Here is a 56,020-nt window from a genome sequence, read left to right as displayed (position 1 = left end):
GGTCAAAGGCCTGGCCGAACAGGAATCGTTGATCCTGATCGCCGGTCGTTATGAAGGCATCGACGAGCGCTTTATCGAGGCTCATGTCGATGAGGAGTGGTCGATTGGTGACTATGTGCTTTCCGGTGGCGAGCTGCCGGCCATGGTACTGATCGATGCGGTTACGCGGCTGCTGCCCGGAGCTTTAGGGCATGTGGACTCGGCGGAAGAAGATTCTTTCACCGACGGTCTGCTCGATTGCCCGCACTACACCCGACCTGAGGTGTATGCGGATCAGCGTGTTCCCGACGTGTTGCTAAGTGGCAACCATGCACATATCCGGCGTTGGAGGATGAAGCAGTCCCTTGGTAGGACCTTCGAACGACGCGCCGATCTTCTGGAAAGTCGCTCGCTTTCTGGAGAAGAGAAGAAGCTGCTCGAGGAATATCTCCGCGAGCGGGACGATAGTTAAACGTATCGATGGTGGATCGCGTATCCATCTTAGGAGCACAGCATGACCAACAAGATCATCCAGCAGCTCGAAGCCGAGCAGATGAGCAAGGAAATCCCGACCTTCGCACCAGGCGACACCGTTGTCGTTCAGGTTAAAGTGAAGGAAGGTGAGCGTTCCCGTCTGCAGGCGTTCGAAGGCGTCGTTATCGCCAAGCGTAACCGCGGTCTGAACAGCGCCTTCACCGTGCGCAAGATCTCCAGCGGCGTTGGCGTAGAGCGTACCTTCCAGACCTACAGCCCGCAAATCGACAGCCTGGCCGTGAAACGTCGTGGTGACGTGCGTAAAGCCAAGCTGTACTACCTGCGCGACCTGTCCGGCAAAGCCGCTCGCATCAAGGAAAAACTGTCCTGAGTACAGTTTGCCCGGTGGCCGAGGCCGCCTAGCGAGAAAGAAGCAGCCTTCGGGCTGCTTTTTTGCGTTTTGAACCCCCGAAAATGTGATTGCCATGACTACCCGAGACCAGGAAATCCAGCGCCGCACCGAACTGTCGGTTACCCGCGTGACCAAGGCGGTGTTCCCCAATACCACCAACCACCACAACACCCTGTTCGGCGGCACCGCCCTGGCCTGGATGGACGAAGTGTCGTTCATCGCTGCCACGCGTTTCTGCCGCCTGCCGTTGGTGACCGTGTCTACCGACCGCATCGATTTCAAGCACCCGATTCCGGCGGGCTCGATCGTCGAGCTGGTGGGTACGGTGATCAAGGTCGGCAATACCAGCTTGCAGGTGCAGGTGGATGTGTTTGTCGAGAACATGTACCTGGATGGCCGTGACCGTGCGATCCATGGGGTGTTCAGCTTCGTCGCCATCGACGAGGACAAGCGCCCGGTGCCCGTGCTGCCAGGCGCCTGAGTGTCACGGCTCCGGTGCTGGCTCGATCAATGCCACCAGGGTCCAGCCCGGTTGTGGCTGTAACGGGTTATCAGGGCTGGCTACATGAACCCAGCCATGGTCATCGCGTGCGAACAGCAAGTGTGCACGCTCGCCATGCAGCGCCTGGTAGGCGTCCCAGCCAAAGCCTTCGGTCAGGGTGGTGCTATACAACTCGGCGCCCTGATGCATGCGGTTGGCCAGTTGCAAATAGGTCATCGGCTTGGCCCCCAATAGATGCCCGCGGTGCTCTTCGGCCGCCCGATGTTTGTCGCTGCGTTGTTTCTCCAGGCCACTGGCTAGCACGAATAGCCGGTTGTGCCCGAAATCATGACGGAACCTGGCGCAGGCCAATGCATTGATTTCGCCGGCAGGAGAGAGGCCCAGCAAGTGCCCGAGGCCGACCAGGTCCAGATGGGCGTCGGCATGCTGCGAGGCCGGGTTGCCAAAATAGGTCGTGAGCCCGTCCATGCGCGCGGCGCGGATGTTTTCCCAACTGGAGTCCGTCAGCAAAACCCGGCAGCCCAATTGCTGAAGGGTTTTGGCGATGGCCCGGGCCGGCTCGTTGGCACCGACGATGAGAAACCCGCTGGGGGCCGGTTCGGCGACCTTGAGCAAGCGTGCCAGCGGCCTGGCCGTGGCGCTTTGCAGTACCACCGTGCCGATGATTACCGCGAAGGTCAACGGTACCAGCAGCAAGGCATCCTGGTGGCCGGCCTGGTCCAGGCGGATGGCAAAAATGGCTGAAACGGCTGCGGCAACGATACCGCGTGGAGCAATCCAGGCCAGCAGCGCGCGCTCCCGCCAGTTGAGTGTCGAGCCCAGTGTGGCCAGCCAGACGCTGAGGGGGCGTGCCAGCAACTGGATCACCAGCAACAGTGCCAGCACGGCAGGGCCAAGGCCTAGCAGGGCATGCAGGTCAAGGCGTGCAGCCAGCAGGATGAACAGACCGGAAATCAGCAGCACACTGAGGTTTTCCTTGAAGTGCAGGATCTGTCGCACATCAACCCCGCGCATGTTGGCCAGCCACATTCCCATCACGGTGACCGCCAGCAGCCCCGACTCGTGCACGATCTGGTTGGCGGCGATGAAAATACCCAGTACCGCCGCCAGTGACGCGAGGTTGTGCAGGTATTCTGGTAGCCACTGTTCGCGCATGATTTGCCCCAGCAGCCAGCCCCCAGCCGCGCCCAGGGCGGTACCGCAGAAGATCACGCCGGCGAAGGTAACAAGGCTCTGGCTCAGGCCGTTACCCTCGGCGCTGGCGATGATGAAGCTGTATACCACCACGGCGAGCAGCGCGCCGATCGGGTCGATCATGATCCCTTCCCAGCGCAGGATATTCGCGATCGCTGCCTTTGGCCGCACCACGCGTAGCATGGGCACGATCACCGTTGGGCCGGTCACGAGGGTCAGGGTGCCGAAGAGAATCGCCAGCGGCCAGTCGAACCCGAGAAGCCAGTGGGTTGCCAGTGCAATCACCAGCCAGGTGACCAGTGCGCCCACCGTGACCAGGCGATGCACCACACTGCCGATCTCGCGCCACTGCGACAGGTGCAGGGTCAGGCTGCCTTCGAACAGAATCAGCGCTACCGCCAGCGACACCAGCGGCATCAGCAATGGGCCGAACAGCGCCTCGGGGTCGAGCCATCCCAGCGCTGGACCGGCAAGGATCCCGGCCAACAGCAGGAACAGAATTGCCGGCAGCTTCAGGCGCCAGGCCAGCCACTGGCAGGCGAGCGCCGCTGCGCCGATGCCGCCCACACTCAGAAGGATCTGCTGTTCGTTCATGCGGGCTCCCTATGCCGGCGTTGTTATGAAAGACTAAGCGCCATTTCGTCGTTTGCCACCGAGATTTCATGCCCGCCCTCGACCACCCCCTGATCGACCAGTTCCTTGACGCCCTTTGGCTGGAAAAAGGCCTGTCCGACAACACCCGCGTGTCCTACCGTAGCGACCTGGCCCTGTTCAATGGCTGGTTGCAGGAGCACTCGGTATCGTTGCCAGACGCCGGCCGCGACCTGATCCTCGATCACCTGGCCTGGCGCCTGGACCAGGGCTACAAGCCACGTTCCACGGCGCGTTTCCTGTCCGGCCTGCGCGGCTTCTTCCGTTATCTGCTGCGTGAAAAGCTGGTGGCCATTGACCCGACCCTGCAGGTCGATATGCCGCAATTGGGCAAGCCGCTGCCCAAGTCGCTGTCCGAAGCTGACGTCGAAGCCTTGCTGCAGGCTCCGGACCTGGGCGAAGCCATTGGCCAGCGCGACCGTGCCATGCTCGAAGTGCTCTACGCTTGCGGTCTTCGGGTCACCGAACTGGTCAGCCTGACCCTCGATCAGGTCAACCTGCGCCAAGGTGTGCTGCGGGTAATGGGCAAGGGCAGCAAGGAGCGCCTGGTGCCCATGGGCGAAGAAGCTGTGGTGTGGCTGGAACGCTACCAGCGCAATGGCCGCGCCGAACTGCTCAACGGCCGGCCCAGCGACGTGCTGTTCCCCAGCCAGCGCGGCGAGCAGATGACGCGCCAGACCTTCTGGCACCGTATCAAGCACCACGCACGGGTTGCCGGCATCGACAAGCCGCTGTCGCCGCACACCCTGCGGCATGCCTTTGCCACCCACCTGCTCAACCACGGTGCCGACTTGCGTGTGGTGCAGATGCTGCTGGGCCACAGTGACCTTTCGACCACGCAGATCTATACCCACGTCGCCAAGGCCCGTCTGCAGCAGTTGCACGCCCAGCACCACCCACGTGGATGAATGTTTTTCATGTTCCGCCGACCGGTCCTTGCGACCTCCTTCACGGGCAGCGTGATGTGGTAGGCTTGGGCGGTTTGCACCAAGGGCCGCACGGTCACCGCGTATTTTCCGCAGGTGGCGCCCTCCGGCCCCTGTCCGCCTTCAGGAGTTCCCATGCGCGTGACCCAGTTTTTCGCCGCCGCCGCGTTGGCGCTGGCCAGTACCTTTGCCGTTGCTGCGGCAACCGATGGCAACGCCGGTGCCGAGCAGGCCATCCGTAAATCGTTGCAGAACCTCGAGCTGGAAGTGCCCGTGGAAAGCGTGGCCAGCAGTCCGCTCAACGGCCTGTATGAAGTCAAGTTGCAGGGCGGCCGCGTGCTGTATGCCAGCGCCGATGGCCAGTTCGTGATGCAGGGCTACCTGTTCCAGATCCAGGACGGCAAGCCGGTCAACCTCACCGAAAAAGCCGAACGCCAAGGTATTGCCAAGCTCATCAACGGCATTCCAGCCGCCGAGATGGTGGTTTATCCTGCCAAGGGCGAAACCAAGTCGCACATCACCGTGTTCACCGACACCACCTGCCCGTACTGCCACAAGCTGCACGCCGAAGTGCCCGAGTTGAACCGTCGCGGTATTGAAGTGCGCTATGTCGCCTTCCCGCGCCAGGGCCTCGGTTCGTCGGGTGACCAGCAGTTGCAGGCAGTGTGGTGCTCCAGCGACCGCCGTGGGGCGATGGACAAAATGGTCGAAGGTAAAGAAATCAAGGCCGCCAAGTGCACCAACCCGGTCAGCAAGCAGTTCCAGCTGGGTCAGTCGATCGGGGTCAATGGCACGCCGGCCATTGTTCTTGAGAGCGGCCAGGTCATTCCGGGCTACCAGCCGGCACCGCAGGTCGCCAAGCTGGCACTTGCCAAGTAATCCAGTTCAGTACGCCGTCGTCATGGGGTGACGGCAAGTTTCACGGTCGGCAAACGTGTCGGCCGTTCAATGGGGAGTTCACAGTGAAACCGGTCAAAGTAGGCATCTGTGGGTTGGGGACCGTCGGTGGCGGAACCTTCAATGTACTTCAGCGCAACGCCGAGGAGATTGCCCGCCGTGCCGGGCGCGGTATTGAAGTGGCACAGATCGCCATGCGCTCGCAGAACCCGAACTGCCAGATTACCGGTACCCCCATTACCGCTGACGTGTTCGAAGTTGCAAGCAACCCGGAGATCGACATTGTCATCGAGCTGATCGGTGGCTATACCATCGCCCGCGACCTGGTGCTGAAGGCCATCGAAAACGGCAAGCACGTGGTCACCGCCAACAAGGCGCTGATTGCCGTGCACGGCAACGAAATTTTCGCCAAAGCCCGCGAGAAGGGTGTGATTGTCGCGTTCGAGGCGGCCGTAGCCGGTGGCATCCCGGTGATCAAGGCCATCCGCGAAGGCCTGTCGGCCAACCGCATCAACTGGCTGGCTGGCATCATCAACGGCACTGGCAACTTCATCCTCACCGAAATGCGTGAGAAGGGCCGTGCCTTCCCGGACGTGCTGGCCGAAGCCCAGGCGCTGGGCTACGCCGAAGCCGATCCGACCTTTGACGTAGAAGGCATTGACGCTGCGCACAAGCTGACGATCCTGGCGTCCATCGCGTTCGGTATCCCGCTGCAGTTCGACAAGGCCTACACCGAAGGCATCACCCAGCTGACAACGGCAGACGTGAACTATGCCGAGGCGTTGGGCTACCGCATCAAGCACCTGGGTGTGGCTCGTCGCACCGCGGAAGGTATCGAGCTGCGCGTGCACCCGACGCTGATCCCGGCCGACCGCCTGATCGCCAACGTCAACGGCGTGATGAACGCTGTCATGGTCAACGGTGATGCTGCCGGCTCCACCCTGTACTACGGTGCCGGCGCGGGTATGGAGCCTACCGCTTCGTCAGTGGTCGGCGACCTGGTCGACGTAGTCCGTGCCATGACTTCCGACCCGGAAAACCGCGTGCCGCACCTGGCCTTCCAGCCAGACTCGCTGTCGGCCCACCCGATCCTGCCGATCGAAGCCTGCGAAAGCGCCTACTACCTGCGCATCCAGGCCAAGGATCACCCGGGCGTACTGGCCCAGGTCGCCAGCATCCTCTCGGAGCGTGGTATCAACATCGAGTCGATCATGCAGAAGGAAGCCGAGGAGCAGGACGGCCTGGTACCAATGATCCTGGTGACCCATGGCGTGGTCGAGCAGCGTATCAACGACGCCATCGTCGCCCTGGAAGCCCTGCAGGACGTGGTCGGCAAGGTTGTGCGCATTCGCGTCGAGCAGCTCAACTAACAAATATTTGCCGACGGGCCGCCCGCGCGGCCCCGGCCCCAGCATCGAAGGTTTGCACCCATGCGCTATATCAGTACCCGCGGCCAGGCACCGGCCCTGAATTTCGAAGACGTGCTGCTGGCTGGCCTGGCCAGCGACGGCGGGCTTTACGTACCGGAAAACCTGCCACGCTTCACCCAGGAAGAAATCGCCTCCTGGGCCGGCTTGCCCTATCACGAGCTGGCCTTCCGCGTGATGCGCCCGTTCGTCGAAGGCAGCATCGCCGACGCCGACTTCAAGAAGATCCTCGAAGAAACCTACGGTGAGTTCGCCCACGCTGCGGTCGCCCCGTTGCGTCAGTTGAACAGCAACGAGTGGGTGCTGGAGCTGTTCCACGGCCCGACCCTGGCGTTCAAGGACTTTGCCCTTCAGTTGCTCGGTCGCCTGCTTGACCATGTGCTGGCCAAACGCAACGAGCGCGTGGTCATCATCGGTGCCACCAGCGGTGATACCGGTTCCGCCGCGATCGAAGGCTGCCGCCGTTGCGACAACGTCGACATCTTCATCCTGCACCCGCACCAGCGCGTGTCGGAAGTGCAGCGCCGCCAGATGACTACCATCTTTGGCGACAACATCCACAACATCGCCATCGAAGGCAACTTCGACGACTGCCAGGAAATGGTCAAGGCCAGTTTCGCCGACCAGTCGTTCCTCAAGGGCACCCGCCTGGTCGCCGTCAACTCGATCAACTGGGCGCGGATCATGGCCCAGATCGTCTACTACTTCCATGCAGCCCTGCAGCTGGGTGGCCCGGCGCGCTCGGTGGCGTTCTCGGTACCAACCGGCAACTTCGGCGACATCTTCGCCGGCTACCTGGCGCGCAACATGGGCCTGCCGGTCAGCCAATTGATCGTCGCCACCAACCGCAACGACATCCTGCACCGCTTCATGAGCGGCAACCAGTACGTCAAGGAAACCCTGCACGCCACCCTGTCGCCGTCGATGGACATCATGGTTTCGTCCAACTTCGAGCGCCTGCTGTTCGACCTGCATGGCCGCAACGGTGGTGCTATTGCCGAGCTGATGGCCAACTTCAAGCAAGGTGGCGGCTTCAGCGTCGAGCAAGACCGCTGGACCGAAGCCCGCAAACTGTTCGACTCGCTGGCTGTCAGCGACGAGCAAACCTGCGAGACCATCGCAGAAGTGTTCGCCGCCACCGGTGAAGTGCTCGACCCGCATACTGCCATTGGCGTCAAGGCTGCCCGCGAGTGCCGCCGCAGCCTGGACACGCCAATGGTGGTGCTGGGTACTGCGCACCCGGTCAAGTTCCCGGACGCGGTGGAGAAGGCCGGTGTGGGCAAGGCGCTGGAACTACCCGCGCACCTCAGCGACCTGTTCAGCCGTGAAGAGCGTTGCACGGTACTGGCCAATGACCTGAAGGCTGTACAGGGCTTTGTCAGCCAGCACGGCAACCGCGGCAAGCCGCTGTAATAGCATTGCTTTTGGGGCTGCAGCGCGGCCCCAAAGTCTCAGCCTTTTCCCTCTGGTCTATCAGAAACATCCTATTCGGTCCGCCGAGTGCCAAGCATAAATTAGCCGGTCCTCCCACCAGGAGCGGCTCATGCACCAGCCCTATGTGTTAATCCACCAGGCTCGCCCGTCCCACCAGATCCTCTTGCACCAGGCCCTCAACGGCCAAGGTGTGTTCAACGTGCGCATCAGCGAAAGCGTCGCTGACCTTGACGCCTGCCTCTGCGCTGAACGTCGTCCTGACTTGCTGATCCTCGACCACGCCATGCCAGCCCGGGCCGGCCTTGCTTTGCTCGCCCAGCAGCGGCGAGTGCGCGCATTGCTGTTCGTCGGCGAGCCTGCCCCAAAGCGTCAAAACCTTGCCCAAGAGGCCAGAAAACGCGGCATGTGGGTGCTCGACGAGTTGCCCTGGCCGCTGTCGATGCCACGCCTGCAGCATGCCTTGCAAACACTGCAGGTGCGCCCAGGGAGGCGTATTCAAACTGTCATGCCAGCCCCGCATGCTCACTGAAGCGGGCGTGGTTTGACGAACTTTTTGCGGCGCCTGCTGGTCAGTCACTTTAGGTCCCACCACGCAGCGAGTGATCCGGATGGAAAGAATCTGCAGCCTGCTCAACGAAGCCCTGACGCCCTATCAGACCCACCTCGGCATCGCCGATCCCGGCGGTAATCGCCAACTGACCGTTCACGACCGCCTCTCGGGTATTACCTTGCAGCGCACGGTCAGCGAGCGCCAATTGCAGGAGCAACGCCTGTTGATCGACCTCGTGGACGGCTTGCACCGAGACCTGCAAATAGCCGAGGGCCGGTTGCAGCCTTGTGTGATCGCGGCATTGCAGCATCGCCAGCAACCGCAGGGAACCTTTGCCTAAGTGGCTTATCAGACAGTGTAGGGGCAGCCAGCCAGTGCTTTGCTCCGGCGCTGGCAAGGCTGTCACGGGAAGTCCTCAAGGGCTTTCGCTTGGCCCCGGGCGTCTTCCCCAGCGCCCGGGGTTTCTTTTTTGCGGGCAGGCACCTATCCCCAAGGCTGCTCCTGCAAAGACGGTGCATGCCGGGTGGGCTTATCTGTCCTCAAAGAAAAGACGGCTGTCCTTCAGGTAGTCTTCCCGCAATGCAAGGTCCAGCCAGCGGGCATACAACCCTGGCAATACATCCCGGCGCAGGGCAGGCAACAACTGGTCGATGTGTGCAACTGCCGCACGCCCCCGTTCGTTATCTGAACATCCCACATGCAGAAACTGGTAGCGATTCACGCCCTGCACAGTATGAAACTGGTAGTCAGTCAGTGACCCGCCTTGTTGTTCGATCAGGTAGCGCACCTCTGGCCAGTAGCCGAGCACCAGGCGCAGACGCCCCAGTTGCTGCATTTGCAGCAGGTTGGCGGTGGCCTCGTTGCCGTAGTGCCGGCTGAGCGTGCTGTCGGGCAACTGGCTCAGGATGGTGTCAATCTGGGTGCCATAGCTGCGCTCGGCGACGATACCCAGCTTCAGCGAGGCCTTGCTCAGCAGGCCATTCAGGTCCACCTGCTGGCCGTCGAGGTAGGGTGCCACCAGCGCCTGGTTTTCCTTGCGCAACACCAGGCCACCGCTGAGCGCGCCCAGCGATGGAACGGAAAAATGCACATACTCGGCCCGTTTCGGGGTCCACAGCACGGTTGGGTCGCAGGTGAAGGTGTCACGGTCTTGCAGCATCTGCAGGCCGCGGGCGCGGTTGACCCGCACGATGCTGTGCTCGTACTCGGGCATCTGCCTGATCAGCAGCGGTAACAACTGGTCGATCACCCCCCGGCCTTCTTCCGGGCCATCAAAAATGGTGAAAGGTGGCAGGTCACGCACCAGCCAGAAGAGGTGCTCCTTGGCGCTCGCTGGCTGTATCAGCAACGCGGGCAAAAGCCCGCAGAGCAGGACCAGAAGGCGTAGGCAGCGGATTGCGTACATGGAGACAGAAGCGCCAGGGTCAGACCGTGCCCGCTGCACGCAGGCTGGCGATGGCCGCTGCGTCGTAGCCCAGGCTGCCGAGCAGCGCCTCGGTATGCTCGCCCAAGGCCGGGCCAACCCATTCGCTAGATCCGGGCGTTTCCGACAGCTTGGGCACGATGCCGGGCATGTGGAATGGCTTGCCATCCGGCAGCTTGGCCTGCAGGAACATCTCGCGCGCCAGGTACTGGGGGTCGTTGAACATGTCTTCGGCCGAATAGATACGGCTGGCCGGCACTTCGGCGGTGGTCAGCACCTGCATCAGTTGCTCCAGTGGCAGGCTGTTGGCCCAGCGGTCGATTACCCCGTACAACTCGTCACGACGCAGGTCGCGGCCGTCGTTGCTGGCCAAGGTGGGGTCATTGGCCAGGTCGTCGCGACCGATGGCCTGCATGAAGCGCTTGAAGATCGCATCACCGTTGGCGCCGATCTGTACATGCTTGCCGTCGGCGCTTGTGTGGATGGAGGAAGGTGTGATGCCAGGCATGATGTTGCCGGTGCGTTCGCGGATAAAACCGAACACATCGAACTCCGGGACCATGCTCTCCATCATGGCAAAGATCGCCTCGTACAGGGCCACGTCCACCACCTGGCCCTGGCCGCCATTGACTTCCCGGTGGCGCAGCGCCATTAGCGCGCCGATCACCCCCCACAGGGCAGCAATCGAGTCACCGATGGAAATCCCCGTGCGCACCGGGGGGCGGTCATCGAAACCGGTGATGTAGCGCAGGCCGCCCATCGACTCGCCTACGGCACCGAAGCCTGGCTGGTCTTTCATCGGCCCGGTCTGGCCAAAGCCCGACAGGCGCACCATCACCAGGCGCGGGTTCAGCGCATGCAGTACATCCCACCCCAGGCCGAGTTTCTCCAGCACCCCCGGGCGGAAGTTTTCGATCAGGATGTCGGCCTCGGCCAGCAGGCGCTTGAGGATGTCGCGGCCCTCGGGGTGCTTGAGGTTGAGGGTGAGTGACTGTTTGTTGCGGGCCTGCACGAACCACCACAGCGAGGTGCCCTCGTACAGCTTGCGCCACTTGCGCAGCGGGTCGCCGCCGTCGGGCGATTCGACCTTTACCACTTCGGCGCCGAATTCGGCACAGATGCGCGAGGCGAACGGCCCGGCGATCAGGGTACCGAGTTCGACAACTTTAAGGCCGGCGAGGGGTTTGCTGGGCGTCGACATGGGGTATCCGTGGCAGTTGGGCAGAGCCGTGGTTTTATCACACGTCGGTTTCGCCGGGTACTGCTGCGGGGCATGGAAGGTGCGGATGGGGTAGACTGTGCCACTTTCTTTTGCACGAAGCCCGTCGACCATGGCCCAGCCGTCCACCACCTACAAGTTCGAATTGAATCTCACCGACCTTGATCGCAACGTCTACGAAAGCGTCAAACAGACTATCGCTCGGCACCCTTCGGAAACCGAAGAGCGTATGGCCGTTCGTTTGTTGGCGTACGCGCTCTGGTACAACGAGAACTTGTCGTTTGGCCGCGGCCTGTCGGATGTCGATGAACCGGCGCTGTGGGAAAAGAGCCTGGACGATCGCGTGCTGCACTGGATTGAAGTTGGCCAGCCCGATGCCGATCGCCTGACCTGGTGCTCGCGTCGTACCGAACGCACCAGCTTGCTGGCTTACGGCAGCCTGCGAGTGTGGGAAGGCAAAGTAGTGAGCGCGGTCAAGAACCTGAAAAATCTGAGCATTGCCGCTGTGCCGCAGGAGGTGCTGGAAACCTTGGCGACCGACATGCCGCGTAGCATCAAGTGGGACGTGATGATCAGTGAAGGTACGGTATTCGTGACCGACGACCGTGGCCAGCATGAAGTCCAACTGCAGTGGCTGCTCGGTGAGCGTGGTTGAAGCAACCCATGCGTATCGAACCTCGCCCGCTGCCGCCGACCCTGCCATTTCTGGGTAACCTGCCACCCTTGCTGACCCGCCTTTACGCCGCGCGCGGCGTGCAGAGCGAGGCCGAGCTGGACAAAAGCCTGGCACGCCTGCTGCCGTACCAGCAGCTCAAGGGGATCGAGGCCGGTGTGGACCTGCTGGTCGAAGCCATCGACCAGCGCCAGCGCATCCTCATCGTCGGCGACTTCGATGCCGACGGTGCCACCGCCAGCACCGTCGGGGTGCTGGGCCTGCGCCTGCTGGGTGCGGCCCATGTCGATTACCTGGTGCCCAACCGCTTCGAGTACGGCTACGGCCTGACCCCGGAAATCGTCGAGGTGGCGCTGCAGCGCCAGCCGCAGTTGCTGATTACCGTGGACAACGGCATTTCCAGTGTTGATGGGGTGGCAGCCGCCAAGGCCGCCGGGCTCAAGGTGCTGGTCACCGACCACCACCTGCCGGGCGAGCAGTTGCCCGATGCCGATGCCATCATCAACCCCAACCAGCCGGGCTGCAGCTTTCCGAGCAAGTCGCTGGCCGGGGTAGGGGTGATCTTTTATGTGTTGATGGCCCTGCGCGCTCGCTTGCGCAGCCTTGGGCGCTACGAGGCGCAGCCACAGCCAAACATTGGCGAGCTGCTCGATCTGGTGGCGCTGGGCAGTGTTGCTGACGTGGTGCCGCTGGATGCCAACAACCGCATCCTGGTGCACCAAGGCCTCGAGCGCATCCGCGCCGGTCGAGCCCGACCAGGGCTGAAGGCCATTCTCGAAGTGGCCCGCCGTGATCACCGGCGGATCACCTCGACCGACCTCGGTTTCATCCTCGGCCCGCGGTTGAACGCCGCAGGGCGGCTGGACGACATGAGCCTGGGTATAGAATGCCTGCTGTGCGAAGACGCGGCGCTGGCCCAGGACATGGCCCAGCAGCTGGACGACCTGAACCAGGACCGCAAGTCCATCGAGCAGGGCATGCAGCGCGAGGCCCTGGCCCAGCTCAAGGACCTGCCGGTCGAGTCCATGCCCTACGGCTTGTGCCTGTTCGATGCCGATTGGCACCAAGGGGTGATCGGTATTCTGGCTTCGCGTCTGAAGGAACGTTACCACCGGCCGACCATTGCGTTCGCTGATGCTGGCGACGGCATGCTCAAAGGTTCGGCGCGCTCGGTGCCGGGCTTCCATATTCGCGATGCGCTGGATGCCGTGGCCGCGCGCCACCCGCAACTGATCAGCAAGTTCGGCGGCCACGCCATGGCGGCAGGGTTATCGTTGCCCGAGGCCAATTTCCCGGCATTTGCCGAGGCGTTCGATGAAGAGGTGCGGCGTCAACTGCGCGAAGAAGACCTGACCGGCCGGCTGTTATCCGACGGTAGCCTGGCGGTCGAGGAATTCCACCTCGACCTGGCCAAGGCCCTGCGCCACGCCGGGCCTTGGGGCCAGCACTTCCCGGAGCCGCTGTTCCATGGCGTGTTCCAGTTGGTGGAGCAGCGTGTGGTTGGCGAACGGCACCTGAAAGTGGTGCTCAAGAGCGAATGTGGCTCGGTGCGGCTGGATGGCATTGCCTTCGGCATTGACCGCGAAGTGTGGCCAAACCCGACGGTGCGCTGGGTGGAGTTGGCGTACAAGCTGGATGTGAACGAGTTTCGCGGTAATGAGAGTGTGCAGTTGATGATTGCGCATATGGAGCCGCGCTGAGTTTAGCGTCAGGTGCCTGCCTTGGATCTTGCGCTGGGGCACAAATCGAGCGCAGCCCGCGCGGCGCTCGATCTCCCAGGTGCTGCTCAGGTTCAGTTGCACTCCTTTCTGGGGCGGTAGTAGATCGCCGCTGCCGCAATCAAGATGCTGATGCCGCTAAATGAGAAAATGATAACTGCTAGTGTGGTCTCCCGGTTTCTTACATTGGTGACATGTGCCGCCATTGCAGAATCATAAAGAAACATTCCATTAGGAGCGATTAAGCGCTGAGCCGTTGCAGCGCTTTTAGAGGTTGCTATGTCAACAAAGAGTGGCGTATTTAGGTCCAGGCTCGCTGCATCATAGTATATTTTGTCTGCATAAAGATGAGCGTTGTGGTGCTTTCCATTTGAAGTTTTAAACTTGATGCTGAACGTATAAAGAGATTTGTCGCTATCCCAGGTTTCAGGCTTGGAGGTGAGAGAGGCTGGAACTCGCGACCATAACTCTTCATTGGTGTTTTTGTGTTCGCGCCACATGAATGTGAAGCTGGTGCCTAGGGTTAGATTTATAAGTCCGCCTATTAATAGTGCTTTGGCTTGTTTGTGAGGCGGGAGTTCACGTATGAGTTTTAGCGATTGCTGCCAGATATTCATATCGGCTCGTTACGGCGTGGAGGGTTTTACAGGTTGGCTAGAAGTACTGATCCTGCTGCGCGCTGCTACAGCATATGTAGTTATCTTGATTGTCCTGGTTGTCGTCAATAGGTACGGTAATTGATGGTGCTTGGTCGGGTGACTTTATACCATCTATACTTTCTATGCTTATAGTCAGTGTTGCGTCAGGGGCAGGTATGTCAGGGGTAGATGTCACCGCTACTGAGTTGCTGCTGGAGTTTCCGCTAAGGGGAGGCGGTTGCGTTGAATTGAAAGTCTCGCTCCCTGTTGGGGCGGTGTGAGCCTGGCTGCTATCTGGAAAACTTAGTGGTTCGGTGCCTAGGGATATTTCTGAAGAGTCAGGGTTCCAGTTAACGGTTGTGATCATTCCCTGGTGGGTGGAAAGTATCTGGTCAGGTGAAGCGAGTGTGAAGTCAGGCGCAATCCGTGGCGCGGTAAAACCAGTAAGGTTACCTTGACTCAGCAGGCTGGTAAAGAGTGGAGCCATCTTGTCGTAAGCTGCTTTAGCCAGGTCAGAATTGAAGATGCTATAGAGTGTGGCGGTTACGCCCACGACTGTGGCCCCTCCAGCAATTAAAGGTGCTCCGGCCAGAATGGCGAACGAGGCCACGATGCCTGCGACGTTGCTTGCCAAACTTATGACATCTCCGCTCTTAATTTTCGCGCCCTCTTTGAGGTCTGCCGCGACTTTCAGGAAGGTCACGGTGCCAGAAAGGGTATTGGTAACAATGTTAATGAAGGGTACAGCACCTATCGGGAGGTGAGTGACGGAGACTACTGAGGCTATCGCCGTAGTTGTCTGTGCTGTTTGGATGACTAGTGAAAATCCGGTTTTATCTGTGTTGAATTGGTCGTGGATTGCTGCTGCTCCCCCAGTTTGATTGATGGGTTTTGCCGTTTTATCTATTACTGCTACTATCAGTTCGGCGCGTGTGCTCATTGTTTAATATTCTTATTCATGGTCTTGAAAGCGATAGTGATTCGCAATTTGTCGCAGTCAACGGTGGGCGCTCTGGCTCTGTGCGGTATGTGTCCGTCGAAAATCGCTATGCGTCCCGGCTTTGGTTGTATGGCAGCGATGGTGTCATTCTTCTGCTGATCGAATAGAATCAGTTCGCCGCCCCATGTGGTTTCCCACTGGGCATTGCAGAAGAGGACTGCGGTTTTTCCTGGTTCAATTGATTTGTTATCTCTATGAATAGGACTGTCTTGGCCGAAAGTCTGGCCGTTTGCGTAAACACCCAGCAGCAAACAGTCACGCATGTGAGCAAGCTGCGTGCGCCTCCAAATATCAAGTAGAAAGCCCCAATGGCTGTCGCTGGCCAGTTCATGCTCGCAGCACTCCAGTGAGGTACGTTTGCTACCGGCTATGAAGATGTGCCAGCAAGGACGTGCGAGGGGAATTGTATTAATGGGCCAGCCATATCTCCATATTGCACCCGAAAATGAATTTGTGAGTAAATTTTGCTCGTGTTCAGTAATAAACTTATCTAATACTGTCGGTTTTTCTGTAAAGGGGATATCCGTCATTGACTCAACTCGCGAGCGTGGAGGTCGAGTTTGTGCGAACTGCGTGATTGGCTTCATTGGTCGCCGTGACGTGATGGACAATAGTATTTGAGAGGCAGAACAGCGATAGGAGGAGGGAGATGTTGCTTGAGAAGAATTTCCCAAGAGAACGTAGAACTTTAAGTAATAGGCTGTAGGATTTTTCTAAGATGCCCGGTAGGCCGGGTGGAAAGGGTTGTCGTGGGTGGTACTACCCTAGCGCTTAAAGGCATCGCCAGCTCATATGTGTAGGAAACGTCTGATACATGCGTCGGACCATTCAGAAATCCCGGGGCCGTACTAAGGCCATTAAGTGCCTGCCTTGATTCTTGCAGGGTTGCGGAAGTCGAGCGCCGCCCGCGCGGCGCATCGCGGATAAATCCGCTCCTACAGTTTGTTTCGGGCCAGTCACTCCTGTGAGGCCACCGCTGTTCGCCTTGTTTGTTCCCTTCGATATCGAGGTGGGCACCACTGCTTTTCATCGGTCTTCAGCCATGCATCAAGGCGGTCCCTGTTGGCGGCACAGGAGTGATTGGCCCGAAACAGATGTAGGAGCGGATTTATCCGCGATGCGCCGCGCGGGCGGCGCTCGATCTCACAGGCGCTGCAAACCTTTCGGCGAACCCCTCGCCATCCCACAGAACCTTCCCCACCACCAATCTGGTCTAGTCTCATTAATGACCGGCACCGGGCCAGGGATGTGCACTTGAGTGTCCGGGCCGGATCACCATTGGAGTCCTTGGGAGGTGCCCTCATGAGCCTGCTGCTCGAGCCTTACACCCTGCGTCAGCTGACCTTGCCCAACCGCATCGCCGTGTCACCAATGTGCCAGTATTCCGCCGTCGATGGCTTGGCCAACGACTGGCATCTCGTCCATTTAGGCAGCCGTGCCGTCGGTGGCGCCGGCCTGGTAATCACTGAAGCCGTGGCGGTGACCGCCGATGGCCGGATCACCGCCGAAGACCTGGGCCTGTGGGACGACGCCCAGATAGCGCCGTTGCAGCGCATCACCCGCTTCATCAGTGCCCAGGGCGCCGTGGCTGGTATTCAGCTGGCTCACGCCGGGCGCAAAGCCAGTACCTACCGCCCGTGGCTTGGCAAACCAGGCAGCGTCAAACTGGAGGAGGGCGGCTGGCAGCCGGTGGGGCCATCGAGGATCGCCTTCGATCCGCAGCACACGCCTCCACGCGAGCTGAGCCAGGACGAGATCCAGGATGTAATCGCCGCTTTCGTCGCCTCGACCGAACGCGCCTTGAAGGCTGGATTCAAGGTGGTGGAAATCCATGCTGCCCATGGCTACCTGCTGCACCAGTTCCTGTCACCGCTGAGCAACCAGCGCCGTGACGAATACGGCGGTAGCTTCGAAAACCGTATCCGCCTGACCTTGGAGGTGGTCGACGCCGTGCGCAAGGCCTGGCCTGCCGAATTACCGCTGTTCGTGCGGGTATCGGCTACCGATTGGGTAGAGGATGGCTGGAACCCGGATGAAACCGTTGAACTGGCTCGCCGCCTGCGGAGTTTGGGCGTGGATCTGATCGATGTTTCTTCTGGTGGCACCTCGGTCAACGCCGAGATCCCTACCGGCCCCGGCTACCAGACCCGCTTTGCCGAGCGCGTGCGCAAGGAATCGGAAATGGCCACCGGCACGGTGGGCATGATCACCGAACCGGCCCAGGCCGAGCACATCCTGCGCACCGGCCAGGCCGACATTATCTTCCTGGCCCGCGAACTGCTGCGCGACCCGTACTGGCCGCTGCATGCCGACGACGACCTGGGCGGCAACAAGGCCACCTGGCCGGCGCAATACCAACGCGCCACGAGCAGGGCCAACCCGATTCACGAGTCTGATTTGCGGGACTAGGGGCTTCGAGTTGCTGGGGGTTGGCGAGAGTTTTGTTTGGGGCTGAGATCGAGCGCCGCCCGCGCGGCGCATCGCGAGCTACGCTCGCTCCTACGTTTGTTTCGGGCCAGTCACGCCTGTGACAGGCGCGCGCGACCGCCTTGTTTGTACGACGCGATATCGCGCCATGCGCCAAGGCGTTCGCGCGCAAATCCCACAGGCATAATTGGCCCGAAACAAACGTAGGAGCGAGCGTAGCTCGCGATGCGCCGCGCGGGCGGCGCTCGATCTCGTTGGCGTTACAAATGTACCGACGTACCCCTGAGCCTCCTCAATGCTTGATCATCACATGCCGCACACAGGTGTAGTCCTCCAGCCCATACATCGACATGTCCTTGCCATACCCTGAATGCTTCTGCCCGCCATGGGGCATTTCGCTGACCAGCATGAAGTGGGTGTTCACCCAGGTGCAGCCGTACTGCAAGCGCGCCGCCAGGCGGTGGGCGCGGCCGGTGTCACGGGTCCATACCGATGAGGCCAGGCCGTAGTTGGAGTCGTTGGCCCATTCCAGCACCTGCGCTTCATCGGTGAAGCGGGTGACCGAAACCACAGGGCCAAAAACTTCGTTGCGCACGATCTCGTCGTCCTGCAGGGCATCGGCCAGCACAGTAGGCTCGAAGAAATAGCCATCGCCCTCTATTGCCTTGCCACCGGTTACCAGACGAATGTGCGGCTGGGCGATGGCCCGCTGCACCAAACCGGCGACCTTGTCGCGGTGCTGGGCACTGATCAGCGGCCCCAGTTCGGTTTCTTCAGACTCCTGCAGGCCCGGTTTGAGGCTGGCTACGGCTTTCCCCAAGCGCTCGACGAAGCGCTCGTAGATCCCGTCCTGCACATACAGACGGCAGGCTGCGGTGCAGTCCTGGCCGGCGTTGTAAAAGCCGAAGGTTCGGATGCCGTCGATGGCGGCATCGATGTCAGCGTCATCGAACACCAGCACCGGCGCTTTGCCGCCCAATTCCATGTGCATGCGTTTCACGCTGTCGGCGGTGGCGCTGATGATGTGCGCGCCGGTGGGGATCGAGCCGGTCAGCGATACCATGCGCACCTTGGGGTGGGTTATCAACGGGTTGCCGACCGTCTGGCCGCGACCGAAGAGAATGTTCAGCACCCCCGGCGGGAGCAAGTCCTGGGCCAGCTCGCCCAGGCGCAGGGCCGTCAGGGGCGTCAGTTCGGACGGCTTTATCACCACTGTGTTGCCAGCAGCCAGGGCCGGGGCGATCTTCCAGGCCAGCATCATCAGCGGGTAGTTCCACGGCGCGATGGAAGCCACCACACCCAACGGGTCGCGGCGAATCATCGAGGTGTGGCCCGGCAGGTACTCGCCTGCCGCCAAGCCGCCCAGGCAGCGCGCCGCACCGGCAAAGTAGCGGAACACGTCGGCAATCGCCGGGATTTCGTCGTTCAGTGCAGCGCTCAGGGGCTTGCCGCAGTTTTGCGATTCCAGCCTGGCCAGTTCATCGCCATGGGCTTCGATGGCGTCGGCCAGCGCCAGCAAGGCCTGCGAACGTTCTTTAGGGCTGGTTTGCGACCAGCTGTCGAAGGCCTGGTCGGCAGCGCGCACGGCGCTGTCCACCTGGGCTTCGCTGGCTTCGTTGATCTGCGCCAGGGCAGTGCCCAGCGCCGGGTTGAGCACGGTCCAGGCCGGGCCTTGGCCAGCGACCAGCTGGCCATTGATCAGCATCTGCGTTTGCATCGGGGGCTCCTCCAGGGTCATTTGCCACCGCCCGCGACGCTATCGCCGCCACGGGTCAGGTAATAGGCGCCAAGAATCGGCAGCATGGTCACCAGCATCACCAGCATGGCGACAACGTTGGTCACGGGTACGTCGCGCGGGCGACTGAGCTGGTTGAGCAGCCAGATCGGCAGGGTGCGCTCGTGCCCGGCGGTGAACGTGGTGACGATGATTTCATCGAACGACAAGGCAAAGGCCAGCATGCCGCCCGCCAGCAGCGCCGAGCCGAGGTTGGGCAGGACGATGTAGCGGAAGGTCTGCCAACCGTCGGCGCCAAGGTCCATCGAGGCTTCGATCAGGCTTTGCGAGGTACGCCGCAGGCGGGCGATCACGTTGTTGTAGACGATCACCACGCAGAACGTGGCGTGGCCGACTACGATGGTGAACACCCCGGGCTCTATCCCCAGCGTCTTGAATGCCGAGAGCAGGGCGAGGCCGGTGATGATGCCTGGCAGGGCGATGGGCAGGATCAGCACCAGCGAAATGCTTTCCTTGCCAAAAAAACTGCGCCGGTACAGCGCCGCCGAGGCCAGCGTACCGAGCACCAGTGCGATCAATGTGGCCAGGCAAGCCACCTGCAGCGAAAGCTTGATTGCCTCAAGCACATCGGGCCGGGCGAAGGCCACGTCGATCCACTTCAGGGTAAAGCCTTTGGGCGGAAAGCTGAACGCCGCGTCTTCGGTATTGAAGGCGTACAGGAAGATGATCAGGATCGGGAAGTGCAGGAACAGCAAGCCGCCCCACGCCGCCAGGCGCAGCCCTGCAGACGCTTTTTCAGAGTGCATCGAAGGCCCCCAGGCGCTTGACGATGGCCAGGTACACCGCGATCAGCACGATGGGCACCAAGGTGAATGCGGCGGCCATCGGCATGTTGCCGATCGCCCCTTGCTGGGCATAGACCATGCTGCCGATGAAGTAGCCGGGCGGGCCGACCAGTTGTGGCACGATGAAGTCACCCAGGGTGAGCGAGAAGGTGAAGATCGAGCCGGCGGCGATACCGGGGATCGACAGCGGCAGGATCACCTGCACGAAGGTTTGCCCTGGCCGGGCGCCCAGGTCTGCCGAAGCCTGCAGCAGCGACGGTGGCAAGCGCTCCAGCGAGGCCTGGATCGGCAGGATCATGAACGGCAGCCAGATATACACGAACACCAGGAAGCGCCCCAGGTGCGAAGTCGACAGCGTGCTGCCGCCCACGCCCGGCACGGCCAGCACTGCTTGCAGCAGGCCATCCAGATGCAGCTGCTGGACGAACCATTGGGTCACGCCGCCCTTAGCCAATAGTAGGGTCCAGGCATAGGTCTTGACGATATAGCTGGCCCACATGGGCATCATCACCGCGATGTAGAAAAAAGCCTTGGTCTTGCCGCTGGTGTAGCGCGCCATGTAGTAGGCGATGGGGAAGGCCAGTACCGCGCTGGCCAGCGACACCGCCACCGCCATGCTCAGGGTGCGCAGGATGATGTCGAAGTTCGATGGGTTGAACAGCGCGGCGAAGTTGCCCAGGGTCAGGTCCGGGGTCACCGCCATGGTGAAGTCGTCGAAGGTATAGAAGCCCTGCCACAGCAGGTTCAGCAGCGAGCCCAGGTAAATCGCGCCGAACCAGGTCAGCGGCGGGATCAACAGCAGTGCCAGGTACAGGTTGGGGCGCCGGTACAGCAGGTTGGACAAGCTGCGCAGTGTGCTCATCTCAGCGGTCCTCGGTTTCCTGCAGCACTGTCATGGCCTCGCGGGGCCAGTGCGCCTGCAGCCGTTGCCCGGGCTGCCAGGCCTGTATCTGCTTCTGCCAGCGGTCATTGGCCTGGCTGACTGCCAGCAGTTGGCCGTTGTCCAGCTGCAGTTCGTAGCGGGTGGCGCTGCCTTGGTACTGGACATCACGCAGCACGCCGCTGACCTGTACCTCATGGCTGGTCACTACCGGGTCGCCCAGGCGAATGTGCTCGGGGCGGATGGAGAAGGGCGCAAGGCTGCCGTTGAGCTGCATGGCCAGCTCGCCCCGCACCACGTTGGACGTGCCGACGAATTCAGCAACGAAGGTTGTGCTGGGCTTCATGTACAGGTTGCGCGGGGTGTCGACCTGTTCGATTCGGCCGCGGTTGAACACCGCGACCCGGTCGGACATCGACAGCGCTTCGGTCTGGTCGTGGGTGACGAAGATGAAGGTGATGCCCAGTTGGCGTTGCAGCTTTTTCAGCTCGCCTTGCATCTGTTCGCGCAATTTCAGGTCCAGTGCGCCCAGTGGCTCATCCAGCAGCAGCACCCGCGGCCGGTTGACCAACGCCCGGGCCAGGGCCACGCGCTGACGCTGGCCGCCAGACAGCTGTGCCGGTTTGCGCGCGCCATAGCCGGTCAGGGCTACCATGGCCAGGGCTTCCTCGGCGCGGCTGTGGCGTTCGGCCTTGCCCACGCCTTTTACCTTCAGGCCATAGGCGATGTTGTCCAGCACGTTCATGTGCGGGAAAAGCGCATAGTCCTGGAACACAGTGTTGACGTCACGTTGGTAGGGCGGCATGCCAGCAGCCTCGATCCCCTGGATGCGGATCGACCCACTGGAGGGTTGCTCGAAGCCTGCGATCAGGCGCAGGCAGGTGGTCTTGCCTGAGCCGGAAGGGCCGAGCATGGAAAAGAACTCGCCATCGATGATGTCGATGCTGACCTGGTCGACGGCCTTGACCTCGCCGAAGGTGCGGGAAACCTGGGTGAACTGGACGGCTAGGGGCATGCGTGGACTCCAGGAATGAATATTTCTCCTGTACCGGCCTCTTCGCGGGCAAGCCCGCTCCTACAGGTGGAGCGTCACCCTTGCATCAGGTGAAGAACCTGTGGGAACGGGCTTGCCCGGGAAGAGGCCGGCACAGGCATTCAGACAACCTCAGCGACCACCCATGATCGCAATGTAGTCCTGGGTCCAGCGGCTGTAAGGCACGAACTTGCCCCCTTGGGCCTGCGGTGTTTTCCAGAAGGCAATCTTGTCGAAGTTGTCGAAGCCGTTGGTCTTGCAGCCCTCGGCCCCCAGCAGCTCGCTGGCGGTGCACGCCGCCGGCACAGCCGGCAACGAGCCGAACCAGGCTGCCACATCGCCTTGCACCTTAGGTTGCAACGACCAGTCCATCCATTTGTAGGCGCAATTGGGGTGCTTGGCCTCGGCGTGCAGCATGGTGGTGTCGGCCCAGCCGGTCGCGCCCTCCTTGGGAATGGTCGAGGCCACTGGCTGGTTCTCGGCCTTGAGGCCATTGACCATGTAGCCCCAGGAGCTGGAGGCAACCACGCCTTCGTTTTTCACATCGCTCATCTGGACCGTGGCGTCATGCCAATAGCGGTGGATCAGCGGTTGTTGCTGGCGCAGCAGTTCCAGCACGGCCTTGTATTGTGCCTCGTTCAGTTCGTACGGATCCTTGATGCCCAGTTCGGGCCTGGACGACTTCAGGTACAGCGCTGCATCGGCGATGTAGATCGGCCCGTCATAGGCTTGCACGCGGCCCTTGTTCGGCTTGCCATCGGGCAGGTTCTGCGGCTCGAACACCACGCTCCAGCTGGTCGGTGCCTGCTTGAAGGTGTTGGTGTTGTACAGCAGCACGTTTGGCCCCCACTGGTACGGCGTGCCGTACACCTGCTTGTCGACCACATACCAGCCACCGTTCTGCAAGCGCGGGTCGATGGTCTTCCAATTGGAGATCAGGGCGGTGTTGATCGGTTGTACACGCTTGCCTGCTATCAGCCGCAACGATGCATCGCCCGAGGCGGTGACCAGGTCATAGCCGCCCTTGGTCATCAGGCTGACCATCTCGTCCGAGGTGGCGGCCGTTTTTACACTGACCTTGCAGCCGGTTTCCTTTTCGAAGTTGGTCACCCAGTCGTAGGCCTTGTCGCTTTCACCGCGTTCGATGTAGCCGGGCCAGGCGACGATGTCCAGGCGCCCCTCGCCGGCTCCCAGGGCCTTGGGCGGTTCGGCGGCCTGCAGGCTGGCGCTGGCCAGCATGGCGCAGGTGGTGGCGCCGAGCAATGCGGTCTTGTGCACTGACATGGTGTTCCCTCTTCTTGGCGATCTTTTTCGGGCAGTCATGAGGCAAGCAGTGAAGCAATCGTTATAAGCGTAGTGCGTGGGTGCGAAGCATTGGCGATATCGAGTCTAGTTGGCTTTTTGCCAGCTAATGCAACATCCGGAAGCAAATCCCTGCATGGCGTGTGCTTCGCCAAGCCTTACTCTGGCGTTTGAATCTTCTTACGTGGAGACACGCGAATGAATACCCGGGGCTTGCTTGATCAACTCCTCAAATCCGGCCAGCAAATGCTCGAGAAGCAGGGGGGCGCGACCAAACCTGGCAGCGCGTCAGGCGGGCTTGGCGGGTTATTGTCCGGAGCAGGGGGCGGCCTTTTGGGGGGCGGCGCTCTGGGCCTGTTGCTGGGTAGCAAGAAGGCCCGCAAGTACGGTGGCAAAGCCCTGGCTTACGGTGGCCTCGCCGCGCTGGGGGTGCTGGCCTATAAAGCTTATGGCAACTGGCAGGCAAACCAGCGTGTGGCCGCAGCCGAGCCTCAAACGATAGACCGCCTGCCGCCGGCCCAGGCCGAGCAGCACAGCCAGGCGGTACTGCGCGCCCTGGTGGCTGCGGCCAAGTCCGATGGGCATATCGACGAGCGCGAGCGGGCGTTGATCGAGGGCGAGTTTACGCGCCTGGACAGCGACCGCGAATTGCAACACTGGCTGCATGCCGAGCTGAACAAGCCGCTGGACCCGGCCGAAGTGGCCCGCGCTGCGCAAACGCCGGAGATGGCTGCCGAGATGTACCTGGCCAGCGTGATGATGGTTGATGAGGAAAACTTCATGGAGCGTGCCTACCTGGACGAGTTGGCACGCCAGTTGCGGCTGGACCCGGGCTTGCGCCAGGAGCTGGAAAACCAGGTACGGCAAGCGGTGGCTCCGTAATACACCTGTCGGGGAATATTCAGCGCCTGTTAGATGGAGCGCCGCCCGCGCGGCGCATCGCGAGCTGCGCTCGCTCCTACGTTTGTTTCGGGCCAGTAACGCCTGTGCCAATGCGCGCGACCGCCTTGTTCGTCCAACGTGATATCGCGCCATGCAGCAAAATGCTCGCGCGCAAATCCCTCAGAAATAACTGGCCCGAAACAAACGTAGGAGCGAGCGCAGCTCGCGATGCGCCGCGCGGGCGGCGCTCGATCTCACAGGCGCTGAATATGTTGCGTCATGCACATGGTGGCTTTTACCTCATACCCCGCACTTCACCCGCAAAAGCATAAGGCGCCTGGGCTATACTTCGGCGATTTTTCCCGCTCGTTGTGAATTCCTGAGGGCTGAATGTGAAGAACTGGACCTTGCGCCAACGGATCCTGGCAAGTTTCGCCGTGATCATCGCCATCATGCTGCTGATGATCGTGGCCGCCTACTCGCGGTTGGTGACTATCGAAACCGCCGAAGAGGCGGTGGGGACCGATAGCATTCCCGGCGTCTACTACAGCTCGATGATCCGCAGCGCCTGGGTCGACAGCTACGTCACCAGCCAGCAGTTGGTGGGCCTGTCGAACCATCGTGAAATTACTTCGGCCGACCTGGAACTGTTCAGAAACTTCGATAACCGGCTGAAGCAATTCATGGCCAGTTACCAGACCACCATTCAGGACAAGGACGACCAGGCCCGATTTGACAGCTTCGTGCAACTGGAAGAAAACTACCTCAAGATCGTCAACCAGGTGCTGGATGCGTACGGTCAGCACAACTACGACGAAGCCCAACGGCTGATCAACGAGGTCCTCACCCCGGCCTGGATGGACGGGCGCGAGCACCTGAATGATGTGATCGAGAATAATCGGGCCTCTGCCGGTGCCGCCACCAACGAGATCGTCAATGCCGTCAACACGGCCAAGGGCAGCATGTTGGTTTCGCTGTTGCTGGCAATCGTCGCTGCCGGCATCTGCGGCCTGCTGCTGATGCGCGCTATCACGGCGCCCATGCAGCGTATTGTGCATGCCCTCGACAAACTGCGCTCCGGTGACCTGAGCATGCGCCTGAGCCTGGATCGCAAGGACGAATTCGGTGCCATCGAAAGCGGCTTCAACGAAATGGCCGAGGCATTGGCCAACCTTGTGGCCCAGGCCCAACGCTCGTCGGTGCAGGTGACCACTTCGGTCACCGAAATTGCCGCCACGTCCAAGCAGCAGCAGGCCACCGCCACTGAAACAGCCGCCACCACCACCGAAATCGGCGCTACCTCGCGGGAGATCGCCGCCACTTCGCGGGACCTGGTGCGCACCATGACCGAAGTGACTACGGCTGCTGATCAGGCATCCAGCCTGGCAGGCTCCGGGCAGCAGGGCCTGGCACGCATGGAAGAGACCATGCACCAGGTGATGGGCGCTGCCGACCTGGTCAATGCCAAGCTCGGTATCCTCAACGAGAAAGCCAGCAACATCACCCAGATGGTGGTAACCATCGTCAAGGTTGCCGACCAGACCAATCTGCTGTCGCTCAACGCCGCCATCGAAGCGGAAAAGGCCGGCGAATATGGCCGCGGCTTTGCCGTGGTCGCTACCGAAGTGCGCCGCCTGGCCGACCAGACCGCCGTGGCCACCTATGACATCGAGCAGATGGTGCGCGAGATCCAGTCGGCAGTGTCGGCCGGTGTCATGGGGATGGACAAGTTCTCCGAAGAAGTGCGCCGCGGCATGTTCGAGGTGCAGCAGGTGGGCGAACAACTCAGCCAGATCATTCACCAGGTGCAGGCCTTGGCGCCGCGCGTATTGATGGTCAACGAAGGCATGCAGGCCCAGGCCACCGGTGCCGAGCAGATCAACCAGGCGCTGGCCCAGCTCAGCGATGCCAGCACCCAGACTGTCGAGTCGTTGCGCCAGGCCAGCTATGCCATCGATGAGCTGAGCCAGGTGGCCGCGGGCCTGCGTGGCGGCGTGTCGCGTTTCAAAGTCTGACCGCGATGAACGACTTGCAACTGCGCAGCGCGGGGGCGGAGAACACCAAAGGGGTGTTGTACCTACAGTTTCGCATCAGAGAGCAGCGGTTTGCCCTGAGCGTGCACGAGGTGGTCGAAGTGCTGCCCCGTCAGCCGCTCAAGCCGATCGCCCAGGCACCTGCCTGGGTGGCGGGTATCCTCGCCCATCGTGGCCAGTTGGTACCGGTGATCGACCTTGCCGCCCTGAGCTTCGGCCAGCCGGCGGTGCAACGCACCAGCACCCGCTTGGTGCTGGTGCGCTACCGAGGCAGCCTGCAGCTGGGCCTGATCCTGGAGCAGGCCACCGAAACCCTGCGTTGCCAACCCGACGAGTTCCAGCCCTATGGGGTGGACACAGGCGAAGCGCCTTATCTGGGCCCAGTGCGCCAGGATGCCCAGGGCCTGCTGCAGCGCATCGAAGTCAATGACCTGCTGCCCGACGCCGTGCACGCATTGCTGTATACGCAAGACCCGACAGGGATGCCTAAATGAACGAACAGCGTTTCTTCCGCTTCTTGCGCGAGCGTATTGGCCTGGACGTGGAGTCGGTGGGCGCGCCCATGGTCGAACGCGCGCTGCGTCAACGTTGCGTGGCTGCGGGCGCGATGGACCTGGACGATTACTGGCTGCGCCTGCAGCAGTCGGCAGATGAGCAACAGGCGCTGATCGAAGCGGTGATCGTCCCGGAAACCTGGTTTTTCCGGTACCCCGAATCCTTCAAAGCGCTGGCCAGCCTGGCCCATAAACGGCTGGCTCAACTGGCTGGCGCGCGTCCGTTGCGCTTGCTCAGCCTGCCGTGTTCTACCGGCGAAGAGCCCTATTCGCTGGCCATGGCCTTGTTTGACGCCGGCATGGCGCCAGGGGCATTCCTTGTTGATGGAATGGACATCAGCCCCAGTTCGGTTGCCAAGGCTGGGCAGGCGGTTTATGGGCGCAATGCGTTCCGTGGTAGCGAACTGTGCTTTCGCGATCGTTACTTCGATGCTCTGGGCGAAGGCCACCGCCTGCATGAACGGGTACGCCAGCAAGTCAGCCTGCGGGTGGGCAATGTGCTTGACCCGGCGCTGGCCAGCCGCGACGGCCTGTATGACTTCGTGTTCTGTCGCAATCTGTTGATCTATTTCGACGTAGCGACCCAACAGCGTGTGTTCGAAGTGCTCAAGCGCTTGCTGCATCCGCAGGGTGTGCTGTTCATCGGCCCGGCGGAAGGCAGCTTGTTGGCACGCATGGGTATGCGTCCGCTGGGGATCGCCCAGTCGTTTGCCTATGTGCGTCACGAAGGCGACAGCGCCCCCTTGGCTGCGGCACCTGCCCAACCCGCCAAGCGTACGTTCACGACTTTACCCGCACCGGTTTATCCGCAGCCCAGCGTGGCGTTGCCTCGTTCGCTGCGCCCGCTGCGTGTGCTGCCGGTGGCGGCCAAGCCAGCGCCAGCCCGCGAGCACAAGCACGAGGGGGCCAGTGAGTTGCTGGCCGGCATTGCCCGGCTGGCCAATGCCGGCGCCAGCGAGCAGGCCCGTAGCGAATGCCAGCGCTACCTGAGCCAGTACCCGCCGTCGGCACAGGTTTACTACTGGCTGGGATTGCTCAGTGATACTGAAGGCGATGCGCAGCAGGCGTTGAGCCATTATCGCAAGGCCCTGTACCTGGAACCACAGCACCCCGAGGCGCTGGTGCACCTGGCCGCCTTGCTGGCGGCCCAGGGTGACCTGGCCGGCGCCCGGCGCCTTCAGGAGCGCGCGGCGCGGGCTGGCCGGGAGTCTGAACGATGAACAGTGATTCCGCGATGCAGTTGCTCGCCGAGGATGATGCACACATCGACGACTGCTGGAACCGCATTGGCGTGCGCGGCGACAAGCAGTGCCCACTGCTGGAGCGGCATGTTCATTGCCGCAATTGCGAGGTGTATGCCGCTGCTGCCACGCGTTTGCTCGACCGCTATGCGCTGACGCAGGACCACCAGGCTGCAGCGGTGCAGCCGGACGAGGAAAACACCGGCCATTCCATGCTGCTGTTCCGTCTGGGCGAAGAATGGCTGGCGCTGGCTACCGCTTGCCTGGTCGAGATCGCCCCGTTGCAGGCGGTGCATTCATTGCCGCACCAGCGCTCGCGGCTGCTGCATGGGGTTGCCAATGTGCGCGGCGCGTTGGTGCCGTGCCTGTCACTGGCTGACTTGCTCGGGGTGCAGGCCGGCGCCACCGAGCCACGTAGCGCCCGGGCGATGCCACGTATGCTTATTCTGGCCGCCGAGGGGGGGCCGGTGGTGATGGCCGTCGAGGAAATCGACGGTATTCATCGGCTCGACCCGCAGCTGCTGGGCAGTGGCCGGGACGCCACACGCTTCACCGCCGCAGTCTTGCAGTGGCGCGGCCGCAGCGTGCGGGTTCTGGACGATCAACACTTAATGTCTGCCGTGCAGCGGAGCCTGTCATGACCCCAGAGCAAATGCGCGACGCATCGTTGCTCGAACTGTTCAGCCTGGAAGCCGAGGCACAGACCCAAGTGCTCAGCGCTGGCCTGATGGCACTGGAGCGCAACCCCACCCAGGCCGACCAGCTAGAAGCGTGCATGCGCGCTGCGCACTCGCTCAAGGGGGCAGCGCGCATCGTCGGGGTGGATGCTGGTGTCAGTGTCGCCCACGTCATGGAGGATTGCCTGGTAGCGGCTCAGGAAGGCCGACTGCGTCTGACCGCCGAGCATATTGACGCGCTGTTGCAAGGTACCGACCTGCTGATACGTATTGCCACACCCGGCGATGCCGGGGCGCAGGCGACCTTGCCGGTGTTTCTTGCGCAAATGGCCAGCCTGCTCGACTCGGGCACTTCTGCCGTGCCTGTCGTGCCGCTGGCTGCATCCGCGTCGCCGGAGCCGCCGCTGGCAACCCTGCCGCCTGCACCCGAGGTAGTGCGAGCCGAACCGCCAGAACCCGAACCAGCCCTGCGGCGCAAGGCTGGCAAGCGCGCTGGCGAAGGTGCCGAGCGGGTACTGCGTGTCACCGCCGACCGCCTCAATAGCCTGCTTGACCTGTCCAGCAAGTCGCTGGTGGAAACCCAGCGGCTCAAACCGTACCTGGCTACCTTGCAGCGTCTCAAACGCATGCACGGCCAAGGCATGCAGGCACTTGACGGCTTGCGCATGCAACTGGAAGACAGTGGTCAGAGCAGCGAGGTGCTTGAGGCCTTGGCACAGACCCAGCGCCTGCTGGCAGAGACCCAGCAGATTTTGCAGCAACAGGCGGCCGACCTGGATGAGTTCGGCTGGCAGGCCAGCCAGCGTGCGCAGTTGTTGTATGACACCGCCCTGGCTTGCCGGATGCGGCCGTTTGCCGACGTGCTGACCGGGCAAAGCCGCATGGTTCGCGACCTGGGCCGTTCGCTGGGCAAACCGGTGCGGCTGGTGGTGGAAGGGGAGAAGACCCAGGTCGACCGCGATGTGCTGGAAAAGCTCGAAGCACCGCTGACCCACCTGTTGCGCAATGCCGTCGATCACGGCATCGAATTGCCCGAGCGGCGCCTGCTGGCGGGCAAGCCGGACGAGGGGGTGATCCGACTGCGGGCTTCGCACCAGGCGGGCATGCTCAGCCTGGAGCTGATCGACGATGGCGCCGGTATCGACCTGGAGCGCCTGCGCAGCAGCATCGTCGAGCGCGCCCTGTCGCCTGCTGATACGGTGGCGCAGATGAGTGAGGCGGAGCTGCTGACGTTCCTGTTCCTGCCCGGTTTCAGCCTGCGCGACAAGGTTACCGAAGTGTCCGGGCGCGGTGTGGGGCTGGATGCGGTGCAGCACTTGATCCGCGAGCTGCGCGGCTCGATCGAGTTGACCCAGGTGGCAGGGCAGGGCTGTCGCTTCCATCTGCAGGTGCCGCTGACCCTGTCGGTCGTTCGCAGCCTGGTGGTCGAGGTGGGCGGTGAGGCTTACGCCTTCCCGCTGGCGCATATCGAACGCACGCTGGAAGTGACCGCCGACCAGATCGTGCAGATCGAGGGGCGCCAGCACTTCTGGCACGAAGGCCGGCATATCGGCCTGGTGGCGGCCAGCCAGCTGCTCAATCGCCCGGCCGGGCAAAGTGACGAAGCCAGCCTGCGGGTGGTGGTGATTCGTGAGCGCGAGCATCTGTACGGCGTGGCCGTGGAGCGGTTGGTGGGGGAGCGGGTGCTGGTCGTGATGCCACTCGACCCCCGCTTGGGGAAGGTGCAGGACATTTCCTCCGGCGCCTTGCTCGATGATGGCTCGGTAGTCCTGATTGTCGATGTCGAAGACTTGCTGCGCTCGGTGGAAAAACTGCTCAGCACTGGCAGCCTGGAGCGCATCGAACGCGGCAGCAGCGGAGCCCGCGGTGTGGTCCGCAAACGTATCCTGGTGGTCGACGACTCGCTGACCGTGCGCGAACTGCAGCGCAAGCTGCTGGGCAACCGTGGCTACGAAGTGGCGGTCGCGGTGGATGGCATGGACGGCTGGAACGCCCTGCGCGGCGAGGACTTCGACCTGCTGATCACCGACATCGACATGCCGCGCATGGACGGCATCGAGCTGGTTACCCTGGTGCGTCGCGACCAGCGCCTGCAGTCGTTGCCGGTGATGGTGGTGTCCTATAAAGACCGTGAGGAAGACCGGCGGCGAGGACTGGATGCTGGCGCCGACTACTATTTGGCAAAGGCCAGTTTCCACGACGATGCGTTGCTGGATGCTGTGGTGGAGCTGATCGGAGGTGCTCAGGGATGAAGATCGCCATCGTCAATGACATGCCCCTGGCCGTCGAAGCGTTGCGCCGGGCGGTTGCCCTGGAGCCCGCACATCAGGTCGTGTGGGTGGCCAGCAACGGTGCCGAGGCGGTGCAGCGCTGCACCGAGCAGTTACCGGACCTGATCCTCATGGACCTGATCATGCCGGTGATGGACGGTGTCGAGGCGACCCGGCGGATCATGGCCGAAACCCCATGCGCCATTGTCATCGTTACGGTCGACCGTAAACAGAACGTGCACCGGGTGTTCGAGGCCATGGGCCATGGTGCCCTCGATGTGGTCGATACCCCAGCGCTGGGTGCTGGCGATGCCCGCGAAGCGGCGGCGCCCTTGCTGCGCAAGATCCTCAATATCGGCTGGCTGGTCGGCCAGCAGCGTGCACCTGCCGCAAGGTCGGTGGCCGCACCGCCGCGCGAGGCTTCCCAGCGTCGCGGGTTGGTGGCAATCGGGTCTTCGGCGGGTGGCCCTGCAGCACTCGAAGTGTTGCTCAAGGGCTTGCCGGCAGCGTTTCCGGCGGCCATCGTGCTGGTCCAGCATGTGGACCAGGTGTTTGCCGCAGGCATGGCCGAATGGCTCAGCAGCGCAGCAGGCATGCCGGTGCGCCTGGCCCGTGAAGGCGAACCACCGCAGCCAGGGCAGGTACTCCTGGCCGGCACCAACCACCACATTCGCCTGCTACAGAGCGGCCAACTGGCCTACACTGCCGAACCTGTGAATGAAATCTACCGGCCCTCGATCGATGTGTTCTTCGAGAGCGTGGCACGTTACTGGAATGGCGATGCGGTGGGCGTGCTGCTCACCGGCATGGGCCGCGACGGTGCCCAGGGGCTGAAGCTGATGCGTCAGCAGGGCTTTCTGACCATTGCCCAGGACCAGGCCAGCAGCGCGGTGTACGGCATGCCCAAGGCTGCTGCGGCTATTGATGCCGCCGTGGAAATTCGCCCGCTGGAACGCATAGCCGGGCGCTTGACTGAATTTTTCGTAAAATGACGAAATGTATTGAATCACGCCGCCAGGCCGGTAGTGATCGGGTGAACAATGATGAATGATTTACCGATCGAAGGTTTCGCGACCACCAACGAAAACTCGGCGATGGTGCTGCTGGTCGACGATCAGGCCATGATCGGCGAAGCGGTGCGGCGTGGCTTGGCCGATGAAGACAACATCGACTTCCACTTCTGTGCCGACCCGCACCAGGCGGTGGCCCAGGCCATGCGCATCAAGCCCACGGTCATTCTTCAGGACCTGATCATGCCTGGCCTGGATGGTTTGACCCTGGTGCGTGAGTACCGCAACAACCCGGTGACCCAGGACATCCCGATCATCGTCCTGTCGACCAAGGAAGACCCGTTGGTAAAGAGTGCGGCATTTGCCGCCGGGGCCAACGATTACCTGGTCAAGCTGCCTGACACCATCGAACTTGTGGCACGCATCCGCTACCACTCGCGTTCCTACCTGACCCTGCTGCAGCGCGACGAGGCCTACCGTGCCCTGCGCGTCAGCCAGCAGCAGTTGCTGGATTCCAACCTGATGCTGCAGCGGCTGATGAACTCCGATGGCCTGACCGGGCTGTCCAACCGTCGCCATTTCGACGAGTACCTGGAGCTGGAATGGCGCCGGGCGATGCGTGAACAGCAGCAGCTGTCGTTGCTGATGATCGACGTGGACTACTTCAAAGTCTACAACGACAGCTTTGGCCACCTGGCCGGTGACGAGGCCTTGCGCCAGGTGGCCGAAGCCATCCGTAGCTCGTGCTCGCGGCCGACCGACCTGCCGGCGCGCTATGGCGGCGAAGAGTTCGCCCTGGTGCTGCCCAACACCTCGCCAGGCGGGGCACGGCTGGTGGCCGAAAAGCTGCGCCAGACCGTGCTGGGCCTGGGCATCCCGCATACTGCGCCGACGGCTGATGCATTTTTGACCGTAAGCATCGGCCTAGCCACCCAGACGCCTGCTATTGGCAGCCATTGCCGGCAGCTGATTTCGGCGGCGGACAAGGGGCTGTATCTGGCCAAGAACAGCGGCCGGAACCAAGTGGGCGTTGCTTGAGGGGCGAATACCGCCAGCGCGCACTGTTCAGAATGTTGACGAAGATGGCTGGCGGTATCGATACCCCTGTTTTTATAACGCTCACTCCACGATTTCTATGTACCTTGTAGGGCCGTGAAAGATAACCATGTCGCCATTCTTGTAGACAAGCTGGTAGGCGACCTTGCACGGATAAATGGACTTGACCTTGAGCGTATTGTCATCGCCGTAGTAATCATAGGTGACCAATTTCTGATCGACGCTATGTTCTATGCGGTTGATTGAGCTCGCGAAGATGAACTCCGTCCTGACTTGCTCCAGGCTTTCCTGGGACCCACCCTCGACGCCAGGGAAGAGAATATTCATCTCGAATCTGTATTTTGTAGGGGAGCCGCTTGGGTTGGTTATGGCTTTAAGGCTGAGCGAGCCGTTTTTTTCTTTCGGTATGGTCAGGGTGCCGAACTCGCCTTTAAGTCTCCATTCGGTATTTGTGGCTGATTTAGGGTAAATTTCGATGATTTTGGTGGTATTCATTTTGGCCTCGCCTGGGTGGGATTGCAGGTCGGTATTACGAGGTAAGAGTTGAATAGCTGCCGTTGATGCGTGCAACTGGCAGAAATGCCAGTTCCGACGGGGAGCGCGAATGCAAAACCTCTGAAATTCCTCGCTCCAATTATTCCAAGTCAGCACATTTCTGGCGCTCGTCTGCGATTGTGATATTCGCCGTGATCGGCATGCTCCAAACCTGTGGAGTTTCCCTGCCGGGCGGGCCTGCCGCCGCGCCTCCGACTGCGTTATACTCGCGGGCTTTTCACCGAATTCGCGCGAGTAGGCAGCCCATGGAAATCCAACCGATCCTGAACACCATCAAGGACCTCACCGAACGTTCCCTGTCAATTCGGGGGTATCTTTGACTACGATCACAAGCATGACCGCCTGATCGAAGTCAACCGCGAGCTGGAAGACCCCAACGTCTGGAACAAGCCTGAGTACGCCCAGGCACTGGGCCGCGAGCGTGCCATGCTGGCCCAGGTCGTCGAGACCCTGGACAAGCTGTCCAACGGCCTGGGTGACTGCCAGGACCTGCTCGACATGGCCGTCGAAGAAAATGACGAAGGCGCCGTCGGCGACGTCGTGACCGAGCTGGAAAGCCTGGAAGAAAACCTGGCCCAGCTTGAGTTCCGTCGCATGTTCAGCGGCGAGATGGACATGAACAACGCCTACCTGGATATCCAGGCCGGCTCCGGTGGTACCGAAGCACAGGATTGGGCCAACATCCTGCTGCGCATGTACCTGCGCTGGGCCGACAAGCGTGGTTTCGACGCCACCATCATCGAGCTTTCCGAAGGTGAAGTGGCCGGCATCAAGGGTGCCACCGTGCACATCAAGGGCGAGTACGCCTTTGGCTGGCTGCGCACCGAAATCGGCGTGCACCGCCTGGTGCGCAAGAGCCCGTTCGACTCCGGCGCCCGTCGCCACACGTCGTTCTCGGCGGTGTTCGTATCGCCCGAGATCGACGACAAGGTCGAAATCGAGATCAACCCGTCCGACCTGCGCATCGACACCTACCGCTCCTCCGGTGCCGGTGGTCAGCACGTGAACACCACCGACTCGGCGGTCCGTATCACCCACGTGCCGACCAACACTGTGGTGGCTTGCCAGAACGAACGTTCCCAGCACGCCAACAAGGACACCGCCATGAAAATGCTGCGGGCCAAGTTGTACGAGCTGGAAATGCAGAAGCGCAACGCTGCTTCGCAGGCGCTGGAAGACAGCAAGTCGGACATCGGCTGGGGCCACCAGATTCGCTCCTACGTGCTGGATGACTCGCGCATCAAGGACCTGCGTACCGGCGTCGAGCGTAGCGACTGCCAGAAAGTCCTCGACGGCGACCTCGACCAGTATCTGGAAGCGAGCCTCAAGCAGGGCCTGTGATTAGCACCCCCATGCCGCGCTACCTGGCCAGCCGCCGGTAGCGCGTGCCCTGCCCGGAACGGGCAACGAATACCTGATGGAAAGAATGACGACATGAGCGACCTGAAGACCGAATCGCAAGACCTGCAACAGGAAGAAAACGCCCTGATCGCCCTGCGCAAGGAAAAACTTGCCGCCGAGCGTGCCAAGGGCAATGCCTTCCCCAACGACTTCCGTCGCGACAGCTACTGCAACGACCTGCAGAAGCAGTACGCGGACAAGACCAAGGAAGAGCTGGAAGCAGCCGCGATCCCGGTCAAGGTAGCCGGCCGCATCATGCTCAACCGTGGCTCGTTCATGGTTATCCAGGACATGACTGGCCGTATTCAGGTCTACGTCAACCGCAAGACCCTGCCGGAAGAAACCCTGGCCGCGGTCAAGACCTGGGACCTGGGCGACATCATCAGCGCCGAAGGCACCCTGGCCCGTTCCGGCAAGGGCGACCTGTACGTCGAAATGACCAACGTGCGCCTGCTGACCAAGTCGCTGCGCCCGCTGCCCGACAAGCACCACGGCCTGACCGACACCGAGCAGCGCTACCGCCAGCGCTACGTCGACCTGATGGTCAACGAAGAAACCCGCCACACCTTCCGTGTGCGTTCGCAGGTGATTTCGCACATCCGCAAGTTCCTCATCGAGCGTGACTTCCTCGAAGTCGAGACGCCGATGCTGCAGACCATTCCAGGCGGCGCTGCTGCCAAACCGTTCGAAACCCACCACAATGCCCTGGACATGGCCATGTTCCTGCGTATCGCGCCGGAGCTGTACCTCAAGCGCCTGGTCGTGGGTGGCTTCGAAAAAGTGTTCGAGATCAACCGTAACTTCCGTAACGAAGGCGTTTCGACTCGTCACAACCCTGAATTCACCATGCTCGAGTTCTACCAGGCCTACGCCGATTACCGCGACAACATGGACCTCACCGAGGAACTGTTCCGCGAGCTGGCGCAACTGGTACTGGGCTCCACCGACGTGCCGTACGGCGACAAGGTATTCCACTTCGGCGAGCCGTTCGTGCGCCTGTCGGTGTTCGACTCGATCCTCAAGTACAACCCGGAGCTGACCGCTGCCGACCTGCAGGACGTCGACCGCGCCCGCGAGATCGCCAGGAAGGCCGGCGCCAAGGTGCTGGGCCATGAAGGCTTGGGCAAGCTGCAGGTGATGATTTTCGAAGAGTTGGTCGAGCACAAGCTGGAACAGCCGCACTTCATTACCGAGTACCCGTTCGAAGTGTCGCCGCTGGCCCGTCGCAACGACGAGAACCCGGCCGTTACCGATCGTTTCGAGCTGTTCATCGGTGGCCGCGAAATCGCCAACGCCTACTCCGAGCTCAACGATGCCGAAGATCAGGCCGAGCGTTTCCTGGCCCAGGTGGCCGAGAAGGACGCGGGTGACGATGAAGCCATGCACTATGACGCCGACTTCGTTCGTGCGCTGGAGTACGGCATGCCGCCGACCGCCGGTGAAGGCATCGGCATCGACCGCCTGGTGATGCTGCTGACCAACTCGCCGTCGATCCGCGACGTCATCCTGTTCCCGCACATGCGTCCGCAGGCCTGAGTAAGCTGAACGAGCCGCCTTTCGAGGCGGCTTTTTCTTGCCTGAAGCTTTATGTTGTCGGTACTGGGCTCTTCGCGGGCACGCCCGCTCCCACAGGACTTGCGCATACTCCTGAATGTTGCGGGGGCCCTGTGGGAGCGGGCGTGCCCGCGAAGAGGCCGGCACCGATGAAAAACTGCCCATGAGGTATCCCCCGTGACACCCGCCATGCCTGACCAAGGCGCCGCCGGCATCGCCACCGCCGTCGCCGAAAGCGTGCAATACCAAGGCCGCAAGACTGCCCGCCAAGGCAGCGAACAGCGTCGCCAGTTGATTCTCGATGCCGCCATGCGCATTGTCGTGCGCGATGGCGTGCGCGGTGTGCGCCACCGGGCAGTGGCCGCCGAGGCCGGCGTGCCATTGTCGGCCACCACCTACTACTTCAAGGACATCGAGGACCTGCTCACCGATACCTTTGCCCAGTATGTCGAGCGCAGTGCGGCCTACATGGCCAAGCTGTGGGCAAACACCGAGGTGGTGTTGCGCCAGTTGCTGGCACAGGGCGATGGCAGCCCGCAGGCCCGGGCGCGGCTGGCTGACGAGGTGGCGCGCATGACCGCCGACTACGTTCAGCGGCAACTGCTGAACCGCCGTGACTTCCTGATGGCCGAGCAGGCCTTCCGCCAGGAAGCATTGCTGTGCCCGCGACTGGCCGAGCTGGTGTGCGCTCATGAACAGATCCTGCTGCACGGCACCCGGCAATTGCTGCAGGTCGTGGGCTCGCGGCAGCCGGAGCAGGATGCACAGATGTTGACGGCGATTATCGAGCAGTTGGAATATCAAGGCCTGCTCAAGCAAGCGAATGCGCAAGCCGATGGGCAGATGCTCGCTATGCTTACCCGATACCTGCAACTGGTGCTGGCATCGGCCTGAGGCGAGAACGACCTTTTCAAGGAGAACCTGATGAAAGCCTGGCGTGTGGTGTTGTTGACTTTGTCATTCCTGCTGCTGGGCGGTTGTCTGGTGACCTTCCATGAGCCCTTGCCCAGCAACCAGGCAGCGCCCAAGGCCCTGCTCGGCAAGTGGAGCAGCAAGGACGCCTGGGGGGAGCCGCTGAAACTGGTGATCAGCCGTAGCGGTGGCGACGCCTACAAGGCGGTGGCCACGGCCAAGGGCAAGGCCCCTGAAGAGTACGTGTTCACCGTGTCACGCCACGGCAACCGCTGGTACTTGTCGGCTGGCGTGCCCAAGCGGCTGGGTGGCAATTTCCTGATTGGCGGCTTCGACATCGTCGATGGCAAGGAACTGGTGGTCTACAACCTGGACGTCGAGCAGGTGCAGCAGGCGGTGGACAAAAAGGAACTGACCGGGCGCAGCACCGAAGTGCCGGACGACAACGGCGACGGCGTTCTGATCGACAGCCCGGCAGCGCGGGTGCTGGCCTACCTGGACGACCCGGCCAACTCCGACCTGTTCGTCGAAGTGGCGCGGTTCCAGCGCTCGGGCAAATGACCGTGTTGGCGTCTTCGCGGGCTTGCCCGCTCCCACAGGTATTTCACAGGTATCTGATCCTGTGGTGTCCCTGTGGGAGCGGGCAAGCCCGCGAAGACGCCGGTACAGGTTTCGTGTACTAGAAAGGAGTCCCCGGTGGACGAATACCAGCAAACCATCCGCGCCCTGTCCGACCGCATCGTTGCGGCACAGACGCCTATTCGGGTCCTGGACGCGGTGAAGTGGGACGACAACATCCGCCAGGGTTTTCTCAAGGCCAAGGGCAAGGAGCCGCCGGCGGTAGATCGTGCCTACTACCAATCGCGCCCGCTGTCGTTCGACTCCAGCGCTGTCAAGGCCGAGTTCCAGGGCATCGAGCGCGACATCATTCGCCAGCTGGGCCAGTTCAACCCGGTCGGGCAGATCATGAAGCGCATGTGCCGTGAATACCGCATGGTGGTGCGCATGCTTGAAGCGCGCGGTACCGAAGACTTCGGCCTGATCTCCCAAGAGCTGTATGGCGCCGCCTCGGATGCCTTCCACGCCGGTGACCCGACGCTGGCCGACCTTGGGCTGATGCTGTCGGACTACCTGAACAACATCGATGGCCGTGGTGACCTCAAGGATGAGCCAAAGAACCTCACCGCCAAGGAAGCCGTGGAGATCCTCCAGCACCGGCTGAACAAAGTGTTCGGCGAGGCCGAGGGAACCATTCGTGTGTTCGAGTCAGACGGCATCGTCGCTGACGCCGCAGCCGGTGCCGACTACATCAAGGTGCGTGCCGATGCCATGTTCAACACCCGCGATGTGCGCGCCCTGGAGGTGCACGAAGGGTTGGTGCATGTCGGGACCACGCTCAATGGCCTGAACCAGCCGATCTGCACCTTCCTGGCCAAGGGCCCGCCCTCGTCGACGGTAACCCAGGAGGGCCTGGCCATCCTCATGGAGGTGATCGCCTTTGCCTCCTACCCCAGCCGCCTGCGCAAGCTCACCAACCGCACCCGAGCCATCCACATGGTCGAGGAGGGCGCAGACTTCATGCAGGTCTACGGTTTTTTCCGCGAGCAGGGCTTCGAGATGGCGCAGAGCTACAGCAACGCCAGCCGGGTGTTCCGCGGGTCGGTGCCCAACGGCTTGCCATTCACCAAGGACTTGTCCTACCTCAAGGGCTTCATCATGGTTTACAACTACATTCAGTTGGCCGTGAAGAAGGGCAAACTGGAACAGATCCCGTTGCTGTTCTGTGGCAAGACCACCCTGGAAGACATGCGCACCCTGCGCCAACTCGTCGAGGAAGGGCTGGTCGAGCCGCCCAAGTACCTGCCCGAACAGTTCCGCGACCTTAACGCGCTGTCGGCCTGGATGTGCTTCTCCAACTTCCTCAACCACCTGAGCCTGGACCGTATTGAAGCCGACTACGCGAACATTCTCTGAGAACTGCCGCCTGCTGGTCCTGGGCCTGGTCCTGCTGAGCCTTGGCGGCTGCAGCAGCCTGCTGTTCTACCCCGAGCGTGGTCAGGCCTTCACCCCTGAGCGGGCCAAGCTGGAATACCGCGACGTCACGCTGACCACTGCTGATGGCATCCGCCTTCACGGTTGGTGGCTGCCGGCCAAGGCCGGGGTCGAAGTCAAGGGCACGGTGCTGCACCTGCACGGTAACGGCGGTAACCTGCCTGGGCACCTGGGGGGTAGCTACTGGCTGCCGGAGCAGGGTTACCAGGTGTTGATGATCGATTACCGCGGCTATGGCTTGTCTCAGGGCCAGCCGAGCCTGCCGGAAGTGTACGAGGACATTGCCGCAGCCATGGCCTGGCTGGAGCAGGCGCCCGAGGTCCGGGGCAAGCCGTTGGTACTGCTGGGGCAGAGCCTGGGCGGTGCCATGGCCATTCATTACCTGGCGGCCCACCCCGAGCAGCGTCAGCGTTTCAGCGCCCTGGTGTTCGATGGTGTGCCGGCCAGTTACCGCGCGGTAGGGCGCTTTGCGCTCAGCACCTCTTGGATGACCTGGCCGTTACAGGTTCCGCTGTCGTGGCTGGTGCCGGACGGCGACAGCGCGATCCACTCGATCGAGCAATTGAGCAGTCCGCCCAAGTTGTTTTTCCACAGCATCGACGACAACCTGGTGCCGATGGACAACGCCATCCGCCTGTATCAGCACGCGCCACCACCGCGGGTGCTGCAACTGACCCGAGGGGGGCACGTGCAGACCTTCGCCGACCCTACCTGGCGCCAGGTCATGCTGCGATTCCTCGATGACCCCAGCCATTTCAACGGCCTGCGGCGGCTTGCCGAAGTGCCCAATTTCCCTGACGAGAAGAACAAGCAATGAGTGAAGAACGCAACGCCATCCCGCTGATCCTGACCGGCGTCGGCAGCATCATCGTGACGGTGGGGGCTTTGTGGTATTACGGTTATCTGCATTTTGCCAAGCCTGAAGATGCCCTGCTGCTGCAGGATTTCACCATGCTCAAGACCATCCCCGGCGAGGACTACAAGGTATCGCTGGACCCGGCACCGCAAGTGGCCCAGTGCGTCGATGGGGTGCTGGTGCTGTTCGACACCCAGCAGAAAGGCCTGACCGGCGTGCTGGTGGACAACCGCAAGCGTGCGGTGCGCTGCATGGGCGAGGAAACACCGCAACAGGTGCGGTGAGTGTTCGGCGCAGCATTTTGGGCGCCCGCGAGATCGAGCGCCGCCCGCGCGGCGCATCGCGAGCAAGCTCGCTCCTACATCTGTTTCGGGCCAGTTACGCCTGTGACAGACGCGCGCGACCGCCTTGTTTGTACGACGCGATATCGCGCTATGCACCAAGGCGTTCGCGCGCCAACCCCACAGGCATAATTGGCCCGAAACAAACAGAAAGGCCTGACCGACGTGCTGGTGGACAACCGCAAGCGTGCGGTGCGCTGCATGGGCGAGGAAACACCGCAGCAGGTGCAGTGAGTGTTCGGCGCAGCATTTTTGGCGCCCGCGAGATCGAGCGCCGCCCACGCGGCGCATCGCGAGCAAGCTCGCTCCTACATCTGTTTCGGGCCAGTTACGCCTGTGACAGACGCGCGCGACCGCCTTGTTTGTACGACGCGATAACGCGCTATGCACCAAGGAGTTCGCGCGCCAACCCCACAGGCATAATTGGCCCGAAACAAACAGAAAGGCCTGACCGACGTGCTGGTGGACAACCGCAAGCGTGCGGTGCGCTGCATGGGCGAGGAAACACCGCAGCAGGTGCAGTGAGTGTTCGGCGCAGCATTTTTGGCGCCCGCGAGATCGAGCGCCGCCCGCGCGGCGCATCGCGAGCAAGCTCGCTCCTACATCTGTTTCGGGCCAGTTACGCCTGTGACAGACGCGCGCGACCGCCTTGTTTGTACGACGCGATATCGCGCCATGCGCCAAGGCGTTCGCGCGCAAATCCCACAGGAATAATTGGCCCGAAACAGATGTAGGAGCGAGCTTGCTCGCGATGCGCCGCGCGGGCGGCGCTCGATCTCACAGGCGCCACAACATTATCGGCGAACAAAGAAAAGCCCCGCCTCAATCGCGGGGCTTGTCCTTTCAGCGTTCCAGCCTTACCGCTGAGCCTGGCTCACCGAGCGTGGTGCCACCGGCTGGTTGTCGTTGGAGATGGTCACCTCCACCCGACGGTTCTGCGCACGCCCCGAGTTGCTCGAGTTGTCCGCTACCGGGTACTCCTTGCCATAGCCTTGCGAAACGATACGCGCCGGATCTACCCCGGCACGTACCAGTGCCATGCGCACGCTGTTGGCACGGCGCTCGGACAGTGTCTGATTGTAGTTGGCCGAGCCGACGCTGTCGGTGTAGCCCTCGACGATCACCTTGCGTTCCGGGTTTTCCTGGAGGAACCGCGCCAGCTTGGTGATGTTCGGGTAAGCGCTGCTCTTGAGTTCGGCCTTGTTGAAGTCGAACAGTACATCGCCGAAGGTCACCAGCGTTCCGCGGTCGGTCTGCTTGGCGTTGAGGCTCTCCTGCAGCTTGGCTATCTGCGCGTCGCGGGCATCCAGCTTGGCCTGGGCGCGCTGGGCCGAGGCGTTCTTCAGTTCAGCTTCGGCAGTGCGCAGGGCAATGGTCTGCTTGGCCACTTCGACGCGCTGGTTGGTCAGGTAGGCCAGTTGGTCGACTTTCTTCTCGTCTTCACGGTCCATGTAGGCCTTGTCGGCTTTGTTCAGCCAGTCCTGGGCGTCCTTGGTCTCCAGCGCCGCGACCTTGCTCGCTTGCGGATTGCTCTGCAGCGAAGAGAAGTTGGTGCGGGCCGCTTCCAAATTGGCATTCGGATCGTGCGAGCAGGCAGCAAGACCGACGCTCAGGGCCAGCAGGGCGGGAATCATGACGTGTTTGCGCATAGTGTTCATCCTTTGATCGTGTGCGAAGGCTAAGGTTGGCGGGGCAGGGCTCACTGAACGCTGCGCAGGCCTTCCTCACGTACGTCCTGAACGCCCTGGCGGGCATCCTGCACGGCCTTCTGGGCTTTGGCTGCCTGGGCCTTGCGTTCGGCGAGGCGGGCATCCCATTCGGCCTGTTGGGCCAGGCGCTTGGCCTCGTCGTACTTCTTGTCGTGCATGGCGATTTCGGCTTGCTTGAACTTGTCCTGAGCCGCCTTCATTTCCACGGCGGCGAACTCGGTACCGCCGGCGCTGACGGCGGAGTTCACGGCGGACTGGGTAACGGCATACTGCTCGGTGGGCGGATTGCCCGCACAGCCGGCCAGGACCAGGCTACTGCCCAGTGCCAGCGCGGCCAGCTTGAACCCGCGCACATGAGTGGATGACAGTTTGCTAGTGCGGGTCTTCATGGTGGTCAGTTCCATTGGATCACTCCTGATAACGACGATGTCCGTAGCAGTCCATCGCTCAATCCCTGACAAAACCGCGCGCTTCAGCTCAACGGTGCACGAGGGCAGTGTGCAGGGTTTTAGCGTGATGGCTATTGGCTCCGACTCGGACGTTTTTCGAATAGTTCAGAAAAAAGCGTCGTAATCGGATAACTATTTCTGACTGATCGGTCAGTGCGATTAGTCTGGAACTTTCTCAGGCTGAAGCGGTATTCCGGGCCTTGAGCAGGCCCGGAACGGGGGAGCGGACGGTTACTTGTCGCTGTCGACTGTAGCGTTGCTCAAGTTATGCAGGTGTTGGCGGGACAGGGAGAGAAAGCGCGGCGTAGGACCAACGTCTTCGTAAAGTGGGTCACCCTCTTCGTCAGTGGCGATGACCTGGCGGCCCTGTACATAGGGGAAGCTGGCCTCCAATTCTTCAAGGGCGGCTGCGACCAGTTCGCCGAGCAGTTCTTCGGCCGTGCGTTTGGGGTACATGTCGATCAGCGCGGCCAGGCGCGCCTCGGACTCCAGGTCCAGGTGCAGGACATGGCCCGTACGGCTGAGGGTGCCGGCGGCATTCTGTTCCCAATGCTGGGCGAGTTCACGAATTTTCATGATGACCTCTGTTGACGCCTGGAAAGGCTGCACTGCATGGGAGTGCTGTGCTTTCACTTTAGTTTGGTTTGGCCGATCACGGCTTGCCATCGTCGCCCGGCTATGGGCACTCTTGGGGGATACCGCCCCCCCTGTAGGAGCGGGTTTACCCGCGAACACCGGCAACGCCGGTGCCAGGCACCGCCTTGGGTTATTCACGGGTTAACCCGCGCTTGCACAGGGCGCGCTGAGGCTGATAGGGATGCAACGGAGAGAGCGCCAATGACCGATATCGATGTGCGTTTGCGTGAAGATGTCCATGTGTTGGGCGAACTGCTTGGCGAAACCATTCGCCAGCAGCATGGCGATGCGTTCCTGCAGAAAATCGAGGACATCCGCCACAGTGCCAAGGCCGACCGCCGCGGCCCTGGTGAGCAACTGAGTTCAACCCTGGCGGACTTGGCCGAAGAAGACCTGCTGCCCGTAGCGAGAGCCTTCAACCAGTTCCTCAACCTGGCCAACATGGCCGAGCAGTACCAGTTGATCCGCCGCCGCGACGCTGACCAACCCGAACCTTTCGAAGCGCGGGTACTGCCCGAACTGCTGGGGCGCCTGAAGCAGGCCGGCCACAGCAACGACGCCCTGGCCCGGCAACTGGCCAAGCTCGATATCCAGTTGGTGCTCACCGCACACCCCACCGAAGTGGCCCGTCGCACGCTGATCCAGAAGTACGACGCGATCGCCGGCCAACTGGCCGCACAGGACCATCGTGACCTGACCGCGGCAGAACGCCAGCAAGTGCGCGAACGCCTGCGCCGGCTGATCGCCGAGGCCTGGCATACCGAAGAAATCCGCCGCACCCGGCCTTCGCCGGTAGACGAAGCCAAGTGGGGTTTCGCAGTGATCGAGCATTCGCTGTGGCACGCCATCCCCAGCCACCTGCGCAAGGTCGACAAGGCCCTGCTGGAGGCCACTGGCCTGCGGCTGCCGCTGGAGGCCGCGCCGATCCGCTTTGCCTCGTGGATGGGTGGCGACCGTGATGGCAACCCCAATGTGACGGCTGCCGTCACCCGCGAAGTGCTGCTGTTGGCGCGCTGGATGGCCGCCGACCTGTTCCTGCGCGATATCGACGCACTGGCCGCCGAGCTGTCCATGCAGCAGGCCAGCGACGCCCTGCGCGCACAAGTCGGCGACAGTGCCGAACCTTACCGCGCAGTGCTCAAGCGATTGCGCGACCGCCTGCGTGCGACACGCGCATGGGCGCAGTCGGCCTTGACCAGCAACCAACCGGCCGGTGCCGACGTGCTGGTGGAGAACTGCGAGCTGATCGCGCCGCTGGAGCTGTGCTACCAGTCACTGCACGAATGCGGCATGGGCGTTATCGCTGAAGGCCCGCTGCTTGACTGCTTGCGCCGTGCGGTCACCTTCGGCCTGTTCCTGGGCCGCCTGGACGTGCGCCAGGACGCTGCCCGTCACCGTGATGCGCTGACCGAGATTACCGATTACCTGGGCCTGGGGCGTTACGCCGACTGGGATGAGGAGCAGCGCATCGCGTTCCTCCAGGCCGAGTTGAAAAACCGCCGGCCCCTGCTACCTGCGCATTTCAAGCCGCAAGCGGACACCGCCGAAGTGCTGGCGACCTGCAGGGAAGTGGCCGCTGCACCGGCCGCCTCGCTGGGGTCTTACGTCATCTCCATGGCGGGGGCCGCCTCGGATGTACTGGCGGTACAACTGTTGCTCAAGGAAGCCGGCCTGACCCGCCCCATGCGTGTGGTGCCACTGTTCGAGACCCTGGCCGACCTCGACAACGCCGGCCCGGTCATGCAGCGCCTGCTTGGCCTGCCGGGCTACCGCGCGGGCCTGCGCGGCCCGCAGGAAGTGATGATCGGCTACTCCGATTCGGCCAAGGACGCCGGCACCACGGCTGCTGCCTGGGCGCAGTACCGGGCTCAGGAAAACCTGGTGCGTATCTGTGCCGAGCATCAGGTCGAGCTGCTGCTGTTCCACGGTCGTGGCGGTACGGTCGGGCGAGGCGGTGGCCCGGCCCATGCCGCGATCCTGTCGCAGCCACCGGGTTCGGTAGCGGGGCGTTTCCGCACCACCGAGCAGGGTGAAATGATTCGCTTCAAGTTCGGCCTGCCGGGCATCGCCGAGCAAAACCTCAACCTGTACCTGGCTGCCGTGCTTGAAGCCACGCTGTTGCCACCGCCGCCCCCGCAACCTGCCTGGCGTGAGGTGATGGACCAGTTGGCTGCCGATGGTGTCCAGGCCTACCGCAGCGTGGTACGGGAGAACCCCGATTTCGTCGAGTACTTCCGCCAGTCGACGCCAGAACAGGAGCTGGGGCGCCTGCCGCTGGGCAGCCGCCCGGCCAAGCGCCGCGCCGGGGGTATCGAAAGCCTGCGCGCCATCCCGTGGATCTTCGGCTGGACCCAGACCCGGCTGATGCTGCCGGCCTGGCTGGGCTGGGAAACCGCGCTGACGAACGCCTTGGCCCGGGGGCAGGGTGAGTTGCTGGCGCAGATGCGTGAGCAATGGCCGTTCTTCCGCACTCGCATCGACATGCTGGAAATGGTCCTGGCCAAGGCCGATGCGCAAATTGCCGAGGCCTACGACGAACGTCTGGTGCAACCGCACTTGCTCCCTTTAGGTGCGCACCTGCGCGACCTATTGTCGCAGTCGTGCCAGGTGGTGCTGGGCCTGACCAGGCAGCCGGTGCTACTGGCGCACAGCCCCGAGACACTGGAATTCATTAGCCTGCGCAATACCTATCTGGACCCGTTGCACCGCCTGCAGGCAGAGTTGCTGGCCCGCTCGCGCAGCCGCGAAGCCGCTCTGGACAGCCCGTTGGAGCAGGCCTTGCTGGTGACCGTGGCGGGTATTGCTGCCGGGCTGCGCAACACCGGCTAAGGGCAAGCCCGGGTCATGCCTGGCGAGTGTCATACAGGCCCGGCACAATGTCGGGAAGGGTGGTTGCGCCGGGCGCAACCGCCTGCCCGGTCAGCCGCAAGTGGCGCATTCCTGCAACTTTGGGACGCTTGTCTGGCTGCCGGGCGCTGTGTATCTTGAGCAGCCTTCTGACCGATTTATGGTCATACCCGATTTTCCGGACTTGGCCCTGGTTGCCGAATCCATTGAATTTCATAAAAAAATTTGAGGAGCACAAGATGCGCGTAATTCTGCTGGGAGCTCCCGGGGCCGGTAAAGGTACTCAGGCAAAGTTCATCACCGAAAAGTTCGGTATTCCACAGATCTCCACCGGTGACATGCTGCGTGCCGCCGTCAAGGCCGGTACCCCGCTGGGCCTGGAGCTGAAGAAAGTCATGGATGCCGGCCAGCTGGTCTCCGACGAGTTGATCATCAGCCTGGTGAAGGAGCGCATTGCCCAGCCTGATTGCGCCAACGGCTGCCTGTTCGACGGCTTCCCACGCACCATCCCGCAGGCCGAAGCCATGGTCGCTGCCGGTGTCGACATCGATGCCGTGGTCGAAATTGCCGTGGACGACGAGGAAATCGTTGGCCGCATGGCTGGCCGTCGCGTGCACTTGGCCTCGGGCCGTACCTACCACATTCAGTACAACCCGCCGAAAGTGGAAGGCAAGGACGACGAGACCGGTGAAGACCTGATCCAGCGTGACGACGACAAAGAAGAAACCGTTCGCCATCGCCTGTCGGTCTACCACAGCCAGACCAAGCCGCTGGTGGATTTCTACCAGAAGCTGTCGGCTGCCAATGGCGGCAAGCCGAAGTACAGCCACATCGAAGGTGTCGGCTCGGTTGAAGCCATCACCGCCAAGGTCCTGGCAGCCCTGAGCTGAACCGGCGCCTGACGCACCTCGACAACGGCCCGCTTGCGGGCCGTTGTCGTTTGTAGGCCGCACAGCGGCCCCCTCGGGACACAACGCCGCTGCTGCTCTATACTGCCGCTCTTTTTCATTCGCACCTGGATACCCGTTCGATGACCACCCTGCTGGCCCTGGATACCGCCACCGAAGCCTGTTCCGTCGCGCTGCTGCATGACGGCAAGGTAACCAGCCATTACGAGGTGATCCCGCGCATGCATGCCCAGAAGCTGCTGCCGATGATCAAGCAACTGCTGGCCGACTCTGGCGTGGCACTGAATGCGCTGGATGCCATTTCCTTTGGCCGTGGCCCGGGCGCGTTCACTGGCGTGCGAATTGCCATCGGTGTGGTGCAAGGCCTGGCCTTTGCCCTCGAACGCCCGGTGCTGCCGGTGTCCAACCTGGCCGCACTGGCCCAGGGTGCATTGCGCGAGCATGGCGTGCAGCAGGTGGCAGCGGCCATCGATGCACGCATGGATGAAGTGTACTGGGGTTGCTACCAGGCCACGGCGGGCGAAATGCGCCTGGTCGGCCGTGAAGCCGTGTTACCGCCCGAGCAGGTGGCGCTGCCGGCAGGCAGCAATGGCGAGTGGTTCGGTGCCGGTACCGGATGGGGCTATGCCGAGCGCTTGGCGGTTCAGGTGGCCGCGAGCAACCCTGGCGCCTTGCCCAATGCCCTGGACGTCCTCAGCCTGGCCACCTTCGCCTGGGCGCGCGGCGAGGCAATCGTCGCCGAGCAGGCGCAGCCGGTTTATCTGCGCGATAATGTAGCCACGCCCAAGAAGCACTGAGTGCTGTTCGTCGGTTATCGCCGAACACGCTAAAACCTTTTTCGCGATCTGTGGTCCAGTTATCACTCAAGCATTAGCGACGGAACCCTGATGCTGCTAAATTGCCATCATTGGTCCTGAGTGCTCATGCCATGCGTATCGACGGTTTCTCATCGCAGTCCTACCCGCTCAAGCGCGCCTCGCGCAAAGCAGCGGTGCGTGACCAGGCCATCGACGATGCCGAGGTAATCGAGGAGGCAGAAGCCGCCCCGCAGGAAACCACTGCCCGCCGCCCTGGTGGTGGACTGCCAGCCCGGCAGCAGGACATGGTTTTCCCTCGTGCCCGTGACCGCCGTACCGCCACCGCACTGGCCAGCTACCTGAGCACTGCCGGTTTTAGCGACTGGGACATGGAAGTACTGGGGCTCGACCTGTACATTTGATGGATGAATCCGTCACCACTGCCTTACTTTCTCGGTTGCCCGTCGTGGAGCGAAAACGCCTGGCGAGACTACCTGTACCCCGCTGACGCTAACAGTAATCAAATGCTTGGCTTCTACAGTCAGGTCTTCAACGCCGTCGAAGGCAACACCACTTTCTATGCACGTCCCGCGCCCGGGACCATTGCCCGCTGGGCGCAAGTCATGCCCGAGCACTTTCGCTTCACTGCCAAGTTTCCGCGGGATGTCAGCCATGAGGGCGACCTGCGTGACCAGCTTGAGCCTGCCTTCGACTTCACCCGGCTGATGGCCCCGCTGGGCCAGCGCGTATCACCCTACTGGCTGCAGTTGCCGGCCCAGTTCGGCCCGGCGCGCCTGGGTGAGCTCTGTCACTTCCTCGATCAGATCGCCGTGCCGGTGGCCGTGGAAGTGCGCAACCAGGCCTTTTTTGCCAAGGGTGAGGAAGAACGCCTGCTCAATCGCCTGCTGCACGAACGCGGCGTAGAGCGCATCTGCCTCGACCCCCGTGCGTTGTTCAGTTGCACCTCGCGCGACCCTGCCGTGCTGCATGCGCAGTCGAAGAAGCCCAAGGTACCACCCCGTCCGGCAGCCTTCAGCCAGCATCCGCAGGTTCGCTTCATCGGCCATCCGGAACTGGAGGCCAATCAGGCCTTCCTTAGCCCTTGGGTAGAAAAGGTCGCCGCCTGGATTGAAGAAGGCCGCAATCCCTATATCTTCCTGCACACCTCGGACAATCGCCTGGCTGCGGCGCTGGCCCAGCGTTTCCATCAGCGCCTGATGGCGCGCCTGCCTGGCCTGGCACCTTTGCCGGAATTGCCGCGCGCCCCTGAGGTCGAACAATTGGGGCTACTCTGACCTTTCCCTGACTGCCGGAGGTTGAACCATGGATGTGCAAACCCTGCGAGCTGAGGCCTTCAAGGCGTTACACGAGCGCGAGGGCGCGTTCGTCATCCCCAACCCGTGGGATGCCGGCTCCGCCAAGTTGCTCGCCAGCCTGGGTTTCGAGGCACTGGCTACCACCAGTGCCGGCTTGGCCTTCAGCCTGGGCCGGCCAGACGCCGAAGGCGCCTTGAGCCTGGACGATACACTGGACAATGCCGGCGAGATCGTCGATGCCACCGCGCTGCCGGTGGCCGCCGATCTGGAAAACGGCTTTGGCGATTTGCCCGAAGACTGTGCCCAGACCATTCTGCGTGCCGCCGAAGTCGGCCTGGTGGGCGGCTCCATCGAAGATGCCAGTGGCCGCAGTGATGCGCCCATCTATGACTTCGGGCTGGCCGTGGAGCGGGTGCGCGCCGCCGTGCAGGCTGCGCGAAGCCTGCCGTTCCCGTTCACCTTGTGTGCCCGGGCAGAAAACCTGCTACACGGGCGCATGGACCTCGACGACACCATCTTGCGCCTGCAAGCCTATGCCGAAGCCGGTGCAGACGTGCTCTACGCCCCGGGGCTGCGTACCGTGGAGGAAGTCCGTGCCGTGGTGCAGGCAGTCGCACCGCGCCCTGTGAATGTGCTGATGGGCACGGCGGGCGTGCCGCTCAACGTCAACCAGTTGCAGGACCTGGGCGTGCGTCGCATCAGCGTCGGCTCCTCGCTGGCCCGTGCTGCACTCGGGGCCTTTCACCGAGCCGCGTTGGAAATTCGCGAAGAGGGCACGTTCGGCTATGGTGAGCAGGCAATGCCGTTTGCCCAGCTGAACGACCTGTTCCGCCGCTGATGCGGGCATTGCTGGCGCTACTGGTCGGCCTGCTGACGGTGGCCGGCCTGGCCTGGTACTTTGGCTGGCGCCTGCCTGCCCTGTGGAACCCCTGGGCGCCGCTGGACGTGCGCCAACCGCCCAACCTGCTGACCCCCTACAAACTGTCACGCTTGCGCGATGACCCAGCGCTGTGCCGGCAGGCGCTGGAAACCAGCCACCTGCGTTACCGGGCACAAGCCGACAGCCCGGCCTCGGCCAACTGCCCGCTGCAGAACGTATGGCGCATCGAGGGCGGCCAGGCGCGGTTGAGCAGCAGTTTTCTGGCCAGTTGCCCGCTGGCGGTGGCCTATGCACTGTTCGAGAACCATGGCTTGCAGCCGGCGGCGCAGGAGGTGTTTGGGCAACCGGTGACGCAGGTGGATCACCTGGGCAGCTTTGCCTGCCGCAATGTCTACCACCGTAAGCAGGGCCGTTTGAGCCAGCACGCCATGGCCAATGCGCTGGACATCAGCGGTTTCCGTCTACAGGACGGCCAGCGGATCGTGCTGGCGCGTGACTGGCAGGCGGGTGGGCAGAAGGCCGAATTCCTGCGTCGGGTGCAGCGGGTGGCTTGCGAGAGCTTCAGCACGGTACTGGGGCCGGATTACAACGCTGCGCACCGCAACCACTTTCACGTGGACATGGGGCGCTGGCAGATCTGTCGTTAGCCTCAGGCGTACGCGCGCACGTTGTTCAGCACCACTGGGCGCGCCCAGTGGATGTCGAACTCCAGGTCATTTTGCTGCTTGGCCAGGGTGGCGTCGTCGAACGGTTCGGGCGCCGGGTCCAGCAGGTTCGTCTCGAACTCGGCAATGGGCAGGAATAGTGACCGTGGCGTGGGGGCAGGGCCGGGCTCGGCAATGGGCTGGCCCTGGCTCATTACCACCGGACGCAGCCAGCTGTTGTTGATGTCGAGCTGGCGCTGCTGCTCGATCAGTTCAATGGCACTGAACGGCTCGGGCGCGGGTGGTAGCAGCTTGGCCTCGAGCTCGGCCTTGGGCAGGAACAGCGGCTCGGGCGGTGCCACCACGGTGTCTTGCACCGGGCAGGCGCGCTGGGCGTCGATCAACGCCAGTGCACGGGCGCCGCCGATGGGTTCACCGCTGTCCTGGTCGTACTGCACGAACGACTGGCTGACGCCGTCTACGGGCTCTTCCTGCTGCTCGGCCATCGCCCGGGCAAAGAAATCCTGCCACAGGTGGCTGACGCCCCCGAGTGCCTGGGTGTTGTGCTGACTGTAGTTGCCGACAGGCGACAAGTAGGTCAAGCCGATGGGAAGAGTATCTGACATGGCAGTCGTGCGCGTTGTGCTCTGGCAGAATAGCGGGATATTGCCTGTATCGGCCGTGGTTGCCGATTCATTAAGGGCTTGGTTTGATTTTTCGGGTGTGAACGATGGAAGAGCAAGGCACGGGTATCAAGGTCGAGGCGATGACAGCTGAGTATGCGCAACAGGCCAGGGTGTGGGCTGAACGCCTGGGCCTGCCGCTGCAGGACGATACCGCCGCCTTCGCGGTGCAGGTGGGCGCCGACGGCTTGCAGATTCAGCAACTGGGCCCGCAGGCGCCCGGGCCGGTGCGTGTAGACTTCGTCGAAGGCCAGGCTGCGCATCGCCGCCAGTTTGGCGGTGGCAACGGGCAGATGATCGCCAAGGCTGTGGGCATTGCCCAAGGTATCCGGCCGCAGGTGCTGGATGCCACGGCGGGGTTGGGCAAGGACGCGTTCGTGCTGGCCAGCCTTGGCTGCCAGATGACCCTGATCGAGCGCCAGCCGCTGATTGCCGCGCTGTTGGAGGACGGCCTGGCGCGGGCGCGAGCGGACGAAGAAGTGGGCCCGATTGTCGGGCGCATGCGCCTGCTGACCGGCAACGCCATCGAGCGCATGCGCGCCTGGGAAGGGGAGGCGCCGCAGGTGATCTACCTCGACCCGATGTTCCCACACCGCGACAAGAGCGCCCTGGTGAAAAAGGAAATGCGCGTGTTCCGGCCCTTGGTGGGCGATGACCTGGATGCACCGGCCCTGCTCGAAGCCGCCCTGGCACTGGCCAGCCACCGGGTGGTGGTTAAGCGGCCGCGAAAGGCGCCAATCATCGACGGGCCGAAGCCCAGCCACAGCCTGGAAGGCAAGTCGAGCCGGTATGACATTTATCCGAAGAAGGCGCTGAAAGCCTGACGGTTGTGTTACCTGCCCCAGCCTCTTCGCGGGTAAGCTCGCGAAGAGGCCTGCAAAGATATCCAGATATCAGGGTTTGAATGCCCTCAAAAATACCCCCACCACCTCGCGCACATGCGCCTCGGCTTCATCGCCTTCCAGCGGCCCCGCACAACCCAGCAGCAAGCGGTAATCTGGCGCCCCCTTGACCAGGCAGAAGAAGTGCTCTGCCGCCCTCAATGGGTTGTCGATGCGCAGCAGTCCGCGCTCGTGGGCCCCGCGCAGCAGGGCTTCCATCCCGGCCAGCACGCGCTTGGGCCCGGCTTCGTAGAAGTACTCGCCAAAACTCGGGTCCAGGCTGCCCTGGGCCATGATCAGGCGGCTGAGCTTGATCGCTTCGTCACTGCTGATAAGCGCCTGGAAGTTGCGGGCAATGGTCAGCAGCACTTCTTCCACCGGTACCCCCTCGGGATACTCGAACAGCAGGTCAGGCAACTGGATCTGGCAGGTGGCCATGACCGCCGAGCAGAACAGGGTCTGCTTGTCGGTGAAGTGGCTGTACACAGTGAGCTTTGAAACACCTGCCGCCGCAGCGACCGCATCCATGCTGGTGTTGGCGTAGCCAAGGCTGAGGAACAGCGTCTTGGCCGCTTCGAGAATTGCCTCGCGCTTGGCCAGGTCCTTGGGCCGGCCCGGGCCGATGGGTGCGTCGTTGGACATTGTGGTCTGCATCTGGTTGAAGGATCACCATCTTAACGGGTCAGGCGCCATCCGGCGAAAGCCAGGCTGCATTACCTGCTCACCGCACGCTTGAAAAACCCGCGCACACCCTTCCCGGCATCGTTGCGCTGATTTAATATACCCGTCAGTACAAATATTAAATGTGCACTCCGCGAAAGGATTCATCATGTTGCGCCATGCCTTGTCCATCGCTCTGCCCGCCGCTGCTGCCCTGCTTCTGGCGGCATGTGGCCAGGAAGCCGCCCCACCCGCTGCGCCGCGCCCGGCGCTGGTGGTGCAGCCGCAGCCGGCCGAAGCCGCTGCCGACAGTTACCCCGGCGAAGTGCGCGCGCGCTTCGAGCCGGAGCTGGCCTTCCGCATTGGCGGCAAGGTCAGCAAGCGCCTGGTGGAGGAGGGGCAGCGGGTCAAGGCCGACCAGCCGCTGGCCGAGCTGGACCCGCAGGACGTGCGCCTGCAACTTGAAGCCAATCGCGCCCAGCTGGCGGCTGCCGAGGCCAACCTGGCATTGGTGCGCGCCGAGCGCGACCGCTACCAGAAGCTGCTGGAACGGCAGATGGTCAGCCATTCCCTGTACGACAATGCCGAAAACCTCTACCGCGCAGGCCTTGCCCGTCTGAAGCAGGCCAAGGCCGAGTTCGATGTGGCTGGCAACCAGGCCGAATATGCCGTGCTGCGTGCGCCGCAGGCCGGGGTGATCGCCAAGCGCCAGGTTGAAGTGGGCCAGGTGGTCGCCGCCGGGCAGACCGTGTTTACCCTCGCCGCCGATGGCGAGCGAGAAGTGGCCATCGGCCTGCCGGAGCAGCAGTTCGCTCGCTTCGCTGTGGGCCAACCGGTGAGCGTGGAGCTTTGGTCGCACCCGCAGGCGCGTTTCCAGGGGCGCATTCGCGAGCTGTCACCGGCTGCCGACCCGCGTTCGCGCACGTTCGCGGCGCGCGTCGCCTTTACCACGGCCGCCGTTCCGGCTGAGCTGGGCCAGAGCGCCCGGGTGTTTATCGCCAAGGATGGGCTGATCCCGCTGTCGGTACCGCTGTCGGCAGTGACTTCGGAAAACGGTCAGGCCTATGTCTGGCGGGTGAACAAGGAAAGCCGCCTGGAGCGGGCGACGGTGCGGCTGGGGGCGTATGGCAGCGACAGTGTGCCGGTACTCGAAGGCCTGGACCCGGGTGACTGGGTGGTTGCCGCTGGTGGCCATGTACTGCGCGAGGGCCAGGAGGTACGCCCTGTGGACCGCAGCAACCGTGTAGTGAACCTGGCGGCCAAGGAGTAAGTCCCGATGGGTTTCAACCTTTCTGCCTGGGCGCTGCGCAACCGCCAGATCGTCCTGTTCCTGATGATCCTGCTGGCCGCCATTGGCGCCATGTCGTACACCAAGCTTGGCCAGAGCGAGGACCCGCCATTCACCTTCAAGGCCATGGTCATCCGCACCCTGTGGCCGGGCGCCAGCGCCGAAGAAGTGGCGCGGCAGGTGACCGAGCGCATCGAGAAGAAGCTGATGGAAACCGGTGAGTACGAGAGGATTGTCTCATTCTCCCGCCCCGGCGAATCGCAGGTCACCTTCATGGCCCGCGACTCGCTGCATTCCAAGGACATCCCCCAGTTGTGGTACCAGATCCGCAAGAAGGTTGCGGACATTCGCCACACCTTACCGCCGGAGATCCAGGGCCCGTTCTTCAACGACGAGTTCGGCACCACCTTCGGCAATATCTATGCGCTGACTGGCGAAGGCTTTGACTATGCGGTGCTCAAGGACTACGCCGACCGTATCCAGATCCAGCTGCAGCGGGTCAAGGATGTGGGCAAGGTCGAGCTGATCGGCCTGCAGGACGAGAAAGTCTGGATCGAGCTGTCCAACCTCAAGCTGGCCACCCTCGGCGTGCCGCTGGAAGCCGTACAGAAGGCGTTGCAAGAGCAGAACGCGGTGAGCACCGCCGGTTTCTTCGAGACGCCCAGCGAGCGCCTGCATCTGCGGGTGAGCGGGCGTTTCGACAGCGTCGAGCAGATCCGTCAGTTCCCCATTCGCGTGGGTGATCGCACCTTCCGGATTGGCGATGTCGCCGAGGTGCACCGTGGCTTCAACGACCCACCCGCACCACGCATGCGCTTCATGGGCGAGGATGCCATTGGCCTGGCAGTGTCGATGAAAGACGGTGGCGATATCCTTGTTCTGGGCAAGGCCCTGGAAGGCGAGTTCGAGCGCCTGGCGCACAGCCTGCCGGCCGGCATGGAGCTGCGCAAGGTTTCGGATCAACCGGCGGCGGTGAAGGCTGGCGTGGGGGAATTCGTCCAGGTGCTGGTCGAGGCGCTGGTCATTGTGCTGCTGGTGAGCTTCTTCTCGCTGGGTCTGCGCACTGGCCTGGTGGTTGCGCTGGCCATTCCGCTGGTGCTGGCCATGACCTTTGCCGCCATGCATTACTTCGGCATCGGCCTGCACAAGATTTCCCTCGGCGCACTGGTGCTGGCCCTTGGCTTGCTGGTGGACGACGCGATCATTGCCGTGGAGATGATGGCGATCAAGATGGAGCAGGGCTACGACCGCCTCAAGGCAGCAAGCTATGCCTGGACAAGTACGGCCTTCCCGATGCTCACCGGTACGCTGATCACGGCAGCAGGCTTTCTGCCGATTGCCACCGCAGCCTCCAGCACGGGCGAATACACCCGGTCGATCTTCCAGGTGGTGACCATCGCTCTGCTGACCTCGTGGGTGGTGGCTGTGGTGTTCGTGCCTTACCTGGGCGAGCGCCTGCTACCCGACCTGGCCAAGCTGCATGCCGCACGCCATGGCAAGGACGGCCATGCGCCAGACCCCTACGCCACCCCGTTCTACCAGCGTGTGCGACGGCTGGTGGAGTGGTGCGTACGGCGGCGCAAGACGGT

53 protein-coding genes and 1 pseudogene (2 of these 54 running past the window's edge) are annotated in these 56,020 nt (G+C 62.4%); 37 read left to right on the top strand and 17 right to left on the bottom strand.

Features of this window, described 5'->3' with window-relative positions; translation table 11 throughout:
• The 3 genes from trmD to QCL51_RS19875 form a co-directional block, all read left to right on the top strand.
• On the top strand, positions 1-451 hold the 3' portion of the coding sequence (trmD, locus tag QCL51_RS19885) for a tRNA (guanosine(37)-N1)-methyltransferase TrmD (protein ID WP_003252146.1). It extends 302 nt beyond the left edge of the window; only the last 451 of its 753 coding nucleotides appear in the window; the start codon falls outside the window, past its left edge; it ends in the stop codon at positions 449-451.
• Between the two features lie 42 nt (positions 452-493).
• Positions 494-844 (top strand): 50S ribosomal protein L19, encoded by a 351-nt coding sequence (gene rplS, locus QCL51_RS19880; protein ID WP_003252148.1) that lies wholly within the window; start codon positions 494-496, stop codon positions 842-844.
• Positions 845-938: 94 nt separating this feature from the next.
• Positions 939-1,346: an acyl-CoA thioesterase gene (locus QCL51_RS19875; RefSeq protein ID WP_014592194.1), complete on the top strand. Its 408-nt coding sequence runs from the start codon at positions 939-941 to the stop codon at positions 1,344-1,346.
• Between the two features lie 3 nt (positions 1,347-1,349).
• On the opposite strand, the gene QCL51_RS19870 is transcribed toward QCL51_RS19875, so the two are convergent.
• The gene (locus QCL51_RS19870; protein WP_103462987.1) at positions 1,350-3,155 is read right to left on the bottom strand and encodes a sodium:proton antiporter; all 1,806 of its coding nucleotides are present in this window, start codon (positions 3,153-3,155) and stop codon (positions 1,350-1,352) included.
• Between the two features lie 68 nt (positions 3,156-3,223).
• Here QCL51_RS19870 and xerD point away from each other — a divergent pair, with 68 nt between their 5' ends.
• The 6 genes from xerD to QCL51_RS19840 all read left to right on the top strand — a co-directional run bounded on the left by xerD (position 3,224) and on the right by QCL51_RS19840 (position 8,786).
• Complete coding sequence (xerD, locus tag QCL51_RS19865) at positions 3,224-4,120, top strand: site-specific tyrosine recombinase XerD (protein ID WP_135192777.1); 897 nt, start codon at positions 3,224-3,226, stop codon at positions 4,118-4,120.
• Positions 4,121-4,273: 153 nt separating this feature from the next.
• Positions 4,274-5,017, top strand: a complete 744-nt coding sequence (locus QCL51_RS19860; RefSeq protein WP_021785708.1) for a thioredoxin fold domain-containing protein — start codon at positions 4,274-4,276, stop codon at positions 5,015-5,017.
• 83 nt (positions 5,018-5,100) lie between these two features.
• Positions 5,101-6,405: a homoserine dehydrogenase gene (locus QCL51_RS19855; RefSeq protein ID WP_003252157.1), complete on the top strand. Its 1,305-nt coding sequence runs from the start codon at positions 5,101-5,103 to the stop codon at positions 6,403-6,405.
• A gap of 60 nt (positions 6,406-6,465) precedes the next feature.
• The gene (thrC, locus tag QCL51_RS19850; protein WP_003252159.1) at positions 6,466-7,875 is read left to right on the top strand and encodes a threonine synthase; all 1,410 of its coding nucleotides are present in this window, start codon (positions 6,466-6,468) and stop codon (positions 7,873-7,875) included.
• A 130-nt stretch (positions 7,876-8,005) separates the two neighbouring features.
• Positions 8,006-8,425, top strand: coding sequence for a response regulator (locus QCL51_RS19845; protein WP_028696992.1), 420 nt, complete (start codon positions 8,006-8,008; stop codon positions 8,423-8,425).
• Positions 8,426-8,504: 79 nt separating this feature from the next.
• The gene (locus QCL51_RS19840; RefSeq protein WP_021785706.1) at positions 8,505-8,786 is read left to right on the top strand and encodes a DUF3509 domain-containing protein; all 282 of its coding nucleotides are present in this window, start codon (positions 8,505-8,507) and stop codon (positions 8,784-8,786) included.
• Positions 8,787-8,975: 189 nt separating this feature from the next.
• Here QCL51_RS19840 and QCL51_RS19835 read toward each other — a convergent pair whose 3' ends face one another.
• Positions 8,976-9,851, bottom strand: a complete 876-nt coding sequence (locus QCL51_RS19835; protein ID WP_021785705.1) for a TIGR02285 family protein — start codon at positions 9,849-9,851, stop codon at positions 8,976-8,978.
• A gap of 19 nt (positions 9,852-9,870) precedes the next feature.
• The gene (locus tag QCL51_RS19830) at positions 9,871-11,070 is read right to left on the bottom strand and encodes a CaiB/BaiF CoA-transferase family protein (protein ID WP_010952569.1); all 1,200 of its coding nucleotides are present in this window, start codon (positions 11,068-11,070) and stop codon (positions 9,871-9,873) included.
• A 130-nt stretch (positions 11,071-11,200) separates the two neighbouring features.
• Here QCL51_RS19830 and QCL51_RS19825 point away from each other — a divergent pair, with 130 nt between their 5' ends.
• Both QCL51_RS19825 and recJ read left to right on the top strand, forming a co-directional pair.
• A complete protein-coding gene (locus tag QCL51_RS19825; protein ID WP_003252169.1) occupies positions 11,201-11,743 on the top strand; it encodes a YaeQ family protein in 543 nt (180 codons plus the stop codon).
• A gap of 8 nt (positions 11,744-11,751) precedes the next feature.
• Positions 11,752-13,461 (top strand): single-stranded-DNA-specific exonuclease RecJ, encoded by a 1,710-nt coding sequence (gene recJ / locus QCL51_RS19820; RefSeq protein WP_020192999.1) that lies wholly within the window; start codon positions 11,752-11,754, stop codon positions 13,459-13,461.
• 92 nt (positions 13,462-13,553) lie between these two features.
• Here recJ and QCL51_RS19815 read toward each other — a convergent pair whose 3' ends face one another.
• Genes QCL51_RS19815 through QCL51_RS19805 form a run of 3 tightly spaced genes read right to left on the bottom strand, consistent with a single transcriptional unit; the run spans position 13,554 to position 15,647 of the window.
• Complete coding sequence (locus tag QCL51_RS19815; protein WP_021785703.1) at positions 13,554-14,096, bottom strand: hypothetical protein; 543 nt, start codon at positions 14,094-14,096, stop codon at positions 13,554-13,556.
• A gap of 37 nt (positions 14,097-14,133) precedes the next feature.
• Positions 14,134-15,057, bottom strand: a complete 924-nt coding sequence (locus tag QCL51_RS19810) for a hypothetical protein (RefSeq protein ID WP_135192776.1) — start codon at positions 15,055-15,057, stop codon at positions 14,134-14,136.
• Positions 15,054-15,647 (bottom strand): 2OG-Fe(II) oxygenase, encoded by a 594-nt coding sequence (locus QCL51_RS19805; RefSeq protein ID WP_189638516.1) that lies wholly within the window; start codon positions 15,645-15,647, stop codon positions 15,054-15,056. Before QCL51_RS19805 ends, QCL51_RS19810 begins: the two co-directional genes overlap by 4 nt.
• Before the next feature lie 772 nt (positions 15,648-16,419).
• Here QCL51_RS19805 and QCL51_RS19800 point away from each other — a divergent pair.
• Positions 16,420-17,526, top strand: coding sequence for an NADH:flavin oxidoreductase/NADH oxidase (locus QCL51_RS19800; RefSeq protein WP_021785131.1), 1,107 nt, complete (start codon positions 16,420-16,422; stop codon positions 17,524-17,526).
• Between the two features lie 310 nt (positions 17,527-17,836).
• Here the strand turns inward: QCL51_RS19800 and QCL51_RS19795 are convergent, their stop codons facing one another.
• The 5 genes from QCL51_RS19795 to ydcS form a co-directional block, all read right to left on the bottom strand.
• Positions 17,837-19,261 carry a gamma-aminobutyraldehyde dehydrogenase gene (locus QCL51_RS19795; protein WP_031322522.1) on the bottom strand — a complete coding sequence of 475 codons (1,425 nt, stop codon included), beginning with the start codon at positions 19,259-19,261 and terminating at the stop codon, positions 17,837-17,839.
• A 17-nt stretch (positions 19,262-19,278) separates the two neighbouring features.
• Entirely contained in the window at positions 19,279-20,085 is an 807-nt protein-coding gene (locus tag QCL51_RS19790) for an ABC transporter permease (RefSeq protein ID WP_021784212.1), read from the bottom strand.
• Entirely contained in the window at positions 20,075-20,986 is a 912-nt protein-coding gene (locus QCL51_RS19785) for an ABC transporter permease (protein ID WP_021784211.1), read from the bottom strand. The genes QCL51_RS19790 and QCL51_RS19785 overlap by 11 nt, the downstream gene beginning before the upstream one ends.
• 1 nt (position 20,987) lies before the next feature.
• The gene (locus QCL51_RS19780) at positions 20,988-22,019 is read right to left on the bottom strand and encodes an ABC transporter ATP-binding protein (RefSeq protein WP_021784210.1); all 1,032 of its coding nucleotides are present in this window, start codon (positions 22,017-22,019) and stop codon (positions 20,988-20,990) included.
• Between the two features lie 150 nt (positions 22,020-22,169).
• Positions 22,170-23,321: a putative ABC transporter substrate-binding protein YdcS gene (ydcS, locus tag QCL51_RS19775; protein ID WP_021784209.1), complete on the bottom strand. Its 1,152-nt coding sequence runs from the start codon at positions 23,319-23,321 to the stop codon at positions 22,170-22,172.
• 216 nt (positions 23,322-23,537) lie between these two features.
• On the opposite strand from ydcS, the gene QCL51_RS19770 reads away from it, so the two are divergent.
• The 8 genes and pseudogenes from QCL51_RS19770 to QCL51_RS19735 all read left to right on the top strand — a co-directional run.
• Positions 23,538-24,221 carry a tellurite resistance TerB family protein gene (locus tag QCL51_RS19770; RefSeq protein WP_021784208.1) on the top strand — a complete coding sequence of 228 codons (684 nt, stop codon included), beginning with the start codon at positions 23,538-23,540 and terminating at the stop codon, positions 24,219-24,221.
• 392 nt (positions 24,222-24,613) lie between these two features.
• On the top strand, positions 24,614-26,236 hold the full coding sequence (locus QCL51_RS19765) for a methyl-accepting chemotaxis protein (RefSeq protein ID WP_021785882.1): 1,623 nt from the start codon (positions 24,614-24,616) through the stop codon (positions 26,234-26,236).
• A 5-nt stretch (positions 26,237-26,241) separates the two neighbouring features.
• Positions 26,242-26,748 (top strand): chemotaxis protein CheW, encoded by a 507-nt coding sequence (locus tag QCL51_RS19760; protein WP_021785883.1) that lies wholly within the window; start codon positions 26,242-26,244, stop codon positions 26,746-26,748.
• Complete coding sequence (locus QCL51_RS19755; protein WP_028698372.1) at positions 26,745-28,028, top strand: CheR family methyltransferase; 1,284 nt, start codon at positions 26,745-26,747, stop codon at positions 28,026-28,028. The genes QCL51_RS19760 and QCL51_RS19755 overlap by 4 nt, the downstream gene beginning before the upstream one ends.
• Positions 28,025-28,690 carry a chemotaxis protein CheW gene (locus QCL51_RS19750; protein ID WP_021785885.1) on the top strand — a complete coding sequence of 222 codons (666 nt, stop codon included), beginning with the start codon at positions 28,025-28,027 and terminating at the stop codon, positions 28,688-28,690. Before QCL51_RS19755 ends, QCL51_RS19750 begins: the two co-directional genes overlap by 4 nt.
• Positions 28,687-30,978 (top strand): hybrid sensor histidine kinase/response regulator, encoded by a 2,292-nt coding sequence (locus tag QCL51_RS19745; protein ID WP_021785886.1) that lies wholly within the window; start codon positions 28,687-28,689, stop codon positions 30,976-30,978. Before QCL51_RS19750 ends, QCL51_RS19745 begins: the two co-directional genes overlap by 4 nt.
• Positions 30,975-31,988: a Wsp signal transduction system protein-glutamate methylesterase WspF gene (gene wspF / locus QCL51_RS19740; protein ID WP_021785887.1), complete on the top strand. Its 1,014-nt coding sequence runs from the start codon at positions 30,975-30,977 to the stop codon at positions 31,986-31,988. The genes QCL51_RS19745 and wspF overlap by 4 nt, the downstream gene beginning before the upstream one ends.
• A 48-nt stretch (positions 31,989-32,036) precedes the next feature.
• Positions 32,037-33,063: pseudogene (locus QCL51_RS19735) on the top strand (PleD family two-component system response regulator); the annotation flags it as partial.
• A gap of 62 nt (positions 33,064-33,125) precedes the next feature.
• On the opposite strand, the gene QCL51_RS19730 reads toward QCL51_RS19735, so the two are convergent.
• Positions 33,126-33,557: a hypothetical protein gene (locus QCL51_RS19730; RefSeq protein WP_021785889.1), complete on the bottom strand. Its 432-nt coding sequence runs from the start codon at positions 33,555-33,557 to the stop codon at positions 33,126-33,128.
• Positions 33,558-33,862: 305 nt separating this feature from the next.
• On the opposite strand from QCL51_RS19730, the gene prfB reads away from it, so the two are divergent.
• The 7 genes from prfB to QCL51_RS19695 all read left to right on the top strand — a co-directional run bounded on the left by prfB (position 33,863) and on the right by QCL51_RS19695 (position 40,676).
• Positions 33,863-34,958 (top strand): peptide chain release factor 2 gene (gene prfB, locus QCL51_RS19725; RefSeq protein ID WP_101196216.1). Its coding sequence is split into 2 segments (ribosomal slippage): positions 33,863-33,934 and positions 33,936-34,958, totalling 1,095 coding nucleotides; the frame shifts between segments, so codons are not numbered across the junction.
• Positions 34,959-35,051: 93 nt separating this feature from the next.
• The gene (gene lysS / locus QCL51_RS19720) at positions 35,052-36,554 is read left to right on the top strand and encodes a lysine--tRNA ligase (RefSeq protein ID WP_028698371.1); all 1,503 of its coding nucleotides are present in this window, start codon (positions 35,052-35,054) and stop codon (positions 36,552-36,554) included.
• A 207-nt stretch (positions 36,555-36,761) separates the two neighbouring features.
• Positions 36,762-37,466 carry a TetR family transcriptional regulator gene (locus tag QCL51_RS19715; protein WP_003252210.1) on the top strand — a complete coding sequence of 235 codons (705 nt, stop codon included), beginning with the start codon at positions 36,762-36,764 and terminating at the stop codon, positions 37,464-37,466.
• Positions 37,467-37,496: 30 nt separating this feature from the next.
• A complete protein-coding gene (locus tag QCL51_RS19710) occupies positions 37,497-38,045 on the top strand; it encodes a hypothetical protein (protein ID WP_021785891.1) in 549 nt (182 codons plus the stop codon).
• Positions 38,046-38,180: 135 nt separating this feature from the next.
• Complete coding sequence (locus tag QCL51_RS19705; RefSeq protein WP_028698370.1) at positions 38,181-39,458, top strand: flavohemoglobin expression-modulating QEGLA motif protein; 1,278 nt, start codon at positions 38,181-38,183, stop codon at positions 39,456-39,458.
• A complete protein-coding gene (locus tag QCL51_RS19700; protein ID WP_053870523.1) occupies positions 39,430-40,353 on the top strand; it encodes an alpha/beta hydrolase in 924 nt (307 codons plus the stop codon). The genes QCL51_RS19705 and QCL51_RS19700 overlap by 29 nt, the downstream gene beginning before the upstream one ends.
• Positions 40,350-40,676, top strand: coding sequence for a hypothetical protein (locus QCL51_RS19695; RefSeq protein WP_021785893.1), 327 nt, complete (start codon positions 40,350-40,352; stop codon positions 40,674-40,676). The genes QCL51_RS19700 and QCL51_RS19695 overlap by 4 nt, the downstream gene beginning before the upstream one ends.
• 914 nt (positions 40,677-41,590) lie before the next feature.
• Here QCL51_RS19695 and QCL51_RS19690 read toward each other — a convergent pair.
• From QCL51_RS19690 to QCL51_RS19680, 3 genes are all read right to left on the bottom strand, one after another.
• On the bottom strand, positions 41,591-42,382 hold the full coding sequence (locus QCL51_RS19690) for an OmpA family protein (RefSeq protein ID WP_053870484.1): 792 nt from the start codon (positions 42,380-42,382) through the stop codon (positions 41,591-41,593).
• 50 nt (positions 42,383-42,432) lie between these two features.
• On the bottom strand, positions 42,433-42,846 hold the full coding sequence (locus tag QCL51_RS19685) for a DUF4398 domain-containing protein (protein WP_020190164.1): 414 nt from the start codon (positions 42,844-42,846) through the stop codon (positions 42,433-42,435).
• Positions 42,847-43,122: 276 nt separating this feature from the next.
• A complete protein-coding gene (locus QCL51_RS19680) occupies positions 43,123-43,467 on the bottom strand; it encodes a hypothetical protein (RefSeq protein WP_021785939.1) in 345 nt (114 codons plus the stop codon).
• 261 nt (positions 43,468-43,728) lie between these two features.
• On the opposite strand from QCL51_RS19680, the gene ppc reads away from it, so the two are divergent.
• From ppc to QCL51_RS19645, 7 genes are all read left to right on the top strand, one after another.
• On the top strand, positions 43,729-46,356 hold the full coding sequence (ppc, locus tag QCL51_RS19675) for a phosphoenolpyruvate carboxylase (protein WP_021785938.1): 2,628 nt from the start codon (positions 43,729-43,731) through the stop codon (positions 46,354-46,356).
• 257 nt (positions 46,357-46,613) lie between these two features.
• Positions 46,614-47,264, top strand: a complete 651-nt coding sequence (gene adk, locus QCL51_RS19670; RefSeq protein ID WP_004575467.1) for an adenylate kinase — start codon at positions 46,614-46,616, stop codon at positions 47,262-47,264.
• A 140-nt stretch (positions 47,265-47,404) separates the two neighbouring features.
• Positions 47,405-48,079 (top strand): tRNA (adenosine(37)-N6)-threonylcarbamoyltransferase complex dimerization subunit type 1 TsaB, encoded by a 675-nt coding sequence (gene tsaB / locus QCL51_RS19665; protein ID WP_021785936.1) that lies wholly within the window; start codon positions 47,405-47,407, stop codon positions 48,077-48,079.
• A 131-nt stretch (positions 48,080-48,210) separates the two neighbouring features.
• On the top strand, positions 48,211-48,501 hold the full coding sequence (locus tag QCL51_RS19660; protein WP_101196213.1) for a hypothetical protein: 291 nt from the start codon (positions 48,211-48,213) through the stop codon (positions 48,499-48,501).
• A 3-nt stretch (positions 48,502-48,504) separates the two neighbouring features.
• Positions 48,505-49,374: a DUF72 domain-containing protein gene (locus QCL51_RS19655; RefSeq protein WP_021785934.1), complete on the top strand. Its 870-nt coding sequence runs from the start codon at positions 48,505-48,507 to the stop codon at positions 49,372-49,374.
• Positions 49,375-49,402: 28 nt separating this feature from the next.
• Positions 49,403-50,233: an isocitrate lyase/phosphoenolpyruvate mutase family protein gene (locus QCL51_RS19650; protein ID WP_028697075.1), complete on the top strand. Its 831-nt coding sequence runs from the start codon at positions 49,403-49,405 to the stop codon at positions 50,231-50,233.
• Complete coding sequence (locus QCL51_RS19645) at positions 50,233-50,922, top strand: extensin family protein (protein WP_274101282.1); 690 nt, start codon at positions 50,233-50,235, stop codon at positions 50,920-50,922. Before QCL51_RS19650 ends, QCL51_RS19645 begins: the two co-directional genes overlap by 1 nt.
• Before the next feature lie 2 nt (positions 50,923-50,924).
• Here QCL51_RS19645 and QCL51_RS19640 read toward each other — a convergent pair whose 3' ends face one another.
• Positions 50,925-51,545: an energy transducer TonB gene (locus QCL51_RS19640; RefSeq protein ID WP_101196212.1), complete on the bottom strand. Its 621-nt coding sequence runs from the start codon at positions 51,543-51,545 to the stop codon at positions 50,925-50,927.
• A 104-nt stretch (positions 51,546-51,649) separates the two neighbouring features.
• On the opposite strand from QCL51_RS19640, the gene QCL51_RS19635 reads away from it, so the two are divergent.
• On the top strand, positions 51,650-52,426 hold the full coding sequence (locus QCL51_RS19635) for a class I SAM-dependent methyltransferase (protein ID WP_323601640.1): 777 nt from the start codon (positions 51,650-51,652) through the stop codon (positions 52,424-52,426).
• Between the two features lie 69 nt (positions 52,427-52,495).
• Here the strand turns inward: QCL51_RS19635 and QCL51_RS19630 are convergent, their stop codons facing one another.
• Complete coding sequence (locus QCL51_RS19630; protein WP_021785930.1) at positions 52,496-53,137, bottom strand: TetR/AcrR family transcriptional regulator; 642 nt, start codon at positions 53,135-53,137, stop codon at positions 52,496-52,498.
• Between the two features lie 175 nt (positions 53,138-53,312).
• On the opposite strand from QCL51_RS19630, the gene QCL51_RS19625 reads away from it, so the two are divergent.
• Together QCL51_RS19625 and QCL51_RS19620 are read left to right on the top strand one after the other, a co-directional pair.
• Positions 53,313-54,413, top strand: a complete 1,101-nt coding sequence (locus QCL51_RS19625) for an efflux RND transporter periplasmic adaptor subunit (protein ID WP_021785929.1) — start codon at positions 53,313-53,315, stop codon at positions 54,411-54,413.
• A gap of 6 nt (positions 54,414-54,419) precedes the next feature.
• A protein-coding gene (locus QCL51_RS19620) for an efflux RND transporter permease subunit (RefSeq protein ID WP_338444057.1) crosses the window boundary here: on the top strand, positions 54,420-56,020 show its 5' portion. Its footprint extends 1,465 nt past the window's final position; 1,601 of the gene's 3,066 nt are visible here — the first part of the coding sequence; the start codon lies at positions 54,420-54,422; its stop codon lies beyond the right edge, outside the window.

The organism is Pseudomonas sp. LTR0 (genome assembly GCF_036630035.1).
In the GTDB taxonomy this organism is placed as follows: Bacteria; Pseudomonadota; Gammaproteobacteria; order Pseudomonadales; family Pseudomonadaceae; genus Aquipseudomonas; species Aquipseudomonas putida_Y.
The sequence above is the reverse complement of the archived record's forward strand: the minus strand, read 5'-3'. Positions and strand labels throughout refer to the sequence as shown.

Bases quoted from the DNA above. Each gene is read 5' to 3' on its own strand.
- QCL51_RS19625 (WP_021785929.1), top strand. From the start codon at position 53,313: ATGTTGCGCCATGCCTTGTCCATCGCTCTGCCCGCCGCTGCTGCCCTG.
- thrC (WP_003252159.1), top strand. From the start codon at position 6,466: ATGCGCTATATCAGTACCCGCGGCCAGGCACCGGCCCTGAATTTCGAA.
- QCL51_RS19695 (WP_021785893.1), top strand. From the start codon at position 40,350: ATGAGTGAAGAACGCAACGCCATCCCGCTGATCCTGACCGGCGTCGGC.
- QCL51_RS19660 (WP_101196213.1), top strand. From the start codon at position 48,211: ATGCGTATCGACGGTTTCTCATCGCAGTCCTACCCGCTCAAGCGCGCC.
- xerD (WP_135192777.1), top strand. From the start codon at position 3,224: ATGCCCGCCCTCGACCACCCCCTGATCGACCAGTTCCTTGACGCCCTT.
- QCL51_RS19795 (WP_031322522.1), bottom strand. From the start codon at position 19,261: ATGCAAACGCAGATGCTGATCAATGGCCAGCTGGTCGCTGGCCAAGGC.
- QCL51_RS19790 (WP_021784212.1), bottom strand. From the start codon at position 20,085: ATGCACTCTGAAAAAGCGTCTGCAGGGCTGCGCCTGGCGGCGTGGGGC.
- QCL51_RS19815 (WP_021785703.1), bottom strand. From the start codon at position 14,096: ATGAATATCTGGCAGCAATCGCTAAAACTCATACGTGAACTCCCGCCT.
- QCL51_RS19770 (WP_021784208.1), top strand. From the start codon at position 23,538: ATGAATACCCGGGGCTTGCTTGATCAACTCCTCAAATCCGGCCAGCAA.
- QCL51_RS19785 (WP_021784211.1), bottom strand. From the start codon at position 20,986: ATGAGCACACTGCGCAGCTTGTCCAACCTGCTGTACCGGCGCCCCAAC.
- QCL51_RS19825 (WP_003252169.1), top strand. From the start codon at position 11,201: ATGGCCCAGCCGTCCACCACCTACAAGTTCGAATTGAATCTCACCGAC.
- recJ (WP_020192999.1), top strand. From the start codon at position 11,752: ATGCGTATCGAACCTCGCCCGCTGCCGCCGACCCTGCCATTTCTGGGT.
- QCL51_RS19685 (WP_020190164.1), bottom strand. From the start codon at position 42,846: ATGGAACTGACCACCATGAAGACCCGCACTAGCAAACTGTCATCCACT.
- ydcS (WP_021784209.1), bottom strand. From the start codon at position 23,321: ATGTCAGTGCACAAGACCGCATTGCTCGGCGCCACCACCTGCGCCATG.
- QCL51_RS19805 (WP_189638516.1), bottom strand. From the start codon at position 15,647: ATGACGGATATCCCCTTTACAGAAAAACCGACAGTATTAGATAAGTTT.
- QCL51_RS19655 (WP_021785934.1), top strand. From the start codon at position 48,505: ATGAATCCGTCACCACTGCCTTACTTTCTCGGTTGCCCGTCGTGGAGC.
- QCL51_RS19875 (WP_014592194.1), top strand. From the start codon at position 939: ATGACTACCCGAGACCAGGAAATCCAGCGCCGCACCGAACTGTCGGTT.
- QCL51_RS19640 (WP_101196212.1), bottom strand. From the start codon at position 51,545: ATGTCAGATACTCTTCCCATCGGCTTGACCTACTTGTCGCCTGTCGGC.
- QCL51_RS19645 (WP_274101282.1), top strand. From the start codon at position 50,233: ATGCGGGCATTGCTGGCGCTACTGGTCGGCCTGCTGACGGTGGCCGGC.
- QCL51_RS19730 (WP_021785889.1), bottom strand. From the start codon at position 33,557: ATGAATACCACCAAAATCATCGAAATTTACCCTAAATCAGCCACAAAT.
- QCL51_RS19870 (WP_103462987.1), bottom strand. From the start codon at position 3,155: ATGAACGAACAGCAGATCCTTCTGAGTGTGGGCGGCATCGGCGCAGCG.
- adk (WP_004575467.1), top strand. From the start codon at position 46,614: ATGCGCGTAATTCTGCTGGGAGCTCCCGGGGCCGGTAAAGGTACTCAG.
- QCL51_RS19755 (WP_028698372.1), top strand. From the start codon at position 26,745: ATGAACGAACAGCGTTTCTTCCGCTTCTTGCGCGAGCGTATTGGCCTG.
- lysS (WP_028698371.1), top strand. From the start codon at position 35,052: ATGAGCGACCTGAAGACCGAATCGCAAGACCTGCAACAGGAAGAAAAC.
- QCL51_RS19780 (WP_021784210.1), bottom strand. From the start codon at position 22,019: ATGCCCCTAGCCGTCCAGTTCACCCAGGTTTCCCGCACCTTCGGCGAG.
- QCL51_RS19630 (WP_021785930.1), bottom strand. From the start codon at position 53,137: ATGCAGACCACAATGTCCAACGACGCACCCATCGGCCCGGGCCGGCCC.
- QCL51_RS19710 (WP_021785891.1), top strand. From the start codon at position 37,497: ATGAAAGCCTGGCGTGTGGTGTTGTTGACTTTGTCATTCCTGCTGCTG.
- QCL51_RS19650 (WP_028697075.1), top strand. From the start codon at position 49,403: ATGGATGTGCAAACCCTGCGAGCTGAGGCCTTCAAGGCGTTACACGAG.
- QCL51_RS19680 (WP_021785939.1), bottom strand. From the start codon at position 43,467: ATGAAAATTCGTGAACTCGCCCAGCATTGGGAACAGAATGCCGCCGGC.
- wspF (WP_021785887.1), top strand. From the start codon at position 30,975: ATGAAGATCGCCATCGTCAATGACATGCCCCTGGCCGTCGAAGCGTTG.
- QCL51_RS19860 (WP_021785708.1), top strand. From the start codon at position 4,274: ATGCGCGTGACCCAGTTTTTCGCCGCCGCCGCGTTGGCGCTGGCCAGT.
- QCL51_RS19830 (WP_010952569.1), bottom strand. From the start codon at position 11,070: ATGTCGACGCCCAGCAAACCCCTCGCCGGCCTTAAAGTTGTCGAACTC.
- QCL51_RS19745 (WP_021785886.1), top strand. From the start codon at position 28,687: ATGACCCCAGAGCAAATGCGCGACGCATCGTTGCTCGAACTGTTCAGC.
- QCL51_RS19810 (WP_135192776.1), bottom strand. From the start codon at position 15,057: ATGAGCACACGCGCCGAACTGATAGTAGCAGTAATAGATAAAACGGCA.
- QCL51_RS19760 (WP_021785883.1), top strand. From the start codon at position 26,242: ATGAACGACTTGCAACTGCGCAGCGCGGGGGCGGAGAACACCAAAGGG.
- QCL51_RS19845 (WP_028696992.1), top strand. From the start codon at position 8,006: ATGCACCAGCCCTATGTGTTAATCCACCAGGCTCGCCCGTCCCACCAG.
- QCL51_RS19635 (WP_323601640.1), top strand. From the start codon at position 51,650: ATGGAAGAGCAAGGCACGGGTATCAAGGTCGAGGCGATGACAGCTGAG.
- QCL51_RS19750 (WP_021785885.1), top strand. From the start codon at position 28,025: ATGAACAGTGATTCCGCGATGCAGTTGCTCGCCGAGGATGATGCACAC.
- QCL51_RS19690 (WP_053870484.1), bottom strand. From the start codon at position 42,382: ATGCGCAAACACGTCATGATTCCCGCCCTGCTGGCCCTGAGCGTCGGT.
- QCL51_RS19840 (WP_021785706.1), top strand. From the start codon at position 8,505: ATGGAAAGAATCTGCAGCCTGCTCAACGAAGCCCTGACGCCCTATCAG.
- ppc (WP_021785938.1), top strand. From the start codon at position 43,729: ATGACCGATATCGATGTGCGTTTGCGTGAAGATGTCCATGTGTTGGGC.
- rplS (WP_003252148.1), top strand. From the start codon at position 494: ATGACCAACAAGATCATCCAGCAGCTCGAAGCCGAGCAGATGAGCAAG.
- QCL51_RS19715 (WP_003252210.1), top strand. From the start codon at position 36,762: ATGCCTGACCAAGGCGCCGCCGGCATCGCCACCGCCGTCGCCGAAAGC.
- QCL51_RS19835 (WP_021785705.1), bottom strand. From the start codon at position 9,851: ATGTACGCAATCCGCTGCCTACGCCTTCTGGTCCTGCTCTGCGGGCTT.
- QCL51_RS19800 (WP_021785131.1), top strand. From the start codon at position 16,420: ATGAGCCTGCTGCTCGAGCCTTACACCCTGCGTCAGCTGACCTTGCCC.
- tsaB (WP_021785936.1), top strand. From the start codon at position 47,405: ATGACCACCCTGCTGGCCCTGGATACCGCCACCGAAGCCTGTTCCGTC.